Below are 51,542 nucleotides of genomic sequence, written 5' to 3' on the forward strand. Positions count from 1 at the left end.
GCCGCCGCCATCAAGCCCGAGCCCGCCAAGCCCACTACACCCGACGCCTCAACCTCGAACTCCAGCCATGATCCCGAACGGCGGCTGCCGTACTAGAGGGTCTATGTGCGGCTTCAAGGCGGCCCGCAACGGGCCGCACGCGCCGCAGCCTGGGCGCGTGCCGGCCGCTGCCGCTGCCGCTGCCGCTGCCGCTGCCGCTGCCGCTGCCGCTGCCGCTGTCGGCTTGCGGCCGTCACGCCTGATGCCCGGCGGCTGGCGCGTAGGCGGAAAGCCCGGTGGGCCGCCGCAGAACGACAGATCCTTGACCGGTGGATAGTGGGCCGGCATCCCTGGTCGAGCCGCGCGGCCAAGAGCCCGCGCGGCGTAGGGAGCGGACGCCGGCCGCGTCGGTGAGATGGCGGCGGTCGCAGGGTCGCGGTTAGGGCGCTCCCCCGGCGGGGCGCTCCGGCTCCAGGATGACCGAGACTGCGTCGGTGGGCCGCGGTCCGTGAGTGGTTGCGGTAGACCATCCTGCCTACCGTCGACCTGGGCAAGCCGAGCAGACCACCGCCCGACCTGCCAGCGTCCGTCCGTGCGTAAAGGTTCTCCCAGGAGGGCGGTCGACGGCACGCGGGATGGCACTAGCGTTTCGCGTGGTCTGTGCGCTCCGCTTCGTCTGCTAAATCTGCCAGGCGATCAAGAGGAAAGGTTGGCGCTCCACGGAGAATGGCAATAACTCTCAGCGGCGTGTCTCCCGTCCGATCAGATCCCGGCACATTCGCCCCACGCGTCTTGCGTGACACGATTCGACCGGCTACAAAATCGAGCACTCTAATTCCTTGCTTGAGCCTTGATCCAGAGAACTGGCTTAGGTCAAGCATGAAAGCCTCTGACCTGTGTCCGGCTGCGTGAGGATCAGAGACTCCTCCGTCGACCAGATGAATTAGGCGTTGATCCAGGAGGTCGGTAAGGACATTGTAACGGTGCGGCCAATCTTCCTTCTCCGAATAGCCGACAAGAAAGTACGTGTAACTGGAGTCTTCCAGGCAGAACTTTCGCACTCGCTTCAGGGCTTCTACTGTACGGGTTGCAGAAGCAACATTGGCAGCCATGTCCTCTTCTAGCTCCTGCACCTTAACCTGTGCGGCATCGCCAGCAGCCTGATTCACATCCTGGACGCCTACAAGCTTGGCGTTTGGTCGGCGCTGCGCTTTGCTGATGGAACTGCCGGCTAGGATGAGATAGTCACGCGGGACGGCTCCCGAGGCAAGCACAAGACGATCTAGAGCAGCTCCGTGAAAAAGGCGCGTTAGCGTGGGCACTCCAACGCGCCGAGCATACTGGAAAAGTATGTTCTCCAGGAATGACTTCGCCCGCGCGGGGTCCTGCAAAGTCACGTCCAAGTCTAGAAGATCCGCATCGTGCCCCGTCTGCAAACCCAAGGGGGGCGACGACTGGAACCACCTAGTCAGATGCCGGATAGAAGCGATCTTCAGCCAAGCATCACAATCACGGACGCACCCATGCAGCATGTCAAGTAGAGTCGGCTGGACAGTGCGAGGCAGGTAATAGAAGTCATCAATGAAAACGAAGAGCCTTAGGCCACTAGCTTCCAAGAATCGCTTCAGTAAGCGCTGAACGCGAGGAACTAGTCGATCTGCCTCCTCTCGTTGAATAGCGCCGGGCTTTGCAAGGAGGCTTCCAATTTGCTCGTACAACTCCGCGCCTTGCACTGCAACCGCAGACGCGGGTCGGATTTGTTGCTGCTTGCTGAGGACGGCGGAAACCATCTCGTCAACTACATAGGCGAACACTCGCTCAATCTCTTGGTTGCGAAGACTCTGCATATTGATCCAACAAGAGATTGCGCTGTCCGACTTTAGAGTACTGCGCGCTTCCACCAACAAGGCCGACTTGCCTGCCCCCCTACGACCAAAAATAAGGTGGTGCCGAGGGGCCGTGACAGCCGGCAGATTAAGGTGCACGTCACGGACATACGAGAGGCTGGGTTGGGCCTCGGAGACCCGGGACCGAGCACTAATCAGACGCATCAATTCGACTGCTCGGTCATCCTTGACTCCGAGCACGAGAGGCAACGACGTGTCCTCAACGAGCTGCCGGTGCGCTTTCCGCACGATCACGAAGGCACGACTGGTCGGGGACGATATCTCATCATCGAGGTCGTTGCCTATCTGGGCGGCAGCCGGCAGATCGGCCTCATCGACCAAGACAATGTAATTGGTTTCATCGGGATAGGCCCTGACGGAAAGGTCAAGCACTCGAATGTTGCCGCGTGAGTTGAATTCCTGCCTAATGAAGGCCGGAATCTCAGATGCAGGTACGGCACTCATAGGTGGACACAACCCTTCGCTGCCAGATACTGTCGCACTATCATAAGAAGATCAGGTGCTTCGGAGGCCAGCCCCCGTGCTACGTCACGCCAATATTGCACTTCGGTGGGATATGGGTCATAGTCGGCGGCGTTGCGATAGGCCCGCGCGTCTTTCAGAGCGTTCGTCCATCGGGCCGCGTCAGGGAAGTCTCTAGGAATTTGGCCCGGCAGTGCCTGGTGGGACTCATGGTCGTCACCGCCGTGCTGAAAAAAGACCAGAGCTCGTGTTGCATGATACATGCCATAGTAGTTCCGACTGATAGCGTCCCGATACTGGGCGGGACGAGCGCGGAGCAGTTTACGGCCTGATGCCAAGAACTCTTCCGCAAAGCGGAGCCTATCGGCGCAAGCCCGGTGCCGGAGATCCTCTAGACCGCCAGCAGAGGCGCTGGCCAGGTATACGCCCTCCGTGAAGGCATCCATTGCCCTCTTGGTTGCCTTGCTGACGCGCAACAACGCCGTCTCGGGGACGGCGGTCGCTGACTGCGTCTTCGGAGAACGGGGAGAAGGCACGGCTGGAGCATAGTTGAGATCAGCAGTCTCTAGCCTTGGTCGGGCAGCTGCTCTTGAACTGTGTCCGAGCGGTCCGGGGCCTTCGGGAAGCCGGCATATCCGACCAGAGTCACCCAACACGACCGGCAGCGCCAGGGGATGCAGCGTGTCACCGACTGTCGGCGCTCCTGTCCTGTTGGCGACGGGCCAAGAGTGTCCCGTGCGCCGGATACGGCTGGGTGAACGTGGGTCTTCCGAGGTTCGGCGTCGTGCCGGCGAGGCAGAACGTCGTGCTGGATCTCTGACGGGCCGATGCGCTCGTTCTTCTCGACTGGCTTCAGGAAGTTGAGAAGAACACGGTCCAAGTCATCCGGCCCAGAAGCAGGTGTTGATGGAGCTGCTGCCCCGTCTGGAGGAAATCGAAGCGGCGGTAGCGACACACGAGGAGATCGATGCGGCGAAGGCGGAGGTCAGTCGAGACATGGGCGGGTGACGGTCAGAGGAGATCGGACGCTCTATCGACAGCAGCGCTGACAGCAACTGACCCCGGACCGGGGCGACTGTTGACGACCGACCGCGGACGTTTCCGAGGTCGCGGACGAGGCGGGACCACGCCAGACAGAGCGCCCAAGCTTATAAGCGAGATGTCCGGCAAGGCCCAGCGGCGACGCGCAGCGATGTAAGCGATGGCACTGCCGAAACATTCTCTTTTGGATCAAGCGCGCTCCGCGCGGCGCGGGCCGGGCGCGGTAACCGGCTCCTGACGGAGCCGCCGCCCCGCCCGCCTTCGGCGGCGGGGCGGAAAGTCAGCCGGCCCGAAACCCACGCCCGCCCCGCGCGTCACCCACTGGTTCCGTAAAGGGAACCGGTGACGAGTCCCGGAGGTCGACCGGGACCAGGACGACAACGTCCTACCTCACGTCACCCATTCGGCCTGACGACGGGGAACCGCGGACCGGGTCGACGGCCGGGCCGGGCGAGTTGCCGAACGGAATCACGCCGACCGCTCACGGGTCCGAGGTGGGAGAGAGGTAAAGGTGAGGAGGGGTGCGGAGGGTGGGGACAGGGGTTGGGGTCAGAGCTTGTGCCTCCGGCGGGGGCCAGACGACTCCAGGATGGAGTTGCCGAACGGTTTTGGTCATGGGTGGTAGTGGTTGAGGGATGCCATCCCGTCGACCGCCGACCCAGGCAAGCCGAGCAGACCAGGGCCAGGGCGACAAGGTCGTTCGTCCGGTAGGGCGCTCCACCTTGTCGCCCTGGCCCTGGCCCGCTCCACCGAGGTGTGGGTCGGCGGCAGACGGGATGGCAGCAGGCCGACAGGGCGTCGCGCGTCCATGGATAATCAGGCACATAGCGTTTCACCAACCTGAGTAGCGGATGGAGCGGGTGGTCTTGACTATCCCTGATGCCCAGTTCTTTTTGTTTCTCGGCAGCAAAGCGGCTGAATCGAGCACGAGCAGGCTTAAGGCTTCTAACCTGTTGTACGTTTGGAAACGACTTGAATCGAGCCCCGAGAACTGGCGTAAGATCCTCGCCCACCTTGAAAGCTCGAAGCTTCTTGGTGTGCTTGCTCAGCTAACAAGCAATAACATCAACTTCATGATCGCCGATCCCTATCGGACCCTTGCCGAGAGGCTCTTTCAGGCGCTCGGCAGAACTCGCAGCGTGGTCTTCATACACGAAAGCATTATCGCCCCACCGTCTGCTGCTCCGCAGGCGACGTGGGAAAGTGTCGAATTAACTGAAGTTCCGACTGAGAAGATCGGCGGCTTCGACCCTTATATACACTGGGATGCAGCTGAATTCTTTTCGCCGCCTAAACCGGCCGCGCTCAAGTTCGTCACCGACGCACTGCGCGAGTGTGACGTCAACGTTATGCCGTACAAGACGAATGCCGAATTGTCGCTGCTAGCATGGCGCTTTATTGAACAGGCAGACAAGCAACTGCTGTTTCGCGTTTACATTCCAAAGGGGCGCCTATGGTCGGCTGAGGCTGACAAGCTCCTCTCGCTCTTTCGTGACTGGCTGGGCCAGGTCAAAGGGAGTAGGGTACGGCAGGACGGCTATTCTACCCCGCAGGGTCAGGTGTACGAGTTTTATGGCGAGGATGACTCTCCTCTAGGACTAACGGATCAGTTCGGCGAATTCTCCGACTTCCTGAACGATTGCCTCGATCGTCCAGAAGAGGCGGCTAGAAGTCTCGATCTTCAACGTCTCAGCGCGGCCGATGTTGGCGATATCGTGAGCCGGTATTCAAAAGAGGCTCGACGCCTGAAGATTGACCTGCGACACGCGCGGGAGGCGAAGATTCTGTCTCTCAGACACCGCCTTGAGGACGAGCTTGCCGAAGTTGGAGTGTCGGATAAGGAGATAGCTCGGATCTCGGAGGAGATAGTTCCGCCGATCGAAAACTTCGCGTCTGCTTTGACCGCAGGATCCGCATCCTGGCGATTTGATGTGCGGACCCCCACGAACATCACCATCAATAACCAGGTGATCGACACGGTTAACGGAATCGTTGCCCAGCATATGCAGGGAACGATGAAAATGAACCCTGAAGCACGCGAGCTTCTTGAGTTGATCGACCAGTATGGTGGTAGGCGGCAGGCGGACTTGACTTCTGCCGTACACGAGCTTGAAGACGAGGATGCTAGTCGGCAAGATAGAATCTCTGCTCGCCAGCGCTTGAAGGCGTTCCTATACGGTCTAGGTAATCAGGTCGGGGTGGGGCTGCTGACGGCCTACGTCGAGGGCAGGTTAGGGATGTGAGGCAGGTGTGGAGCACTTGCAGGATCACACTGATGTCGGTTGCTGGAACGCTTAACCAGCTGGCGATCAGTCTTCTCGGACCAGTCCAGCAGTAGTTCGGTTAGGTCGGATCCGACTCTCCCCACCATGATCGCCTCCAGAACGAAACGCTCCAATTCTCGTTGATGGCGAAAGCCGGCATGCTTGGAAAGAAGCGCGATAATGGCGAGCGCCACGGCGACCCATATCCAGCCTGCATCCGTCATTGCGAGCACGAATGCAATGGTGGCCAGGGGTGCCGATATGCCGTAGGCAAAGTCTCTCTCAGCCTCGCGACGATCGTACTCCTGAAAAAGATCGGGGGCTTCGGCTGGCCATCTGAATTTTGCTTCGGCCACAGCTCGTTCGATGCATGACCGGTAGGTGGATCTGAGGTGGCACAGATCGCCATCCTCTCCGGAGGGATGCCTGCTGACTATTTCGTTTAGAACGTTGTCTACCTGAGGCGGTATATGGCCGTTCGTTCTAGCTAGGTGAAAACGGGAAGGCAGCTTGTCTATCAACGGTTTGACCGCATCTTGGAGACTCTCTATCAACGACGAGATGCGTACACCGACGACGTAAGCCACCACTGCTAGTGTTGCAATGAGCACCGGCTGTCCCAGGATGCCCGCGAGACGGTATAAGTCAACCCATAGCCCTGTCGCCTGGTTTTGAGGAGGTACGCGGCTTCCGAGAAGGAGCCAGATCACGAAGAGCCATAGTGATCCTGCTACGAGGGGCGTACGTACGTGGCGGACCCCGGGAAGTATTTGGGCGAGCACTAGACAAGTCTTCTACACAGGCGCAACCGACATGGCTGACGACATAGCTACAAGCTCCTTTAGCTCCTCGATGGTCAGCCAGGGACTGCCGCGGTGCGCCATCCGGTGGCAGTTCGAGCAGATCAGGGCCAGGTCGCGGAGCCGTGTGTTGGTTTCGCCGGAGACGTGTAGTGGTGTCCGGTGGTGACACTCGATGTAGTCGCGTCCCCTGTCGCCGTAGACCTGTTGGAAGTCGAAGCCGCATACCTCGCAGGCGATGGCGATGCCGCGGCGTTTTGCATCGGCTAGCTTCTGGCGGCGGAGTTTGGGGTTGCGCTCTCGTCGGAGGTGGGCCCGTAGTGTGACTCCACCCTCGCGCACTGCCATCTCGTCGAGGTCGGGATCGTTGCTCAACGGCTCTGCTTCGGCTTCCTCGCGAAGCAGCTCACGGATCCGGCCAGCCAACGCCCGCATCTCAGCCGGCCGAGCTTGGAACTCCTGGCGTACTAGCTTGTCGAGTTGGTTGCCGTTGCTGCCGTCGGCAACGACGTTGTAGGTCTTCAGAGCGACGCCGGCAGGGTTGCGGAAGTCCGGATTCCGGCGACCGCGGTGTATAGCAGGGCTTTGCAGCAGGTGCGACAGAGCCTGTACCCGTTCGTCGTTGGCGTCGAGCTGTCGCCAGCCATTGGCCAGTACGAGGTCGCAAGCAAGAATGATCTCGTCCCGAGTCCAGTCTGGATTTGGCAGGAAGGCAACCACGAAGCCGAGTACTTCCAGTCGTTGGGCAACTGTCTTGTCGCCACCGCTGAAGTCTGTGGGGCCCAGAGCTGTTCCCGTGCTGGCACCGTGCGCGTAGCCGATGATCGGCTTTGAGTCGTAGAGGCTTCCCTGGTGGTCGAGGTAGTAGGCACGCGACTTGCCAAAGCCGGTCGACTTGAGGAAGGCGTCGCGGCCAAGCCGGTCGAACTCTTGTATCGCGGCGAGTACACCGCCACGGGTTACATCGGCGAGGGTCACCGGCTGAGGCTACGACGTCGGTGCGACAGCAGCCGAAGCAGACCTGTCGATGGCGGGGCAGCCGAGCGTGTGGGCCGGGCATACTTCAAGCGCAAGATGAGAAGGTGGCTGTACAGCCATCCGTACAGCCAAGTGGATCGACAAATGTGGTCCGAGAACGACGACGGGCGACACGGCGAGCAGGCCAGCGGCAGTCGCCGACATCAGCCGACAGAAGTCTTGATCTTTGCAAGACAGGGGCCGCGTGACGCCGACAACGGGTCGATGCTCCGCGAGGCAGGAGGGTGTGGATTGCCTGGCACCGGATGGGAAGCCACCGTCACCGGTCGTCCTCGACGCTATTTCTCCTCGGTCGACTCAGAGTCGGATGCAGTGGGCTGGGCGCTGTGTGGACTGTCATCGGCGGGGCCGGGGACGCTGGCTGCGCCTTCGCCTGTTGTGAGCCATGAAAAGGCGCTAGCGACCGACTCCTTGTCGGTCTCAAGGATGTCGAGACTCATGCGAATTAATGCGTGCAGGGAGTTGACCCATGACTCGGCAAGGTCCACGTTCCCGCCCGCAGAGAGGGATAGGCTGGGTATCAAATGCCCGCGATGAAGAATATTGAGGCACCGCTCCATGCAATGAGTCTCCACCGACCACCACTCCGAGTGGGTCACGCCGCTAGCGATGTAGTAGGCATGGCGGTATAGATCAATGAGGCCGCTTTCCTGGGCCATGGCCCGCAACGACTTTCCTGAGAAAGAGTCACCCGTATCAACGATCCGGTGATCGATCACGTCATCGCTGTGGCTGAGGCGATCAAGTTCGTCGACGGCCTTCTTTACGTCCGGGCGGCTCAGCAGGTGCTCAGGGAACTCACTAGCGATGCGGGTGTACAACTTTGCCTTGCCGGAGCCGTACTCCTGGTACGAGCGATAGATTGAGGGACCTTGGAGTCCCATCCACTGTAGGTAGATCCGCACCTCGACGAGGATCCGGCCTACATGTGCTCCATGCTCCATGCTCCAGAGGTCGGGAACGCCAAGTGCTGTAATGACCTCCCGGCCAGCACGGGCGACCAACCCGGAGTGAACCTCTTGGCGCTCCTGGTCGTAAAGCCGGGAGGGGGAAGTCTCTAGAGCTTCGACGTAGCTCGACAGTAGATCCATTGCAAGCTGCCGCAGATGGGTGCCATCCTCGGGGGTCTTCCCAGGATCTGCCTTACTTTGGCCCTCTTCCGCCCCGGACCCCTCGTCCAGGCCGTCGCGGCCTCGAATACAACGCGTCGTCATTGAGTTAAATCCCCAGAATATCTTTGCCCACTTGATTGCCGCGTCGAATCGCGTTGGCTCCTTCGTGAGTACTGCGCCCTTTTGTGCGCCCCACATTGCACGAATTGCGGAGTCGGCCTTCGATCGGGTGGCGAGATCGTTTGGGTAGGGCTTAAGCAGGTCTATCGTGGATGAGCTACTCGTGAACGTGCGTGCCTGGACCGCGCTCCAGATCGAGAGACACTTGATGATTGACTCCCGGTGGCCGTCCCGAAGCGCCTCTACGATCGCTCGTGAAAGCAAATCGACCTCCGCCTGGTCGGGCGGCGAGAGTTCGAGGTCCACCAGCCAAGGTGCTGGTCGCTCAGGGTACGACGCGAGTGCCCTAGCGACGGGCTGAGGCAGGAGGCCGAACTCTAGTGCCCGGTCCCTAACGGGGCCTTGTGCGTCAGGGATGTGCTCGGTCAGCCGATCAAGGCTGGTGAGCCTCCCGTCGAGTCCATCAGCTAGAACCCTGGGCTCCGCCCGTCCCGCAAGGTCACGCTGTACCGCCCCTTGCCATCGAACGAAACTGAGTGCCGCAGATGATCCGAGCTCAGCCAACGTCAGGACTGGCCACAGCAGATCCGGGAGATCGTCCCGCACCCAGTCGCCGAGATGCAGTACGCCGGTCGCGGCGAGCGGTGAGAGGTACCGGCGGCCCTTACGTACATGACCCGAAAGGGGGCCGGAGACCTCGGTGCGTTGCTGGCGCTTCACGCGTATCACCGTAAAGGCAGCGTCCGACAGACCGGGGCCGGCTCGACCCCCGTCCGACCCCAACGGCCCGCACGATGAGCACCATTAGCGACGCAGGCAAGCTAGGTCCAGCAGCGTCGGGGCTTCTCCTGCGGGCCGAGAGGGGACAGGCACTCCTAATCCGCTGCTCTACGGGGCTGGTGGTACAGCCATCCGTGCAACCAAGCCGACCGACAGACGTTGTCCCAGGCATACGACAGGGGACACGACGAGCAAACCACCGGCCCTCACCGGCCGGCCGACAGGAGTCTTGATCCTTGCAAGGCAGGGTTGCGCGCTTGCGGCTCGCCCTGCGGGCGGCCTCCGGCCGTCCTCGGGCGTCCGCAGCGCTGTGCAGAGTACCTGCAATGATCTTGGATGGCAGTGCTTGTGAGTACCACGAAAATGCAGGTGATGGCCAGTGTGGCGAGCCTGCCTCAGTCGCCTTCCTAAACCGCGTGTCGCAGGTTCGAATCCTGCCGGGGGCACCAGGTCGCAACGTTGAGCCCCGATCACTGGTCCGCCTTCAGCGATCGGGCAATCAGAAGTGACGGCGATCACACGAGGTTGGGACCCGATCTGGCGGGGCCGGTCGTCTTACCGGGTGTGAGAAGAGGCATGGACGCGGCTGACGAGGGCGAACTCGTACGCCGAGTGGCCCGCGGAGATCGGCGCGCGTTCGACGAGCTCTACCGGCGTACGGCGCCCTGGCTGGAGGTGCGCCTGCGCCGCCGGTGCGCCGATCCGGACATGGTCGCCGAAGTCTTGCAGGACACGTACCTGACGGTCTGGCGGGCTGCGGGCAGTTTCGCCGGTGTACCGGCGGCGCGCGGCGGCGGGGCGCAGGGGAGCGCGGTGGGCTGGTTGTGGACCATCGCCGCCCACCGTCTGGTCGACGCGTTCCGTCGCCGGGCGCGCCGGGCCCGGGTGCCGCAGGTGCAGCTCATGCCGGAGACGGCCCCGGCGGCCGAGGACGAGGTGATGGCCGCCCGGGTCGGCCAGGAGTTGGAGCAGGCCCTGCTGGTCCTTCCGCCCGAGGTGCGGGCCGCGCTGCGGGCGACGGTCCTCGACGGGCTTTCCATGCGGGAGGCGTCGGTGTTGTTGGGCGTACCGGAGAACACCGTCAAGTCCCGGGTCCGCCGCGCCCGGATCGTCCTGCGGGAGGCTCTGTCATGACGACCACCCATCCGACGATGTCCCAGATAGAGCGGTACGCCGCCGGGGACCCCGGCCTCGACGAGCCCAGCGTCTGGGCGATCGAGGTGCACCTTGAGGACTGCGGTGACTGTCGTGCCCGGCTGGCCGGTGCCACCACTGTCGACACCCGGACCCTGATCGAACGGGTCGCGATGAACCTGGACCTGGAAATCGCCGCGACGCCCGTGCCCGCCGGTCGTAGCCGGCCCTGGTCCGTGCTGCGTCACCGCTGGTTCGTCGGCACGCTGCTGCCGTGGCTGGCGATGACCGCCACGGTGCTCGCCTCCGCGGCGCTGCTGGGCGAACTGTGGGTCGGGCGGCCCTCGCTGGTGCTGCTGATCGCGCCGCTGGCCCCGCTGCCCGGCGTGGCGGTCGCCTGGCATCGACGTGCCGATCCGGCCTGGGAACTGATCGCCGCCACTCCCGCCGCCGGTCTGACGACGCTGCTGCGGCGTACCGTGGCGGTGCTGGCCTTCGTCATTCCCGCTCTCGCCGTGGCAGGTGCTCGCACCGGGGTGTCGCTCGCTCTGATGCTGCTGCCGTGCCTGGCCTTCACCGCCGCCACGCTGCTGCTGGGGACGCTTGTCGGCGTACGCCGGGCCGCGATCGGACTGATCGCGATCTGGACGCTCGTCGTGATCGCTCCGAGTTTGGCCGCAGCTCGGCTTCCGGTGGTCCTGACCTCCGACAGTGCCGGCATCTGGGCGTTGGCCACGGTGCTGCTGACCGTCACGGCCCTCTTCCGGGTCAACGGACTCCGGCGACTTACCCACCACGACTAGTCGAATCCCACCGCGACCAGGTAAAGCCCACCGCGACCAGGCAGCTCCTGCCTCGCCTGCGCAGCTCCGACCTGCGAATGAGACGGCGCCGCTGCCGCGCTGGACGACCACCTAAGGAGACGATGATGATGCGTGCCGTGAGTGCGGCCGAAACGGCCGTCACCACCCATCCCTGGGCGGTTCACGCCGAGGGTTTACGGGTCCGGGCGGGGCGTCACCTGGCCGTCGACGGTCTTGACCTGACCCTGCCCTCCGGGGTGCATGGGCTGCTCGGCCCGAACGGTGCCGGGAAGACCACGCTGATACGGGCCCTGGCGACTGTCCTGAACCCCGCCGGGGGGCGGCTGACGTTGCTCGGCCGCTCGGTCGACGGCCGATCCGATCTGCGATCGGTCCGCCGTACCCTCGGTTACCTGCCGCAGCACTTCGGTTTCTACCCGCGGTTCACGGTCCGCGAGTTCGTCGGGTACATGGCCTGGCTCAAGGAGATGCCGAAGGCTGGTGTCGCGGCGGCCGTGCAACGGTCCATCGACCGGGTCGGGCTGACCAGCAAGGCTGACGCCCGACTCAAGACCCTTTCCGGTGGGATGCTGCGCCGGGCCGGGATCGCGCAGGCCATCGTCAACGATCCGCAGCTCCTGCTGCTCGACGAGCCGACCGTCGGCCTTGACCCGGAACAGCGGCTCGACTTCCGCGACCTGCTGCGTGACCTCGGCACCGACAGTTGCGTACTGGTCTCCACCCATCTGGTGGAGGACGTGGTGGCGGCCTGCACCGACGTGCTCGTGCTCAACGAGGGCCGTCTGGTGTGGCAGGGCACCCCCGAGGGGCTGACCACGCAGGGCGACCAGGGCGACGCCGGCGACAGCCCGGCCGAGCGCGGCTACTCCGCCGTCCTCCGTCGGCACCGCGCGGAGGCCGCCCGATGAACATCCTCGGGATCGAACTGCGCCGTTCCGCCGCGCTCGGTGCCGGACTGATCACGGTGGTGGTCGGGGCCGGCGCGCTCTATGTCGCAACCGGCCGCTGGTCGAGTGGCTGGATGGCGCTGGCCATGACCATTCGGGAGTACCTGCTCCTGCTGTGGCCGCTGGCCCTGGCCGCCGGGGCCTGGCAGGGCCGCCGGGAGCACCGGGCGAAGGTGGGTGAGTTGTTCACCACCACCGCCCGACCACGCGCACAGCGGATGCTGCCGGTCCTCGGTGCGATGGCCCTCACCCTCGCGGTCGCCTACCTGCTGGTGACCGTGGCGGGCATCGGCTGGATCGCTTCCACCGCCTGGCACCTGCCCCTGCTGAACTTCGCCGTCGTCACCGGTGTCGGTGTGTTGTCACTGATCGGTGCGGCGTGGCTCGGACTGGGCGTCGGTCGCATGCTCCCCGCCCTGGTGACCGCCCCGGCGCTGGCGGTGGCCGGCGTCCTGCTGATCTTCCTCAGCGTCATTCGGCTCCCGGACTGGTTGGCTGCGGCGATCTCCCCGGTCCACGGCACGGTTCCGTTTCACGCCTACCAGACGATCGACAACCGGGTCAGCGGTGCTCTCGCGATCTCCATGGCCGCGCTCGCCGCCGCGGGCCTGCTGCTGTTCGTGGCCGATGGCTGGCGCACCCGTACGGCTGCGCTGGTGCCGGTGGTGCTCGGGCTCGTCGTGGCGACCGCGGTCGTACCGCGGGACGAAGGCGTGCTCAACTGGCCGGTCGACCCGGTCGCGCGCGAGCTGGTGTGTACCGACGACGCGCCGACGGTGTGCGTCAGCCGGGTCAACGCCAACGTGCTCGACGCGCTGACCCCGCTGGCCCGGGAGGGGCTGACGGCGTTGGCGAAACTGCCGGACGCGCCGACCGCCGTGCACGAGGACACCCGCACGCTCATGAGTGACGACGTCAGTTCGCCTGAGGACGGCATCGTCAGGATCCCGGTACGAATCGACAAGAGTGGCGGCCTCGCTCACCCGGCCGCCGTGGTTCCCGAGGTTGTCCGAGGGCTGGGTGTCGGATACGACGGGCAGTGCCAGAACCGCGACGACGTGGTCGAACGGGCGGCGGCCTACTGGCTCATGGAGCGCGAGCCACAGTCGGACGTCGGCGTGATTCCCGGCATGATCGAGGAAAGCCCGGAGATCAACGCTGAGGCGGTCGCGCTGTGGCGAGGCCTGCGTGAGTTGCCCGAAGACGAGGCGCTGACCCGCGTCACGGCGGTCCGTGATGCCCTCCGAATCTGCGCCGACGTCACCGGCATCCTGTCCGGGACTGCCCGGTGACCTGGATGCTGCTGTACCTGCGTTCACGGCGCGTACCACTGGCTCTGGCCGCGGCCGTCGGCGGCGCGGCGGTGGTGTGGGGGCTGTGCCTGGCCTTCGCCAAGGAGCGGGACGTCACTGCGATGGTGGTCGTGATGACCGTCGTGCTGATGGTTGCGGTGCTGTCGCCCACCCTCGCCGGTCCCGACGAGAACCTGGACCGTACCGCGTCGATGCGTTGGCCCTGGCGGCGTGCGCTGCACCTGCTCGCCGGCCTGATGGTCGTCCTCGTGGTCCTGCTCGCCACGCTGTACACCGGGGCCCGGTTCGGGCCAGCCGCGTTGGTGGCCCGTGACACCGCCGGCCTACTGGGATTGACCGCCCTGTGCGCGACCGTGGTCGGTGCCGCCAGATCGTGGTTCCTGCCGTTGGGCTGGACCACTGTCGCGGTCATGTACCCCCAGGAGGGTGTCTGGGGTGCAACGGCGACATGGCAGGGACAGCCACCCGAGAGCGATGCCGCCATGCTGATGGCCGCGGTATTCGCCCTCGGCGGGTTGATCGCCTACTCGGTCGCCGGTCCGGCTCGGCGCGCGGCCTCCGAGTAGCTCCGGTGACCGCGGTGTCGCCCGCCGCCCCCTCGAAGTCCGGGACGGCGGGCTGTCGCGGCTAGGTGCCCGCCTTCCCGGGTGACCCGCGCATCAGCTCGTGGACAGCTGGGTGGCGGCGTTCACCACCTGGTCGATCAGGCCGTAGTCACGGGCTTCCTCGGCGGTGAACCAGCGGTCCCGGTCCCAGTCCCGCTGGATCTCGGCCAGGGTCCGGCCGCTGTGCTGGGCGATCAACTCCTGCATCGTCCGCTTGACGTGCAGCATGTTCTCCGCCTGGATGGTGATGTCGGAGGCGGTGCCGCCCATACCGCCGGAGGGTTGGTGCATCAGGATCCGGGTGTGCGGCAGCGCGTACCGCTTGCCGGCCGTGCCGGCGCAGAGGAGGAACTGGCCCATCGAACCGGCGAGCCCCATGGCCAGGGTCGCCACGTCGTTGCGGACGAAGCGCATCGTGTCGTAGACCGCCATTCCGGCGCTCACCGAGCCGCCCGGCGAGTTGATGTAGAGGGTGATGTCCCGCTCCGGGTCCTCGGCGGCGAGCAGCAGGATCTGGGCGCAGATCCGGTTGGCGATCTCGTCGTTCACCTCGCTGCCGAGAAAGACGATCCGCTCTCGCAGCAACCGTTCGAACACCTGGTCGCCGAAGGTCCGCTGGCCGTCGTCGAGCATCGTGATCATGGTCAACCTCCACCCGCCGGCGGCGACGTCGAGCGCCCGGGGACCGGCCCCTTGAGCCTGCGGGATGCCACCGGTCCTCAACCAGCCGTTCTGCCCCGGGCAGATCCGCCCACGGCAGAACGACGGACCGGCTCAGGAGACAACAACGCCTGGTGGCCTCACCCTCGGTGACTGCCGACGGTGGCCCGCACTGTGGCCGTCCGCCGGGCGGCTCGCCTACGTGCCCCGGATCGGTGCAGCGGGCCGCCGGACGAACGGCTGGGCGACCCGCGACGGAGCAGCGGCCCCCGGGCGACGAGGTGGACCGGACCGACCGGGTCGACGAAAGCAACGACCCTGATTCCGCCGGTCAGCCCACCGCCGGTCAGCCCACCGTCGGTCAGCCCATCGCCGGTCGGTCCAGCGCCGGTCAGGCCGGCGGTGGAGATCCGACCGACCGAGCTGGGCCCGCCCGCAACCCGGTCGTTGCTGCCCAGCCCTGCGGTCAGGTCCGCACCGAAGCCAAAACCGACGCCGTTGAGTCGGGCGACCGGCTGGGCGGATCCGTCCGTACCGCGGCTGGCGGTCGCCGGGTCGCCGGGTCGGGTGGCCGGGACGCGACCAGCCGGGCCGGTGGCGGGCAGTCGGCGTTCGACCCGCCGAAGCTCGTCGCGAACCTCCTCCAGCAGATCCGAGAGGTGCAGGCCGAGCGCCCGGCAGATCGCCGCGAGAACCTCGGAGGACGCCTCCTTGCGCCCTCGCTCTACCTCGGACAGGTACGGCACGGAGACCCCGGCGGCCTGGGCGACCTCCCGCAGCGTGCGGCCCTGGTGCTGACGCTTGCGGCGCAGCACCGCACCGATCACCCGTCTCAGCAACGACATGGGGGCCTCACTCTCGCCGCTCCTGCGCTGACCGTCCCATCATGCCCGTCCGCCGCCCCGTTCGCCGTACCGAGTCCATTGAACGCCACCCCGCCGTGCGGTTCCCGGATCAACGGCTATGTTGTGGACGTGCAGGCGACCGACGCGGGGCAGGTCCCCCGGTGATTCATTTCCCCGCGCAGCGGCGAGGCCCGCTCAGTGCGTTGAGCCTTCGGCTGGCTGCCGCCATCGGGTTGGTGCTCGCCGTGGTGGCGGTGGTCTACCTCGAACGGGAGCAGTACCGCGACAACAACGGGGACGGCCTGACGCTGCTGGACTGCTTCTACTACGCGGTGGTCTCGCTGTCGACCACCGGTTACGGCGACATCGTGCCGATGACCCAGCAGGCCCGACTGGTCAACATCGTGTTCATCACCCCGGCCCGGGTGCTGTTCCTGATCATCCTGGTCGGTACCACCCTCGAGGTGCTGACCGAGCAGTACCGGACCGGCCGTCGCCTGCACCGGTGGGAGAGAAAAGTGAAGGACCACGTCATCATCTGCGGCTACGGCACCAAGGGGCGTAGCGCGATCTCGGCACTGATGGAGAACGGGCTGGACAAGTCCCGGATCGTGGTGGTGGAACGGGCCGGTCCGGCCTTACGTCAGGCCACGTCGAACGGGTTGGTCGCCATCGAGGGTTCGGCGACCCGATCGTCCGTGCTCAACCAGGCCCACGTCCGGACCGCCAAGGCGGTGATCATCGCAACCGACAGCGACGACGCGTCGGTGCTTGTGGCGTTGACCGTACGCCAGCTCACCGCCGGTCAGGTCCGGATCATCGCCGCGGCCCGGGAGGCGGAGAATGCCCCGCTGCTCAAGCAGAGCGGCGCGCACCACGTGATCGTGTCCTCGGCGACCGCCGGCCGGCTGCTGGGCCTGTCGACGTCGGCCCCGCCGCTGATCGATGTGGTGGAGGATCTGCTCACCCCGGGCCAGGGCATGGCGCTGGCCATGCGCTCCGCGGAACGCAGCGAGGTCGGCAGGTCGCCTCGGGAACTGGACACGCTTGTCATCGCACTGGTCCGGCGGGGCAAGGTGGTCACCCTGGCGGACCGGGCCGGTGCGGTCATCGAGACCGGAGACATGCTGGTGCACGTACGCGACGACCGCCCCACCGCGAACACCCTGCCCTGAGCGACGGTAAGCGACGCCCGGGCCTGAAAGCTCGACCGGGCCGCCCCGCGGGAGACGGCCCGGTCGTCGTCGGAGCCGCGGTACGGTCAGCCGACAATGGTCCAGGTGTCGCCGCTGCCCAACAGCCCGGCCAACTGCTGCTCCGGGGTCTCGGTGACGGTGCCCCGGGCGTCGGCCAACTGCCCCTGCACCACGCTGTCGTACGACGGCCGGCGCACCGAGCGGAACACGCCGATCGGGGTGTTCCGCAGGTCGAAGCCGGGCAGCCGGGACAGCGCGAACGCGTACGCCGGGTCGTCGACCGTGGCGTCGTGCACGACGATCTCCTCCGCCGGGGTCGAGGCGGTCTCGCGTACCTCCAGGCCGAACCCGCCGGGCGGATGTACGACGCAGAACTGCCCGTCCTTGCCGAACGTGATCGGCTGGCCGTGCTCCAGCCGGATCAGGTAGTCGTCGCGGGTGCCCGGCTCCTTGAGCTGCTCGAACGCCCCGTCGTTGAAGATGTTGCAGTTCTGGTAGATCTCCACGAAGGCCGAGCCCTCGTGCTCGGCGGCGGCGCGCAGCACCGATTGCAGGTGCTTGCGGTCGGAGTCGATGGTGCGGCCGACGAAGGTCGCCTCGGCGCCGAGCGCCAACGACAGCGGGTTGAACGGCGCGTCGGCCGAACCGACAGGTGTCGACTTCGTGATCTTGCCGACCTCGGAGGTGGGGGAGTACTGCCCCTTGGTCAGCCCGTAGATCCGGTTGTTGAACAGCAGGATCTTGAGGTTGACGTTCCGGCGCAGCGCGTGGATCAGGTGGTTGCCGCCGATGGAGAGGGCGTCGCCGTCACCGGTCACCACCCACACCGACAGGTCCGGCCGGGAGACCGACAGGCCGGTGGCGATCGCCGGAGCCCGCCCGTGGATCGAGTGCATCCCGTAGGTGTTCATGTAGTACGGGAAGCGCGACGAGCAGCCGATCCCGGAGACGAAGACGATGTTCTCCCGGGGGATGTTCAGCTCCGGCATGAACTGCTGGACGGCGGCGAGGATCGCGTAGTCGCCGCAGCCGGGGCACCAGCGCACCTCCTGGTCGGACTTGAAGTCCTTGGCGGTGAGCTTGAGGGCGACGGGCTCAGACATTCTTCAGGACCTCTTCCAGCATCGTCTCCAGCTCGGCGGCGGTGAACGGCAGGCCGCGGACCTGGTTGTAGCCGATGGCGTCGACCAGGTAGCGGCCCCGGATCACGTGCGCGAGCTGGCCGAGGTTCATCTCGGGGATGACCACCCGGTCGTATGAGCGCAGCACCGCGCCGAGGTTGGCCGGCATCGGGGCCAGGTGCCGCAGGTGTGCCTGCGCGACCGGCAGGCCACGCTGGCGCAGGGCGCGGCAGGCGGCGCCGATCGGGCCGTACGTCGAGCCCCAGCCGAGCACCAGCACCCGGGCGTCGCCGTCCGGGTCCTCCACCTCCACGTCCGGCACCGGGATCGTCTCGATCCGGGCCGCCCGGGTCCGCACCATGTAGTCGTGGTTCGCCGGGTCGTACGAGATGTCGCCGGTCTTGTCGGCCTTCTCCAGCCCGCCGATGCGGTGTTCGAGACCCGGGGTGCCCGGCACGGCCCACGGCCGGGCCAGGGTCTGCGGATCGCGTAGATACGGCAGGAAGGTCGCGCCGTCCTCGCCGTTGGGCGCGGTGGCGAACTCGACCCGCAGGTCCGGCAGGGAGTCGACCTCGGGCAGCAGCCACGGCTCGGAACCGTTGGCGACGTAGTTGTCCGACAGCAGGATGACCGGGGTGCGGTAGGTAAGCGCGATCCGCGCCGCCTCCAGTGCGGCGTGGAAGCAGTCGGAGGGGGACTTGGGCGCGATCACCGCCACCGGTGCCTCGCCGTGCCGGCCGAACAGCGCCATGTTCAGGTCGGCCTGTTCGGTCTTGGTCGGCATGCCGGTCGACGGCCCGGCCCGCTGCACATCCACGATCACCAGCGGCAGCTCCAACGCCACCGCGAGGGAGATGGTCTCGCCCTTGAGCGCCACACCCGGACCACTGGTGGTGGTCACGCCGAGCGCACCGCCGTACGAGGCACCCAGCGCCGCACCGATCGCGGCGATCTCGTCCTCGGCCTGCATGGTGGTGACGCCGAACCGCTTGTGCTTGCTCAGCTCGTGCAGGATGTCCGAGGCCGGCGTGATCGGGTACGCGCCGAGGAAGACCGGCAGGCCGGAGCGGACACCCGCGGCGACGAGGCCGAGTGACAGCGCGGCGTTGCCGGTGATGTTGCGGTAGGTCCCCGGCGGCATCTTGGCCGGCTTGACCTCGTAGCGGACGGCGAAGTCCTCGGTGGTCTCGCCGAAGTTCCAGCCGGCCTTGAACGCGGCCACGTTCGCCGCGACCAGCTCGGGCCGCTTGGCGAACTTGCGCTCCAGGAACCGCAGGGTCGACTCGTACGGCCGGGAGTACATCCAGCTGAGCAGGCCGAGGGCGAACATGTTCTTGGCCCGTTCGGCGTCCTTCTTGGACACGTCCAGCTCGGCCAGCGCGCCGATCGTCATCGAGGTCAGCGCGACCGGGTGCACCGCGTACCCGGCGAGGGTGTCATCGTCGAGCGGGCTGCTCGCGTAGCCGACCTTGGCGAGGTTGCGTCGGGTGAACTCGTCGGTGTTGACGATGATGTCGGCGCCCCGGGGCAGGTCGGCGAGGTTCGCCTTGAGGGCCGCCGGGTTCATCGCGACAAGCACGTTCGGCGCGTCGCCCGGAGTGAGGATGTCGTAGTCGGCGAAGTGCACCTGGAAGCTCGACACGCCCGGCAGGGTGCCGGCGGGAGCCCGGATCTCGGCGGGGAAGTTGGGCAGCGTGGAGATGTCGTTGCCCAGTTGCGCGGTCTCTGAGGTGAACCGGTCCCCGGTCAACTGCATGCCGTCGCCGGAGTCGCCGGCGAACCGGATGACCACCCGTTCGAGCTGGCGGATCTGCTTGCTCACGGCCGCACCTCGCTTCGTCGCGCGCTGCGGCGCGGCCGGCTGAACTGGATGGTGACCTCGCCTTGCCCGGCCACGAGACCTCCTTGACGCGCCGCTGCACCGGCCGTCCGTGAACGTCCGGCCCGCCTGTCCTTCCCTCACCGAGAGCCTACGTCGGATCGGGGGCGCGCCCTGCCCGGAGGTCCGCCGACTGGGAACGAAACGTGAGGGTTTATGTGGTCACTTGCGGTGTTTCGCCGGGGCCGCCGTAATCCATATCACCGCACGTCCCAGCCGGGTCGGTCCTGGGTCCTGGCCGGCCGTCGGGCTCGGAACCAGATTCCGGTGTCCGATTCCGGCGCACCGCCGGCCGGATCCTCCGCCTCGGTCCGGAGCGCCACGCCGCTCATCTCCTCGCCACCGGTCACCGACGCGGTGATCCGGAAGCTGAGAGCATCCGCCGGTCGGCGCCGTGGCGCGGGTCGAGCCGGCCGATCACCGCTCCGGACAGCGGGGCGCTGCGCAGCGCCTGCGGCGTCGCGGTGACCGGCAACCTGACTTCCTCGGTACGCCCCGACCGGATCGTGCCGAGCCGGCAGCGGGTACGCGTCGCCGCCACGGCGACGCAGCCGGGTGGCGGCGTCGCCACCGTGACCCCGGCGGGCAGCAGCACGTCGACCCGGCCGCTGGCGTCGGCCCGACCGGTGTTGCCGAGCCGGACGAGGAATCCTTCGCTGGCCCCGTTGGAGTCGAAGGTGACCTCACCCGCCGACATGGTGATCCCGGGTGCCGGTGGGCCCGGTGGGAACAGGACGGCGAAGCCCTCGTCGTCACTCGCGGTGCCGGCCGCGCCGGTGGCCGTCACCCGTACCGAGCCGGCCAGCGGCATGTTGCGCCAGGCGTCGCCGTCGACCCGGATCCGCAGCCGGGTGCTGAACTGCGCGCCGGGTGCCGTGGTCCACCGCCCGCAGCGGTACTCGCCCTTCCCGGCGGTGGCGCAGCCGTCCGTGCCGGCGTCGGTGAGCCCGGCCGGCAGGGTGTAGGCGAGGCGGACACCGGCGCTCGCGCTACCGGCGTTGGTGACTGTCACGTTCAGGGTGGCCACCGTGCTCGCCGCGGTCCAGTAACCGGCCGGCAGGGTGACGTCGTCGGTGGTGACCTTCACGCCGGCCGATACGGGCGGTGCGAGCGTGGGCGCGGGCGGCCGGGACGACGGGGAGTACGTGGGCCGGGGCGGTGCCACCGTCGCGGCCGGCGGACCACTGCTCGGGACCGGTCCGCCGGTGGTGGTGCCCGGTGTGGGCGTCGTCGGCGGTGCGGTGGGTGTGCTCGTCTCGACCGGCGGCTCGACCGTGGGTGGCGGCGACGTGGGCTCGGGCTCGCCGGTCGGCTCGGCCGGTGGACTGTATGGCCCCGGCTCGGTGGCCCGACCCGCCACCGTCACGGTCGCTGCGGCACCTGGTGCCGTGCCGGCTCCGGCACCCACCAGCAGGCCGAGGGCACAGAGGGACGCGAAGGTACGACGCCAGCCGCATCGTCCGGGCAGCCGTCCCATTGATCCTCCGGTGCTGGTGGTGAGCCCATGGTGGTCAGAAGTTGCTCTGGGACACTAGTCCCAGATGAAAAGAAGTTCGCGACGCGGCCGTGGTCTCCCGGCGGACGGTAGGCTGACCGACCGTGACCGGTTACCTGGGCTCGTACGCGACGCTCGGGCTGCTGCTGCTCGCTGGCGTGCTCTTCCTCGTCGTCGCGTTCACCGCCAACCGGGTGCTGCGCCCCGCCCGCCCGGCCGATCCGCCCGGCAAGCGCGCCAGCTACGAGTGCGGCCTCGACCCGGTGGGCGGCGACTGGGCGCAGATGCAGATCCGCTACTACGTCTACGCGTACCTCTACGTGCTGTTCGCCGTCGAGGCGGTGTTCCTCTTCCCCTGGGCGGTGGTCTTCGACCGGCCCGGGTTCGGAATGGTCACCGTGGTGGAGATGGCGATCTTCGTGGGTGTCCTCGCACTCGGCCTGCTCTACGCCTGGCGGCGCAACATCCTCCGCTGGACCTGACCCCGGCGGGACCGGTCACCGTTCAGGCGAGGCCGCGGCGGCTGAGGGTTGGTGGACGATCGCCCCGGACGGCCGCGACCATGTCCAGCACCCGGCGGGTGGGGCGGACCTGATGGGCGCGGAAGACCCGGGCGCCCAACCACGCGGAGACCGCCGTCGCGGCGAGCGTTCCCTCCAGCCGTTCCGTGACCGGCAGGTCCAGCGTCTCGCCGATGAAGTCCTTGTTCGACAGGGCCACCAGCACCGGCCAACCGGTCGCGGTCAACTCGCCTAACCTCCGGGTGATCTCCAGGGAGTGACGGGTGTTCTTGCCGAAGTCGTGCGCCGGGTCGATGAGGATCCCGTCGGGGCGTACGCCCAGGGAGACCGCGCGCTCGGCGAGCCCGGTCACCGTCGCGACCACATCCGCCACCACGTCGTCGAAGGCCGCGCGGTGCGGCCTGGTGCGCGGGCTGAGTCCGCCGGCGTGCGAGCAGACCAGACCGACCCCGGTCCGCCCCGCCACCCGGGCCAGCGCCGGATCCGCCCCCGACCAGGTGTCGTTGAGCAGGTCCGCGCCGGCCGCCACGGCCTCCACCGCGACCTCGGCCCGCCAGGTGTCGATCGAGATGACGACCTCCGGAAAGGCGGCCCGTACGGCGGCGATGGTGCCCACCGTCCGACGGATCTCCTCGGCGACGTCCACCTCGGTACCCGGCCCGGCCTTCACCCCGCCGATGTCGACGATGTCCGCACCCTCGTCCACCGCCCTTTCCACCGCCCGCAGCGCACTGTCGGCCTGGAAGGTCGCACCCCGGTCGAAGAACGAGTCCGGGGTGCGGTTGACGATCGCCATCACCACCAGGTCTTCGGGACCGAACCGCCGAGCCCCGAGCCGCAGCACCCCGGCCACGCCACCTCCCACATCGCCACCCGCCACCGGCCGATCACGCGGCCACCACACTGACGCTATCCGGTTGCCGGTTCGCGGTACGCCGCGCCGGGTGGGGTCGCCCCGTTCCTCTCGGCGTGCCACGATCAGTGCATGGGTCAGCTTCTGCTCCTGCTGGTCGTGGCGGTCACCGTCGCGGCGGTCGTGTTCGGCGTGACGGTGCTGGTCACCGGTCGGGATCCCGGCCTCGCCCCGGTCGAGGCGGATGGGCGGGCGGTGCCGCTGCCCGGCGACCGTCCGCTGCGCGAGTCGGACGTCGGCGAGGTGCGCTTCGACACCGCCCTGCGTGGGTACCGGATGACCCAGGTCGATCAGGCGATGCGCCGGGCGGCGTACGACATCGGCTACAAGGCCGAGCTGATCGGAGTGCTGGAGGCGGAGGTGACGGCGTTGCGGGACGGACGGACCGCCGACGCCGACGCGCTTCGACGGGCCCGCGAGCAGGCGGCCAACCCGACCGAGGCGGGGGCCTCGCCCTGGGACGCCCCGGTGGTCGAAGGATCGACGATCGAGCTCTCGGTGGCTCCCGCAGCGGTCGAGACCGGTGACCGGCCCGGCCCGGGTCCGAAGACCACCGCCGAGTCAGCGGCGGAGCCGGAGGCTGTGGCGGTGACGCCGACCGCGACGACGGAGCCGGCCGACGGCGATGTCCGGCCGGCCGGTGAGCAGCCGGCACCGGGCGGACAGCCGGCCGAAGGTGCCGCGACCCCCGTCGCCGCTGACCCCGGCGACAAGCCGGCGGGCAGCGAGGCGCCGGGGTCCGGGCCGCGCGGTTCGGTGGTCCGGTCGGAGTCGGCGTGAGCGGCTCGGACGGCGCTGACGATCTTCGCGAGGCGGCTCAACCCGGTGCCGGTGAGGTCACTGCCACGGTGATCGTGAACGCGCCGGCCGAGAAGGTCTTCGCCGCCCTGCTGGCCTGGGAGCGGCAGTCCGAGTGGATCCCGTTCACCACCGTCCGGGTGGTGGAGGGCGACGGCGGTGAGGGGAGCCTGGTCGAGGCGGTCACCTCGCTCGGCCCGGCGGTGCTGCGGGACAAGATGCGGGTGGTCCGGGTGGACGCGCCGTACGAGATCGGCGTGGTGCACTGTGGCACGCTGCTGCGCGGCCCCGGGGTGCTGCGGTGCACTCCGCTGGAGAGCGGGCGCAGTCAGGTGGTCTGGCACGAGTGGTTCCACCTGCCGGGCGGGCCGGCCGGCCGGGTGGCCTGGCCGGTGCTCTGGCCCGGTTCCAAGTTCAGCCTCACCCAGGCGCTGCGACGCTTCGCCCGCCAGGTCGAGCAGGGCCGCCTGCCCTGACCGGTGCGTGCGGGCCGGGCTGTCGGACACTGGGCCTAGCCTTGACGGCGTGACTGAACTGGTGATCGGTGCCGACGGACTGACCCGGTGCGGGTGGGGCGCCAGCACCCCGGACTATGCGGTCTACCACGACACCGAGTGGGGCCGCCCGCTGCACGGTGACGACGCCCTCTACGAACGGATGACGCTTGAGGCGTTCCAGTCGGGGCTGTCCTGGCTGACCATCCTGCGCAAGCGGCCGGCCTTCCGGGCGGCCTTCGCCGGGTTCCGGATCGACACGGTGGCCAGCTACGGTGAGGCCGACGTGGCCAGGCTGCTCGCCGACGCCGGCATCGTCCGTAACCGGGCCAAGATCGAAGCTGCGATCGCGAACGCCCGCGCCGCACAGGATCTCCCGGAGGGGCTGTCCGCGCTGCTCTGGTCCTTCGCCCCGCCACCCGGTCGGGCCCGGCCGGGCTCCGCCGCCGCCGTGCCCGCGCTGACCGACGCCTCCACGGCCATGGCCAAGGCACTCAAGAAGCGTGGCTTCCGGTTCGTCGGCCCGACCACGGCGTACGCGCTGATGCAGGCCACCGGGATGGTCGACGACCATCTCGCGGGCTGCCACGTCGTGACATCCGCGACGGGCGTGATGGGATGAGGGCATGACGACCGACACCGCACACCGGGTGAACGGGGCGAGCCAGGCGGACGGCACGGGCACCTGGGCCGTGCTCCTGCCCGCCGGACGGTACGACGCCGAGCGGCTCGTCCACCACGACACGCTTGAGCTGACCGGGTTGGACGGCACCAGCCTGCCCCGCTTCGGTGACCAGGTCGCGGTGCTGGCTGACGAGCCGCCGCGGCTGGTGGCGGTGGGCCGGGTCGCCGGCCCGGCCGCCCGACGCCCGGAGGACCCGGACGACCCGCAGTCCGACCGGGCGCCCGACACGCTTGTGGTCGCGTACACCCGGCGGGCCTTCGACGAGCCGGTGCCGGCCGACGCGCTGGTCCTCGGCGGGCCGGTCACCGCGCTCGACGCGGCGACGTTCCGTGAACTGGTCGACCGGCTCGGCCCGGCACCGCAGCGACGCACCTGGCTGGTCAGCCTGGACCTCCCGATCGAGGCCGACTCGCCGGCGGAGGCGGTCCGGCTGTTCTGGGCGTACGTGCAGGAGCTGGGCCCCCGGGAGCTGCCCGCCTTCGTCTCACCCTCCGGCGACGAACTGGCCATGCAGGCGTTCGTGCTCGGCGCGGAGGCGAACCAGGACCCGGAAGAGGACGACTGACGGACCCAGGTCGGCCGCCGGGTAGGCCGGCGGCGGCTCAACGGCCCTCGAAGACCGGCTTCTGCTTGCTGACGAAGGCCATGGTGGCGGCCCGGTGGTCCGTGGTCGCGCCGCAGATGGCCTGGGCCTGCGCCTCGGCGGCCAGCGCGTCGGCCAGGGTGCCGGCGTCGGCGACGGAGAGCTGACGCTTGATCGCCCCGTAGGCCACGGTCGGTCCGGCGGCGAGCCGGACGGCCAGTTCCTGCGCGGTGGGCAGCACCTGCTCGTCGTCGTCCGTCATCCGGTTGAGCAGCCCGAGCCGGCAGGCCTCCTCGGCGCGTACCGGCTCGGCCAGCATCAGCAGCTCGACGGCCTTGGCGTGGCCGACCAGCCGCGGCAGCGTCCACGAGGCGCCGGTGTCGGCGGCCAGCCCGACCTTGGCGAACGCCATCAGGAAGCTGGTGGACGGGCCACCGATGCGGATGTCGGCCAGGAAGGCCAGGGAGGCACCCGCCCCGGCGGCCATGCCCCGGACGGCGGCCACCACCGGCTTCGGCAGGCTGGCCAGCCGGGCGGCGATCGGGTTGTAGTGCGCCTGGACGGTGTCCAGCGGGTTGCCGTAACCGCCCTGGAGGGTGTCGACGTGCTCGCGCAGATCCTGACCGGCACAGAACGACCCGCCCGCCCCGGCCAGCACCACCGCCCGGCAGCCACGGTCGGACTCCAGCTCGGCGAGGGTGTCCCGCAGCGCCTCCTTGAGCGCCACGTCGAGCGAGTTCATCGCCGTCGGGCGGTTCAGGGTGAGGGTGACGACGGCGTCGGTGCGGTCGACGAGCAGCGGCTCGGTCACGTCTGGCGACCCTTCTGTCGGGCTATCCGGTGTCCACCGTCGAGACACTGCTCGACGTACCGGTCGGCGGCCGGCCGGAGTCGGGCCGCGTGGCGGTCGAAGAAGCTGGCCGCGGCGATGCCGGGCCAGCGCTCGGGCAGCAGCGCCGGTGGCAGCTGCGGGTCCCGGAACAGGAACGTACGCCATGCGTGCACCAGCCGGAACCGGGCCGCGTACGCCTCCTCGTCGCCGCTACGGGCGTTGACGCCGGTCAGCAGCGTCCGCTGCTCGGCGACGAACTCCTCGTACGCCCGGCCGATCTCGGCCAGGTCCCAGGCCCGGCGGACCAGGCCCATCGCGCCCGGTGTGCCGGCGGCGTGCGCGGCGCTGAACCGCTCGAAGCGTACGCCCCCCTCGCTGAGCAGCAGGTCGACGTCCTCTGCCGGACGGGTGGCCACCCAGGTCTGCTCGTCCAGCGTGCCGTAGCCGAGGTACCGCAGGTTTGCGGCGAGTCGCTGACGGTCCCGGCGTGCGCTCGGCGCGTCCAGCACCAGCAGGTCGAAACGCCCGTCCCAGGTGACCCGACCGGTGCGGTAGATCCGGGAGGCGGCCTCGTCCAGCCGGCGGGCCGCCTTCGGTGTGATCGAATATCCGGGGCCGGACGCCAGTCTGATCGGTTCGAGCCAGCCCTGGCGCACCATTCGGGAGACCGCCGTACGTACGGCGGGGGGCGCGATCCCGAGCGGCGCCAGTAGCTTGACCAGCGCGGCAACGGGTGCGCGACCACCCCGCGGCCGGAGGTGGTCGCCGTACAGGTCGAAGAGTGCCGACCGTGCCTGCATGACCGCACATTGTGACAGGCCATCTAAGGATAAGCTAGATGCTGTTACATCAATGCTGCTTCGGTTTGGGTCCGGCGGTGTTCATCAGGGAAAATCGTCGGTCGACACCCACGTGCAAGTTGCGGGTGGTCATGGCGAAGTGGCTGTGGGGCAACCCACCGACCCTGGTGTAGGTCTGAGGGGAGACAACATGGCGGCGATGAAGCCGCGGACGGGCGACGGTCCGCTGGAAGTCACCAAGGAGGGCCGGGGCATCGTCATGCGGGTCCCGCTGGAGGGCGGTGGCCGGCTCGTCGTCGAGATGACTCCCGACGAGGCGACTGCTCTCGGTGACGCGCTGAAGGCGGCCGCCGGCTGAGTGAGGCCGGTGCGTCGGCGACGCTCGCCGCCGCGGACAGTTCGTCTGATCCTGGCTCTGAGCCACCGGTCTCACCGGTGGCTCAGAGCCGTCACACCTTCGCGCGGGCCGATCCACCGCGCGTCCGTTTCCAGGAGGTACGGCTCCGCGTGCTCGCCATCCGTCTGACCGCCGAGCCGGAACGGCTCGGCACCCTGGTCCTACCCGTGCGGCCCGGTGCCGGCGACGACGCACCGGCCGAGCTGGTGCCGACCGGAGTGGCCCCACCCGACGGGGTCGCCGACGAGGTGGCCGCGCTGATCCCGGTGGCGCGGTTCCAGGGCCGGGCCGGTGACGTGCACACGCAGCTGCGCCCCGGAGGCACTCCCGGCCGGCTGCTGCTGCTCGGGATCGGTGCGGCGGACGAGGCGGCCTGGCGGGCGGGCGGCGCGGCGCTGGCCCGCGCAGGCAAAGATGAGACTCATATCACACTCGCGCTGCCGGCGGGGGTGGCGCCCGAAGCGGTTCGCGGACTGGTCGAAGGGTTGCTGCTGGGGTCGTACCGGTTCCGGCTGGGTGCGGACACCGACGCCCCCACGCTGACCGACGTCGACCTGGCGGTCACCGACCCCGAGGCGTACGAGCAGGCCGTCACCGTGGCGGTGACCACCGCCCGGATGACCCGGCTGGCCCGGGACCTCACCAACATGCCCTCCTCGGTGAAGAACCCGCAGTGGTTCGCCGAGCAGGTCACCGAGGCCGTGGCCGACCTGCCCGGGCTCACGCTGCGGGTCCGCGAGCCGGAGCAACTGGCCGCGGAGGGCTTCGGCGGCATCCTCGCCGTCGGTGGCGGATCGGCCAGCGGCCCGCGCCTGGTCGAGATGGACTGGCATCCCTCCGACGCCCGCACCCACGTGGTCCTGGTGGGCAAGGGCATCACCTTCGACACCGGCGGCATCTCGATCAAGCCCGTGCCGGCGATGAAGCTGATGCGCAAGGACATGGCCGGCGCCGCCGCCGTCGTGGCGGCCACCCTCGGTGTCGCCGCGCTGGGCCTGCCGGTCCGGGTGACCACGCTCGTGCCGCTGGCCGAGAACATGGTCAGCGGGGCCGCGTTCCGGCCCGGCGACGTCGTGCGGCACTACGGCGGGTTGACCAGCGAGACGACGAACTCCGACGCCGAGGGCCGGCTGGTCCTCGCCGACGTGCTGGCGTACGCGGTGCAGGAACTCCAGCCCGACCTGCTGGTCGATCTGGCCACCCTGACCGGTGCCAACTCGGTGGCGTTGGGCACCCGCACCGGCGCGCTCTACAGCGACAACGATCAGCTCGCCGAGGAACTGCTGGCGGCGATCAGCGCGGCCGGCGAGTCAGCCTGGCGGATGCCGCTGCCCATCGACTACGTCGAGCACCTCGGCAGCGACCTGGCCGACCTGCACAGCGCGCCGACGCAGGGCGCCAGCTCCGTGCTGGCCGCCCTCTACCTGCGGGAGTTCACCGGCGACCTGCGCGACCGTTGGCTGCACATCGACATGTCCGCACCCTCCTGGTGTGAACGGGACGACGCGGTGCTGACCAGGGGCGCGACCGGCTGGGGCGTACGCGGGCTGCTGCGCTGGTTGGCGGCGCTGGACTGACCCGGCCGCGGGCGTGCCGGTCGGCTCGCCCCGCGGCCGGTCGCTCGGTACGGCCGGCCCGGCGGCGGCTCAGCAGCGCACCGCGGCCAGCAACCCGTGGCCGACCGGCAGCAGTGCCGGAATCCAGTGCTCCGACTCGCGGATGGCCTTCACGGTCTCGCGAACCGTGACCGTCTCCGTGTCGCGGGCGGCCGGGTCGCCGATCCGACCGGCGGCCAGCGCACCGTTGAGCACCAGCACTCCCCCCGGCCGTAGCAGCCGCAGCGCGGCGTCCACGCAGGCGGTGAAGGCGGTCACCTCGGCGTCGACGAAGACCAGGTCGTACGCACCGTCGGCGAGCCGAGGCAGGACGTCCAGCGCCCGGCCGGTGATGATCCGGGTCCGGCCGGAGACGAAGCCGGCCTCGGCGAAGATGCGGCGGGCGATCCGCTGATGCTCCACCTCGACGTCGATGGTGGTGAGCACTCCGTCAGTCCGCATACCGCGCAGCAGCCAGACGCCGCTGACGCCGGTGCCGGTGCCGATCTCGACCACCGCGCGGGCGTTGCCGGCGGCGGCGAGCAGGCGCAACGCGGCACCCGCGCCTGCGGTGACCGCGTTCAGACCGACCTCGCGGGCGAGGCTGCGCGCGGTCCGCAGGACGAGGTCCTCGGTGACGTACGACTCGGCGAACTGTAGGGCCGGGTTCGTCGAACTGCTGGAACCGGCGACCGTGGCGATGGGGCACCTCCGGGCGACGAGCATGATGCGCAGGGCGGTTGGGCACTGTGACTCTAAAGGCGGCCCGTCCTGAGCGCAGCGGGGCATCCACCCGCGGTGACAACCGCTGACCCCGCGCGGCGCATCCGTGCAATCCTGGAAGCGGTATCCCGTCGCCCGCGCCGGACCGCGGACGCGTGGATATCGGGGACGGGAGTGGGAGGCACCGAGTGACCGACGGCTGGGACTGGCGCCAGCCCGGCGTGGGCGGAGCACCGGCCGGGCAGCCGGCGGCCGGGTATCCGGCAGCCGGTGGGCCGGCGACACCACAGGACGGCGGCCATGCCGCTTCGCCGTGGTGGTCCGACGCGCTCGCCGATCCGTGGCGGGATCCGCACGCACCGGCGGCAGTGGTGCTGCCCGCCGCCCCGGCGGCCGGCAGCGAGCCGGAACCGGTCACCGATCCCGACGCGGCTGGCCGGCCGAGGCTCCAGCAGCTCCTGCTCATTCCGCTGGTGACCGCCCTGCTGGCGGGCGCGCTCGGTGGTGCGCTCGGCTACGCGTTCGCGATCCGTGGTGGTGCCGGTGGGGCGGTGCTGGGGGCGGTCCCCGGTGCGGCGCCCACGCTCGCCCAACGTCCACCGGAGTCGCTGGCTGGCGTCGCCGAGCGCGTACTGCCCAGCGTGGTCACCGTCCGGGTCGCCGGGCTCGGTGGCACCAGCGAGGGCTCGGGCTTCATCGCCAGCGCCGACGGGCATGTGATCACGAACGATCATGTGGTGGCCGGCGGCACCGGGAAGGCGTCGGTCATCTTCAACGACGGCAGCTCGGCATCCGCGACCGTGGTGGGGCAGGACGCGGAGTCCGACATCGCGGTGATCAAGGTCTCCCGCACCGGGCTGCGTCCGGTCGAATTCGGCGACTCCGACGCCCTGGCCGTCGGTGACCCGGTGCTGGCGATGGGTTCCCCACTGTCGCTGGCGAACACGGTCACCGCGGGCATCGTCAGCGCCCTGGACCGGACGATGCACGCCGGCGAGCCGGGCGGCCCGACGCGCTACTACGCCGCGATCCAGACCGACGCCGCGGTCAACCACGGAAACTCGGGCGGCCCGCTGGTCGACGCGGCGGGGCGGGTCATCGGCGTCAACTCCACGATCAAGTCGCTGGTCGCCGAGGGGCAGGAGGCCGGCAACATCGGCCTCGCCTTCGCCATCCCGATCAATCAGGCGAAACGGATCACCCAGGACATCATCGGCACCGGGAAGGCCCGCCGTACGGTGATCGGCGCCCAGGTCGGCGGGCCCGGCTCGGGCACCAACGGTGCCGGCGTACGCCTCGCGACGGTCGAGCCGTCCGGTCCGGCGGCCGGCGCCGGACTGCGTGCCGGTGACGTGATCCTGAAGCTCAACGGCCGCCCGATGACCGAGCCGACCGACCTGATCGCCCTGGTCCGCAAGTACGCGCCCGGATCGGTGGTGACGGTCGAATACCGCCGGGGTTCGACCCGGCAGAACGCCTCGGTCACCCTCGCTGCGGACGCGAAGTGACCTCGCACCCTCTTCTGGCAGCGGCACCTACGTGCGTACTCTGGCTGCGGTAGCCGGGGGAAGGGGGACCGAGGGTGTTCGAGAACCTGAACGTGTGGGAGGTTGGCGCGCTGCTGCTGCTGGCGCTGCTGATCTTCGGTGACCGGCTGCCGGTGGTGATCAGTGACGGACTGCGGATGGTGCGCAACCTGCGCACCATGGCCCGCAGCGCCACCACCGACCTGAGCAAGGAGTTGGGCACCGACATCCAGTTGGAGGACCTGCACCCCAAGGCGTTCATCCGCAAGCACCTGCTCAGCGAGGAGGACGAGCAGGCGATCCGGAAGCCGCTTCAGGGTGTCTACGACGGCCTCCGAGCGGACGTCACAGGCGTGCACGACGAGCTCAAGGACGTCGCGAACGCGGCGGACCCGCGTCGGCCCGGCCCGGCCCCGGCGAGCGCCGGCCCGGCACCGGCTCCCCGCGCGGTCAGCTACGACGACGTCACCTGACACCTGTCGTCCCTCCGCGAACGACCGGTCGGGCCGCGAGCCGCCGTCTGAGCGAACGACAGCGTCGGCCGGGGCCGACCCGAAACGGCATCCTCAGCCGAGGGCCGATTCGGGCCGGACGAGGTTGACCGTGTGGGTCAGCGCCCGGACGGCTTGAGGCCCAGCGGCTTGCCGAGCAGGGACTCGCGGCGCAGCGCGAGCCGGTCGGCCACCTGGCCCAGCGCCTTCGCCGCCGGGGAGTCCGGCTCGGCGAGCACGATCGGGTTGCCCTCGTCGCCGGCCTCCCGGACCCGGGTGTCCAGCGGCACCTGGCCCAGCAGCGGCACCTGCGCGCCGATGGTCTGGGTAAGCGAATCCGCCACCGTCTGACCACCACCGGCCCCGAAGATCTCCATCCGGGAGCCGTCGGGCAGTTCCAACCAGGACATGTTCTCGATCACGCCGACCACCCGCTGGTGGGTCTGCAGGGCGATCGCGCCGGCCCGCTCGGCCACCTCCGCGGCGGCGGCCTGAGGGGTGGTGACCACCAGGATCTCGGCGTTCGGCAGCAGTTGGGCCAGGGAGATCGCCACGTCGCCGGTGCCCGGGGGCAGGTCGAGCAGGAGGACGTCGAGGTCGCCCCAGTAGACGTCGGCGAGGAACTGCTGCAACGCGCGGTGCAGCATCGGGCCCCGCCAGACCACGGCGGCGTTGCCGGCGGTGAACATCCCGATCGAGATGACCTTCACCCGGTGCGCCTGCGGCGGCATGATCATGTCCTCGACCCGGGTGGGCAGGCCGTCCGCACCGAGCATCCGCGGCACGGAGTGCCCGTAGATGTCCGCGTCCACCACGCCGACGGAAAGGCCCCGGGCAGCCAGCGCGGCGGCCAGGTTGACCGTCACGCTGGACTTGCCGACGCCGCCCTTGCCGCTGGCCACCGCGTACACCCGGGTCCGGGAGCCGGGCTGGGCGAACGGGATCACCGGCTCCGCGGTCGCGCCGCCACCGCGCAGCTTCGCCTGGAGTTCCTGGCGCTGCTCGGTGCTCATCACACCGAACTCGATCTCGACGCGGCTGACCCCGCTCACCGCGCCGACGGCCGCGGTGATGTCCGAGCGCAGCTTGTCCTTCAGCGGGCAACCGGCCACGGTCAGCAGCAACTCGACCCGGACCACGCCGTCCTCGCCGACCTCGGCGGAACGCACCATGCCGAGTTCGGTGATCGGCCGGCGGATCTCCGGGTCGTTGACGGTGGCCAGGGCGGCCAGGACGGCGTCGCTGACGGTGCTGACGGGAGCTGACATGCCCGCAATGCTACGTCGGCGGCAGGCGGCCACCGGTGCCGGTCACAGCGGTGTGAGCGAGTCGATCAGCTCTCCGGGCGGTGGGAGGTCGCCGGGTCGTGACGACCGTCACCCGGTTGGTCGCCGTCCACCTCGTCACGGGGTTCATCCAACCCGTCGCCGCCGGTCCGGGCGGCCGGGTCCCGGTGCCGGCGTTCCAGCCGCTGACGCCGCTGCGCCGCCTCGTCCAACTCCTCGGCGAGCCGGGTCAGCTCGGAGCGGACGAAGTCCCGGGTGGCCACCTCGCCCAGCGCGATCCGCAGCGCGGCGATCTCCCGGGCCAGGTACTCCGTGTCGGCCTTCTGCATGGTCGCCCGGCGCCGGTCCTCCTCCATCGCCACCCGATCGCGGTCGGCCTGGCGGTTCTGCGCCAGCAGGATCAGCGGTGCCGCGTACGACGCCTGGATGGAGAGCACCAGGGTGAGGAAGGTGAAGGTGTACGGGTCGAAACGCATTCCCGCCGGGGCGAGGGTGTTCCAGAGGAACCACGCGCTGATCACCAGCGTCATGTAGACGATGAAGTTCGCCGTACCCATGCCGCGGGCGATGCCCTCGGCCCAGCGTCCGAACGTCTCCTGGTCCACCCGGGGCAGCTTGAACCCTCGGGGCTCCCGCGGCAGGTCCAGCCGCTCCGCGCGCCGTTGCTCAGTCATGGCCACCGTCCGTCGCCGGTTGCGGAACGTTCGAGGCCGATGCGCCGTTCGGTAGGCCGCTCGGCGCCGTGTCCCGGTCCCGCCAGTCCCGCGGCAGCAAGTGATCCAGCACGTCGTCGACGGTGACGGCGCCCACCAGCCGGTTGTTCCGGTCGATCACCGGCATGGCCACCAGATCGTAGGTGGCCATCCGACGGGTGATCTCCGGTAGTGGGGTGGTCGGGCGCAGCGGATCGATGTCGTTGACCACCACCCCGCCGAGCAGATCCGCCGGGGGCTCCCGGAGCAACCGCTGGAAGTGCACCATACCCAGGTAGCGACCGGTGGGCGTGGCCATCGGCGCCCGGGTCACGAACACCTGCGCGGCCACCGCCGGGGAGAGCTGCGGCTCCCGGATCCGCGCGAGGGCCTCCGCCACCGTCGCGTCAGGGGGCAGGATGACCGGTTCGGACGTCATCACGCTGCCCGCCGTGCCCGGCGTGTACTTCAGCAACTGCCGCACCGAATCGGCCTCGTCCGGCTCCATCAGGTCGAGCAGCACGTCCTGTTCCGGCGGCGGCAGCTCACCGAGCAGATCGGCGGCGTCGTCCGGGTCCATCTCCTCCAGGATGTCGGCGGCCCGCTCGCGGTCCAGCGCAGCGAGGATCTCCACCTGGTCGTGCTCGGGCAGTTCACTGAGCACGTCGGCGAGCCGCTCGTCGTCCAGGGCCGCAGCGACCTCGTTACGTCGGGCGTCGGGCAGGTCCTGTAGCGCGTTGGCCAGGTCCGCCGGACGCATGTCCTCCAGTACGGCAAGCAGGTTGGCGGTACCCCGGGTCTCCGCCACCCCACTGAGCCCGCGTACCTGATTCCACTCGACCTGATGCAGGTGGCCCCGACGAGCCAACCGACCGGTCTGCTCGCGGACCGCCACCCGGGTCAGTGACCACTCGCCACTACGACTGCACTCCATCGCCACGTCGACCACCGACGCCGCCCGGCCCTTCGGGGCGACCTGCACCCGGCGGTCCAGCAGCTCCTGTAGGACGAGCAACTCGTTGGGCCGCTTCTCGAACCGGCGGAGGTTCAACCTGCCACTGCCCAGCACGATGGCGTCGGCGTCGATCGAGGTGATCCGGTTGATGGAGAGAAAGATCCGTCGGCGCATCGGCATCTCGGCGACCAGACCCACGACCTCGGGCGGTCGTTGGCTCGCGCGCAGCCGGGCCACCGCGTCGCGTACCCGGCCGACCTGGTCGCCGTTGGGGTCGAAGACGGCGACTCCGGCAAGTCGGGCGATGTACACCCGGGTCGGCGTGCTCACGGGCACCAGCCTAGGGGGTATGTCGACGCACCGGCCCGAGTCGTGGCGAGGCCCCGGCGGCGGACGGGCGGCGCGGGGATCGCCGTCACGTCGTTCGAACCAGCCGGCGACGGTCCAGGGCCGGCACGGCCCGGCAGTGACCCCGATATACGGCCTGAGGGCCTAGTGTCTATCAACATGTCGACCTTGGCTTACGAGATTGTGGACGTCTTCACCGACCGTCCGTACGCCGGGAACCCGCTCGCGGTGGTCTTCGGCGCTGACGGGCTGGCGACCGACCAGATGCAGGCTCTGGCCCGCGAGTTCAACCTCTCGGAGACGGTCTTCGTGCTGCCTGCCACCCAGGTCGGCGCCACCTATCGGGCCCGGATCTTCACGCCGGTCGACGAGTTGCCGTTCGCCGGCCATCCCAGCGTCGGCGCCGCGGTCACCGCCGCTCGTCGGGGCATGTTCCCGACCGGGCAGGTCAACCAGGAATGCGGTGCCGGCGTGCTGCCGATCGAGGTGAGCGACGGTGCCGCCGTCCTGACCGGCGGCAGCCCCACCCTCGGGCCCGAACTGGAGCCGGAGCCGCTGCTGGAGATGGTCGGGCTCGGTGCTGAGGACCATTCCGGTCCAGCGCCGCGGGTCGCCGGCTGCGGGCTGGAGTTTCCGTTCCTGCCGGTACGCCCGGACGCCCTCGCCCGGGCCCAGGTGAACCCGGTCGCGGCCGGGCGGTACGGCATCGAACATGTGAGCGTCTTCTCCTGGAACCCGGCGACCCAAACCGTGCACGCCCGGGTCTTCGTCCCCGGTCTCGGCGTACCCGAGGACCCGGCGACCGGGTCGGCCGCGCTCGGTCTCGGGGTGTGGCTGGTCGCCAGCGGCCTGTTACCCGGCGAGGGACAATCGTCGTACACCGTGCGGCAGGGCGTCGAGATGGGCCGGCCGTCCTCACTGGCCTGCATTGTGACCGCAGCCGGTGGCGTGGCGGTGGGCGCGAGCGTCGCAGGTCAGGTGATGCCGGTGGCGCGGGGGGAGATCCTCGTCCCGCCGTTCGTCGGCTGACGGCCGACGCGGACCGGCCCGGATGCGAGAGGATGCCGCGGTGACCGACGAGCGCGAGAACCATCCCCTGGTCGACGAGGCGATGAAGAAGGCCTCGGTGGCCTGGGTCGCGGTGGCGGACCGCCCGCCACTCGCCCTGTGGTGCGTACCCCTGGAGGCGGCGCTGTTCGTGGTCAGCGGCCCCGGCGAGCAGTCCGCGCCAGGGCTGGCCGAGGCCGACGAGGCCCAGGTGACCCTGCGCGGTGACCACGGGGGCCGGATCGTCACCTGGCCGGCGCGGGTCAGCCGGGTGGCACCCGGCACCGAGCAGTGGGACACGCTCGCTCCGCTGGTGGGGGCCAAGCGGCTGAACGCGCCCGGACCGACCACCGGACTGGTCGCCCGCTGGGCCGCCGACGGCTGCGTCCTGATCCGGCTCGCTCCGGCCGGCCAGCCGACGCACGGCGCCGAGTTGCCGGCCGGCTCGCTGGCCGAGCAGCCCCGGCCGACGCCGGCCGTCCGGGCCACCCGCCGTCCGTTCCGGCTGCACCGTGTCCGGCGTCGTTGACCCGCCGTACCCCGAGGCGACGCCGGCCCGGGGTACGTGCGTGGCTACGACGGTGCGCCGACCGGGCTGGGTGCCTCGTCGACCAGGTCGACCACCTCGCGGAGGGACGCCAGGGTCCGGCCGGCCCAGTCGGCGTCGAGGTTGAACACCAGATGGTTGGCGAGGTCGGGCGAGGCGAGCCGGGCCGCGCTCAGGCCGGCGCGCTGCGCGCCGGTCAACTCCTGGCTGCCGCCGTCACCCACGTAGAGGCAGTCTGCCGGCGACAGACCCAGCCGCGCACAGGCGGCCAGGTAGAGGCTCGCGTCCGGCTTGCATCGCCCCACCTGCACGGAGAACACCCGGACGTCGAGCAGCGGGGCGATCGCCAGCTCCGGCAGGAACGCCGGCAGCTCGTGGGTGCAGTCACTGATCACGCCGGTCCGTACGCCCCGTCGCCGCAGCGCCCGCAGGGTCGGCACGGCCTCGTCCCGTAACCGGGTGTCCGCGCGTACGGCCTGGTGCCGGGCGGCGGCGGCAGCCCGCAACGCCTTGGCCGGAGGGTGTACGCCGGCCTGTTCGCACACCCAGCGCAGGGTCGCCTCGACGCTGCCGAAGCGTCCGCTGGCGCGGTCGTAGAAGCTGCGGTCGAGCACCTCAAGGAAGGTGTCCGGCGGGCAGCCGAGCAGCTCGGCGGTACTGAGGTGACCCTTGCCACGCTGGACCGGACCGGTCAACGTGCCGAAGAAGTCGAACAGCACCGCCCGGAACCTGGGCATGGGAACGCCTCCGGGCGGATGGGGAGGAGCCCTGGTGAGGACGCGCATGAGCGTAACCGAACATTGACGGAAAGTGGCGTCCGTGGGACGTGTGAAGATTGCACCTCGTGGTCCCCGAAGCTCATCGTCCCCTACTTGACCTGCGGATCGGCGCGGCACTTGCCGTGGCTGTCTTCGCCGTCTCGTCATCCGCGCCGCTGATCGCCTTCGCCGCCGCGCCCGCCCTGGCGGTCGCGTTCTGGCGCAACGTGCTGGCGGTCGCCGTGCTGAGTCCGTTCGCGTTGACCCGCCGACGGTCCGAGTTCCGCTTCGTGGCCACCGGCGCGGGCCGTCGCGAGGGCATGTTCTGTGTCCTGTCCGGGGTGGCGCTGGCGGCGCACTTCGCCACCTGGATGCCGAGTGCGAAGCTCACCTCGGTGGCTGCGGCGACGGCGCTGGTGGCCACCCAGCCGGTCTGGCAGGGGCTGATCGCCCGGGCGCAGGGCCGCTGGCTGCCGGCGGGGGTCTGGGCCGGCATCGGGGTGGCGGTGGCCGGGGCGGTGCTGGCGACCGGAGCCGACTTCACGGTTTCCGGCCAGGCCTTCGCGGGCGACCTGCTGGCGCTGGCCGGTGGCCTGTTCGCGGCGGTGTACACCGCGCTGGGGGAGCGTGCCCGGGTCACCGTCAGCAACGCCACCTACACCACCATCTGCTACAGCGTGTGCGGGCTGATCCTGCTGGTGGTCTGCCTGGTCGGCGGGGTGCCGCTGAGCGGCTTCGACACCGGCACCTGGCTGGCCGTGCTCGCCCTGGTCGGCGGGGCACAGTTGCTCGGCCACTCGATGTTCAGCTACGCGCTGCGGCGGGTGCCGGCCACCACGGTCAGCGTGCTGATCCTCCTGGAGGCACCCGGTGCGGCGCTGATCGGCTGGGCGTGGCTGGGTCAGCTGCCCGACCCGGTGACCCTGCCCGGCCTGTCGCTGCTGCTGGTCGGTGTGGCCGTGGTGGTGTTGTCCAGCGCCCGCACGGCCCGCCGTGCGACACGGGTCAGTACTGCGGTGCCGGCGGACGCGGCACCGGTCCGCGACTGACGCCGGCCCCGCCGGTCACACCTCGTGCACCTCAAGCACCCGGGCCCGGGGTGCGGCCTCCCCCAGCGTCCCGCGCAGCGCGGTTCGCTCCGGATCGGCCAGGAACGCCTCGTAGCCGGCCCGGGTGTCGAACCGGATGACGTGCACCTCGGAACGCCCGTCCCCGGTACGCAGCCGCCGTTCCAGCCGGCCACCGTGCCGTGGCAGCAGGGCGAGCACCGTGTCCTCGTACCGTTGCCCGGCCTCGACCGCGTCGTCGGGCAGCTCCACGAGCGCGACCAGGCGCACCGCTGCCGACGTCTCGGTGACAAGTGACTTCCAGAACTGGTGGTCGACGTGACCGCCCGGGATGCCCTCCCGCCGGCCGGTGTCGAGGTAGCCGTGCCGGCGGTAGAAGCCCGGGGCCTGGAACGAGAACGAGGCGACCGAGATTTCGGTGCAGCCGCGTCGTTGGGCCTCCTGCTCGGCGGCTGTCAGCAGGCGACCGCCCCAGCCTTCGCCGCGCCGATCCGCGCGGACCCAGACCATGTTGATCCCGGCACAGGTACCCCAGCTCCATCCGGTCAACCCGGCCAGCAGCTCGCCGTCCGCGTCGGTGACCCGGACGGACAGCTCCGCCTCGTCGGTGGCGCCGGTGGCCCGCTGGTTGAAGGCGGTCAGCTCGGCATCCAGCCGGGCGGCCAGCGCCTCGTCCTTGCCGAGCACCCGCAGGTTGGCGCCCTCTGTGACGGTCATGGCGCGGAGTATCGCAATGTTTCCCGACCGCGGCGACCCGGTTGCCCCGCCCGATGCATCGGCAGGCCGGGCGACCCGGTTGCGCCGCCGGTGTCGTCAGTCCGGAATGCCCACCGCGGCGGCGCTGGCCGCCCAGAGTCGCGCGGCGAGCCGCGGGTCGGCCGCCTTCGGCCATGGGCGGCGTGGTCGGCAGTCGAAGTAGTAGCCACCGTCGTGCAACCGGGCCCGGTCCTGGTTGGCCAGCCAGACCAGCGTCCGCGCGCCCTTGGCCGGGCTGCGAAACGGCAGCAGACGCATGCCCATGGCGACCACCCGACTCTCGTTACCGAAGCGGGTCCGCACCACCCCGGGATGGAAGCAGTACGAGTCGATCTGCGGCCACCTCCGGGCCGCCTCGGCGGTGAACAGGATGTTCGCCTGCTTGCTGGTGCCGTACGCGGACATCGGGCGGTAGCGGCGCAACGGCGCGTTCAGGTCGTTCGGATCCAGCGTGCCGCTGCGATGCGCGCCGGAGGCGGTTACCACCATCCGACCCACCCGGTCGGCCAGCAGGTTGGCGAGCAGGAAGGGCGCCAGGTGGTTGGCCTGGATGGACAGCTCGAAACCGTCGACCGTGGTGACCGGCTGGAGCACGATCGCGCCGGCGTTGTTGGCCAGCACGTCGATCCGGTCGTACGCGGCGCGTAGCCGCTCGGCCATCTGCCGGACGTCGTCGAGGACGGCGAAGTCGGCGCGGAACACCTCGGGTCGCTCCCCGGAGGCCTCGCGGACCTCGTCGGCGGCGGCCCGCAGCCGGGCCGGATCCCGGCCGACCAGGACCACCTGGTCGCCCCGGCAGGCAAGACCGGTGGCGGCAGCCAACCCGATGCCGGAACTCGCTCCGGTGATCACGACCAGTCGACGGTCAGTGACATCTTCCACAGGTCCATTCACCGCGGTCACGGCACGAGGTTACCGTGGCGTCACAAGCACCTTTGGGATCGTTAAGTCAGGGGCGGCGGGCCTGCCGTACCCCGGAAGGAGCGCCGTCGATGGCCGTTGTTGGGCGTCCCCGCCGGTCCTGCCTGGCCGTGCCCGGATCGAGCGTCAAGATGCTCGGCAAGGCCCAGGGCCTCCCGGCCGACCAGGTCTTCCTCGACCTGGAGGACGCGGTCGCCCCACTGGCCAAGCCGGACGCCCGCAAGAACATCGTGGCCGCGCTGAACGAGGGCGACTGGGCCGGAAAGACCCGGGTCGTCCGGGTCAACGACCTCACCACCCCGTGGACGTACCGGGACGTCATCGACGTGGTGGAGGGGGCGGGGGCCAACCTCGACTGCGTGATGTTGCCGAAGGTGCAGAACGCGGCGCAGGTGCAGTGGCTGGACATGACCCTCACCCAACTGGAGAAGACCCTCGGCCTGGAGGTGGGCCGGATCGGCGTCGAGGCGCAGATCGAGAACGCCGCCGGCCTGGTCAACGTCGACGCCATCGCCGCCGCGTCGCCACGCGTCGAGACGATCATCTTCGGCCCGGCCGACTTCATGGCCTCGATCAACATGAAGTCGCTTGTGGTGGGGGCCCTCATCCCCGACTACCCGGGCGACCCGTACCACTACATCCTGATGCGCATCCTGATGGCCGCCCGGATGCACGACAAGCAGGCCATCGACGGCCCGTTCCTGCAGATCCGGGACACCGACGCGTTCCGCGAGGTCGCGAAGCGGTCCGCAGCACTCGGCTTCGACGGCAAATGGGTACTGCATCCCGGTCAGATCGAGGCCGCGAACGAGGTCTACTCGCCGGCCCAGGCCGACTACGACCAAGCCGAGTTGATTCTCGACGCGTACCAGCACTACACCTCGGAGGCGGGTGGCCGGCTGGGCGCGGTGATGCTCGGCGACGAAATGATCGACGAGGCTTCCCGCAAGATGGCGCTGGTGATCGCCGCCAAGGGCCGGGCCGCCGGCATGACGCGCACCACGACGTTCGACCCGCCGGCCGAGTAGCCGTACCAGTCACCCCGCGCCCGCCCCGACCTCGGCCGGGGCGGGCGTCGCTGGTCAGGTGGTGGAGGACGAGCTCGCGATGGCGAAGGCGATCGCGACGGCGTAACCGATGATCACCAGCGCGAGCAGGCCGGTGAGGATCCAGCCGACGATGATGGCGGCCTTGGCCATTCCCTCGCCGCTCTCGCCGGTCTCCCGGATCTGGCGCATGGCCACGTGTCCCATGATGGCACCGACCGGAGCGGTGATACATGAGCCGATCCCGATCAGGGAGAGGACCAGGGCGACGATCGCCATAGAGTTCGTCTTCTGCTGCGGGTAGCCGTACCCGGGCGGGGGGTAGCCGTAGCCGGGCGGGGCCGGCGGGTAACCGGCGGGCTGAGCCGGCGGATAACCGGCGGGCTGAGCTGGCGGGTAACCGGCCGGCGGGTACGGCGCGGCGGCCGGGTCCGACTTCATGCCGGCGTACGGGTCGGCCGGCGACGGCTGATACGGATCGTATCCGGACGGTTGCGGTGGAATGGGTGGCTGCGGGCTGACCGGCAGGGTCGGGTCGGCGGGCGGGCCGGACGGCTGGCCGGTCGATGCGGGGTCGGGCCAGCCGCCCGCCGGCGGGGGTTGCGTCATCGGGCTTCTCTTCCGTCGCGATGATGTGGCGCAGTCAGGGTAGTCACCGCCACGCACCCCGCGACGCGCCCGGCACCGGGTGCGCGTTGCCCGACAGCGGCGGGAAGGGCAGGATCTCGGCATGGGGATTGACGCGCGTGCGGCGGACCGTTCCGGCAACAGACCGAGACGGGACGTCAGCCGGCCGGGCATGAGCCGGCGGCCACGCCCTGCCGCAGCACCGGAGCCCGGCGACCAGGATGCTCCAGCTTTACTGCCCGAGCCGGTGACCATGCGGTTGGACGGCAAGGTCGCGCTGGTGACGGGGGCGGGTAGCCCGGACGGCATCGGGTACGCGACCGCTCGCCGACTGTCCGACCTCGGCGCCCGGGTGGCGATCGTGTCGACCACCCGGCGCATCCACGAGCGGGCCGGCGAACTCGGGGTGACCGGTTTCGTCGCCGACCTCACCGACGAGTCTGAGGTGGGCGCGCTGGCCGATGCGGTGGCCGAGCAACTCGGTGACGTCGAGGTGCTGGTCAACAACGCCGGGTTGGCCAGTCGGGCCAGCCCGGAGGTGCTGCGCCCGGTCGCCCAGCTCAGCTACGACGAGTGGCGGGGCGAGATCGACCGGAACCTCACCACCGCCTTCCTGTGCAGCCGGGCCTTCATCGGCGGCATGGCCGAGCGCGGTTGGGGCCGGATCGTGAATCTGGCCGCCACCGCCGGTCCGGTCAACGCGCTGCCCACCGAGGCGGCCTACGCGGCGGCCAAGGCGGGCGTGGTGGGCCTGACCCGGGCGCTGGCCATGGAGATGATCGCCGACGGGGTGACGGTCAACGCCGTGGCCCCGGGCACCATCTACACCGCGGCCTCGACCATGGCCGAGATCAAGCAGGGTCTGGGTACGCCGGTGGGACGCCCCGGCACCCCCGACGAGGTGGCTGCGGCGATCACGTTCCTCTGCTCACCAGCCGCGTCGTACATCACCGGGCAGATGCTTGTGGTCGACGGCGGCAACAGCGTGCGGGAGGCCCAGTTCCGCTGAACGGGATCAGGTGCCGGTGCCGTCGGAGCCGGCCCAGATCGCCAGCGCCAGCCAGCCGCAGCAGGCCAGCAGGAAGAGGCCGGTGAAGATGTAGCTGAGGATCAGGCCCCAGGTGGCGAGCTGCTCGCCGTCCTCGCCGCTGGTGCGCAGCTGCCGCTTGGCCAGGTGCCCGAGGGCGATGCCGGCGGGGGCGAAGACGAAGGCGAAGACCAGCGACAGGATGGCCAGCACGTTGGTGCCGCGCCCGCCGCCCTGGCCGCCCGGCGGTCCGTACTGCCCGTAGGGCACCTGCGGGGCGTACGGCGGTTGCTGACCCCACTGTTGGCCGTGCGGCGGCTGCCCCGGATGCTCGTACGACGGCTGCCCGTACGCCGGCTGTCCGTGCTGCTGTTCGCCCGGCTGCTGTCCGTACGGTTGGCCGTACTGCGGCTGCTGACCGCCCGGCGGTGGCTCGTAGGGCGACGGCGGCTGGTCCGGCTCCGGTGGTTGGCCCACGCTCTCCTCCTCCGTACCGCCCTACAGTCCCCGCGCGGCCCGTCCGCCCTGGTGGGGAAGGCCCTCATTGCGGGACGCTACCCGCAGCGGTGAAGCTTTTCACAGCGGTTGTGTGGACTGGTCACCTTGGCCGCCCCGGCCCGGGCGACGATACTGATCGAGCGTTTAGTTACCAGTGAGTAGGCGCCGATTCCCCGGAGGCTGAGATGGCTCGACTCGCCCAGACGCCCGGCCTGACCGACGAGCAGCAGTCGATCCTGGAGACCGTCCGGGAGTTCGCGGACAAGGAGATCATCCCGCACGCGCAGCGCCTGGAGCACGCCGACGAGTACCCGGCCGACATCCTCGACGGGATGAAGGAGATGGGCCTGTTCGGGCTCACCATCGCCGAGGAGTACGGCGGTCTCGGTGAGTCCCTGCTGACCTACGCACTGGTGGTGGAGGAACTCTCCCGAGGCTGGATGTCGATCTCCGGCATCGTCAACACACACTTCATCGTGGCGTACCTGATCTCCCAGCACGGCTCCGCCGACCAGCGGGCCCGGCTGCTGCCGAGGATGGCCACCGGCGAGGTACGCGGTGCCTTCTCCATGTCGGAACCGGAGTGCGGCTCCGACGTCTCGGCGATCAAGTCGAAGGCGGTCCGCGACGGTGACCGCTTCGTCATCAACGGCCAGAAGATGTGGCTGACCAACGGCGCGTACTCGTCGGTGGTGGCCACCCTGGTCCGGACCGAGACCGGCGCCGACACGGTCTACGGCAACATGAGCACCTTCCTACTGGAGAAGGAACCCGGCTTCGGCGAGACCGCCCCGGGCCTGACCATCCCCGGCAAGATCGACAAGATGGGTTACAAGGGCGTCGAAACCACTGAGATGGTGCTCGACGGCGTCACCGTCCCCGACAGTGCCGTCCTCGGCGGTGCCGACCACGTGGGCAGGGGTTTCTACCAGATGATGGACGGCATCGAGGTCGGCCGGGTAAACGTCGCCGCCCGGGCCTGCGGCATCTCCATCCGGGCCTTCGAACTGGCCGTCGGGTACGCCCAGCAACGCCGGACCTTCGGTCAGCCGCTCGCGAAGCACCAGGCCATCGCCTTCAAGCTGGCCGAGATGGGTACGAAGATCGAGGCGGCGCACGCCCTGATGGTCAACGCGGCCCGACTCAAGGACGCCGGCCAGCGCAACGACGTCGAGGCCGGGATGGCGAAGCTGCTCGCCTCGGAGTACTGCGCCGAGGTCGTCCAGGAGGCGTTCCGCATCCACGGCGGCTACGGCTACTCCAAGGAGTACGAGATCGAGCGGCTGATGCGGGAGGCCCCGTTCCTGCTCATCGGCGAGGGCACCTCCGAGATCCAAAAGACGATCATCTCCCGGGGCCTGCTCCGCGAGTACAAGCTCTGAGCGCTCAGCTCCGGCGGGTCAGCCCGGCGGCGGCCCGCTCCACGATCAGGCAGCGGTCCTCGACGTAGTCGATCCCGGCCTCCTCGGCGATCTGCCGAGCCTGCGCCGAGACGATGCCGAGCTGCAACCACACCGCCGGGGCGCCGACCGCCACCGCCTGCCGCACCACTTCCACGGCGTCGTGGGCCGGCCGGAACACGTCGACCAGGTCGACCGGGTGCGGGATGTCGGCCAGGGACCGGTAGACCGGCTCGCCGAAGAGTTTGTCGGCGGTCGGGTTGACCGGAATGATGCGCCAGCCATGCCGCTGCATCTCCAGCGGTACGCGGTGAGCAGCCTTGAACGGATCGCGGGACGCACCGACGACGGCGATCACGGCGGCGTCGGCGAGGATCTGCTTGGCGGCACGCATCCGACGACTGTAGCCGCGTCGCTGTCCAGGCTGCCCCCGATCGACCTTTCGACAACGCTCAGCCTCCCCCGCCCCGCCCTGTTCAGAGCAGGCTCAGCTGCTCCGGTGCTGGTGCTGGCTGCGGCGCGGCACGGTGTTCGCCGGCCTCGGCCCGGATCAGCCCGTGACGGCGGGCGGCGATGCGGACCCGGGCGGTCAGCTCCCGCTGGTAGGACTGCGGCGCGTACGCGCCCGCCCGGAACAGCTCCCGGTAGCGCGGAACCAGATGGGGGTGCTCCTGCCCGAGCCACCGCGCGTACCACTCGCGAGCGCCGGGACGCAGGTGTAGCGCAAGCGGCGTCACGCTGGCCGCGCCCGCCGCGGCGATCGCCGCCACGGTGGCCTCGATCGACTCGTCCGAGTCGGAGAGGCCGGGCAGGATCGGCGCCATCAATACGCCCACCTCGAAGCCGGCGTCGGCGAACCGGCGTACCGCGTCGAGCCGGCGGCGTGGGCTCGGCGTGCCGGGCTCGACCGAGCGCCACAGTCGCTCGTCGACGAACCCGACCGAGAAGGAGACGCCCACCCGAGCGGCCTCGGCCGCCTGCCGCAGCAGCGGGAGATCACGTTGGATCAGGGTGCCCTTGGTCAGGATGGAGAACGGATTCGCGAAGTCGCGCAGCGCCTCGATGATCGGCGGCATGAGCCGGTAGCGCCCTTCGGCCCGCTGGTAGCAGTCGACGTTCGTGCCCATCGCCACGTGCGCGCCGCGCCAGCGTGGTGCGGCCAGCTCACGGCGCAGCAGCTCACCCGCGTTGACCTTGACGACCACCCGGCTGTCGAAGTCCGCCCCCGCGTCGAAGTCAAGGTAGGTGTGAGTATTTCGGGCAAAGCAGTTGTGGCTCACCACCCCGTCGGCGATGAAGTCACCGGTGCCCGTGGTGATGTCCCACAGCGGAAGGTCCAGCCCGAGAGATTCGATCTCGGTGACCCGCAGCCTGGCCCGGCACTTCACCGCAGCCCCCTCGATCGAACGTTTGCGGGTGATGGCGGGATCGGTCAGGTGGAAAAACCGCAGACGTTCCGCGAGGCCACCCGTCACCCTCAGGGTGCGGACCCGGTTGGCCCGCCCAGAACCCTCAAGTATGGCGGAGAGGTCGAAGTGACGTAACGCGTCCGCTGTCCGGGTCAGGATGGCGTCGTCGGCATTGGAGATCCGGAGGATCCCCCGGCTACAACTTCCTTCGGCGTCGAAGATGCCGGCGAGGAAACCTCGGTACCAGTCGTCGTCGGGCTGCGCGGGCCACGCGATGAGCCTCCGGATGGCGTTCAGGTCCGCCTCCCTGGAGGAGCGGATGGCTTCCATCGCCCGGCGATGTGAACTGGCCGGTGTGAAGGAGAACCGTGTCGTCTCAACTCCGAACGCGCGCAGATAGCGCTGGGTGCGGTGCAGCGCTTCCTCGTCGGCCAGCGCGAGCCGGAACCTGTGCACGACGCCGTACGGGTAGACGTGGGTGCCGAGGTTGCCGTCCCCGCGGATCATGCCGCTGAGATAGCCCTTTCGGTAGGCGTCGTTCTCCTTCGGTCCGGCTGCGAATCGCCCTGTGCCGATCAGGCGGTTGTTCGTGGTCAGGTAGGGGCGCTGGCCGTCGCCGTGCATGGCGCCCGTGACGTGCTTCCAACCCCGTTCGGTCAGGAAGCGGTGATCGCCACTCGCGACAAATGTCGTGCCGTCCTCGAGCGTGAGCCGGTAGGCCGGCTTCATCGTCGACCACTTGGCCAGAACGGTGGTCACGACGTAGCGGCGGTAGGCACCCCGCCGTTCGGTCCCATAGATGCGGTCGCCCACCTCCAGATCGCGTATCGCTCTGATGCCTCCGTCGGCCATCAGGATCGGAGTGTCCCCGGACAGGCAGTACGAACATGCATGACTGCATCCCCGGTACGGGTTGACGGTCCACTCGAACGGGACGCGGGAGGTGCCCGGGACCTTGTTGAGGATCGACTTGGCGCGCACCTCGTAGAAGGTCATGCCGGCGAAATCGGGGGTGTCGAAGGTGCGGACGACCGCATCGGGCAGCGCCAGCGGCAGGGGTGGCGTCGCTGGCGCTGCCCGTCCGGGAACTCCCTCGACCGGGGGAGCGGTGAGGTTGTCCCAGCGCATGGCAAGTATTCGAACACATGTGCTATCGACGTGCAAGTGACTCGCCGGACACTCGCGTGTGCGGTAGCCGACGATGGGGGCAGGATGAGGGCATGTCGACCTTCGTCTACGACGGGGACTGCGCCTTCTGCACCCGCTGCGCGGAGTTCATCGAGCGTCGCATCCCGACCGACGCCCGCGTGGTGCCCTGGCAGTTCGCCGATCTCGACCGGCTCGGTCTCACCGAGGCCGAGTGCGAGGAGGCGGTGCAGTGGGTCGGTGCCGACGGCAGCCGGGCCGCCGGCCCGGACGCCATCGCCGCGCTGCTGACCGGCAGCGGCCGTGGGTGGCGGATCGCCGGAGCCGGGCTACGGATTCCGCCGGTACGCGCCGCTGCCTGGCCCGTGTACCGCTGGGTGGCCCGCAACCGGCACCGGATGCCCGGCGGCACGGCCGCCTGCTCGCTGCCCCAGGAGACCCGGGACCGCCTCTACGGCCCATCCGGCGGCTGACACCTCGCACGAATGCCTGCCCGCTCCGGGTCGTACGGCGCACGGGATCGTGGGCCGGTCAGGGCGCTGCCGGATCCGGCACCGGCGGGGTGTCGGCCGGCAGCGGGTCCGAGTCGAGCCTTCGCTGGTCGGGCGTGAACCTGCGGGCCAGGAACTGTCGTACTGCGACGAGCGGGCGGACCTTCTCCAGCGGCAGGAAGCTGGTCATGGCGACCAGGTGTGGTGCGAACGAGATGGTGATGGTCGCGATGGTCACCAGGTGGAACGAGTAGAAGAAGCCGACCGTGGCGAGCCGCCAGCGCTCGGGCAGCACGAAGACCAGAGGGCTGAGCAGTTCGAAGGCGAGGATGCCGAACTGGGCGACGAGCAGCAGGTGGGGCACCTGCGCGATCAGGTCCGCCAGGTCGGTGCCGCGTCGGATGATTGCCTTGGCGAGCACCGAGCCGGTCGCCCAGTCCAGGCCGCCGAAGCGGAACTTCGCCCAGGCCGCCAGGAAGTAGGTGCAGACCACCGAGATCTGGGTGACCCGCAGCGCCCAGCCGCCTGCCTCCGTCCTGGTCGGGTCGCCGTGCCGGGCCCGGCCCGCGGTGGGCAGCACGGCCAGCGCGACGAGCAGGGCGAACCGGTCGTGGTCCACCTTGCCGTAGCTCATCGCGACGATCATCCACTCCAGGTAGAGCGCGAAGACCGTCCAGCCGAGCAGTCGGGGAGCCCGTCCGGTCGCGGCGAGCAGGGCCAGCAGCAGCAGGGCCCAGAAGATCACGCTTACCAGCGTCGCGGTGGGGGTGGGCAGCGGCAGGACCCGCCCGACGAACAGCGGTTGGTAGAGGTTGCCGGGTACGTCGACGCGATCTCGTACCCAGGGGGTGAAGACGACCAGGTCGGCGGCGACGAAGAGGTAGACAAGCGTGCGGAACGCGGCGACGCGACCGCGGGGCACCGCTTCGGTGAGCCAGCGACTCATCGGGTGACCTGCCAGCGGACGACGGTCTCGTCGACCCATCGACCGGTGGGCCGACGGTCGGTGATGTCGTGCCACCGGATCACGATCCGGACCTCGGTTAGTTCCGGTGCGTCGGGATGGCGCCGGCCGTACGCTTCGGCGATCTCGCGCAGCCGGCTGGGGTCGTCGACGTACCGGCTCTGCTGACCCTCGATCTCGGCCCGGCGGATGCCGGTCGCTCCCTCGCCCAGCTCGACGAGGTTGCCGCTGAGGTCGACCCCTTCCACCCGAGTGTCCGGGGCGTCCGCGTCGGCCGGATCGGAGGTGGAGTACATCCGGAAGGGACCGAACGGGAAGTGGTCGTCCGCGCCCCAGGTCGTGCCGGCGAGCAGGACGGCGAGGCCGAGTGCCGTCACCGCCACCCGGACCGTACGGCCGCGGCTCGTCAACGCATCCATCGCGTGCTGAAGATACGGCACGGGCGCTCGTTGGAGTGGCCTGATCGGCGGGCCGTGTCCCAGCTGTGACGGGTCCGGCGTCAGGGTGGGAGTGCGGACGCCGATGGCCGGGCCCGATGCGGGCCCGGCCATCGACTCTGTGAGATCAGTGCTTGTGCTCGGCGAGCTTCTTGCGAACGTCGTCCATGTCGAGCGCCTGAACCTGCTCGATGAGGTTCTCCAGAGCCGACTCCGGCAGCGCACCCGGCTGAGCGAAGACGATCACGCCGTCGCGGATCGCCATGATGGTCGGGATGGACCGGATGTCGAACTTGGCGGCGAGTTCCTGCTGCGCCTCGGTGTCCACCTTGCCGAAGGTGATGTCCGCATGCTTGTCGGACGATCGCTCGTAGACCGGAGCGAACCGCTTGCAGGGACCGCACCAGTCGGCCCAGAAGTCAACCAGCACGATGCCGTTGCCCTCGGTCACCTGGTCGAAGTTAGCCGTGGTCAGCTCGACGGTTGCCATGTGAGTCTCTCCGATCACGCGGAACAGCTACGTCTGGTGGAACTCGGGCGTACCCCATCGCATTCCCGCCGTGGTGCCACCGTAACCCTGGTCGCAGTCCGGGTGGGGTCTTTGTCCGCATCGATCATCGTCGGTCTTCGACGGTGTCCGCAGATCGCACATGCATGTCGCATTTGCGTGACCGCCCGTAATGGGAGCGTTTCCAATGAGATCAACGCTCTGACCCGGTACGAAGCAGTAACTTTGGCGTTGACGAGCGGCGATTCGACCTGCAGAGATCGCTTTTTGACCGACGATCAGTCACTAAGAGTAATGTAACAAAAAGATAAATGTGACCTCGGTCTCTGTGCGACCGGACGGGTGTACGGCAGAATCTTGAGACATCAGAGCGTGGGCGGCGGGTGCCGGGGAGGGCCCCGCCGCTCATTGCGTCCGGCCTCGGTTTCTCCGCGCTGGCCCCGCCCGCTCAGGTGCTGATCAAGCGGCCTTTCCGGGGGTCGGCTGGTGTGACATTCCGACGCCTGTCCCGCCCTGCGGTTCGCCTTAACCCTCGATAAGGCATGCTGTGCCGAACTCCGCCGCCTCCGTCGAAGGAGACCAGGATGCAGTTCGGCCGCTACTACGAGGAGTTCGAGGTCGACGCGGTCTACCGCCACTGGCCGGGCAAGACGGTCACCGAGTACGACGACCACCTGTTCTGCCTGCTCACCATGAACCACCATCCGCTGCACATGGACGCGCACTACGCCGAGACGGCGAGTCAGTTCAAGCGCAACGTCGTGGTCGGCAACTACATCTACTCGCTGCTGCTCGGCATGTCGGTGCCCGACGTCAGCGGCAAGGCCATCGCGAACCTGGAGATCGAATCGCTGCGGCACGTCGCACCCACCTTCCACGGCGACACGATCTACGGCGAGACCACGGTGCTGGACAAGCGCGAGTCCGCGTCCAAGCCGGATCGTGGCGTGGTGGCGGTGGAAACCCGCGGCTACAACCAGGACGGCACGCTGGTCTGCGTCTTCCGGCGCAAGGTGATGGTCCCCAAACGGGAGTACGCCGCGGCATCCGTGCCTGACGGCGTCGACCCCGAGCGGCCCAGTTTTCCCGAGCCCCGCTGACCCGTACGCGGGTGATTCCGCCCGAGGACGGGCTCGTCGCGCCCGGTCGGGTCGCAGCCGGCGGGGGTAGGGCGGCGCGCCGCAGCGGGTTCCCGGCGTAGGGGTTCCGTCCCCGGTCCGGGCGCATATGCTGGCGCCGGAGGTCCCGCCATGAGCGAGCGAATCACCACCGCCACCGCCTATTCCGCCACCGAGTGGGACCTGCTCACCAGCCTGCCCGGGCGGGTGATCGTGGCCGCTGCCGAGCCCGGCCCGGGGCGCCCGCACCGGGGCGTGGCGGCTGGCCTGGCCGGACTGGACGCGGTGGCGGCTGGGCGAGCCTTCGACAGCGATCTGGTCCGGGCGGTGGTGGCCGCGATCTACGCCCGGCACGACGGGGCATCCCCGCCAGCGGCGCAGCTCACCGACCTGGTGGACGTGCTCGCCGCCTGCCGGGCCGTCGTGCGGGTACTGGATCGCCATACCGACCCCGCCGACTCGGCGGCCTACCGACAGTGGGTGCAGTCGGTGGCCGCCCGGGTCTGTCGTACCGCGTCCTCGGCAGGGCCCGGCGGCATGCTGGCTCCCGCCGACCGCCGTTTCCTCGACCGGCTCGGCGGCGCCCTCGCCCTGCGCTGAGCGGCACCCGCTCC

At 69.3% G+C, this 51,542-nt stretch carries 52 protein-coding genes; 25 read left to right on the plus strand and 27 right to left on the minus strand.

Going from position 1 to position 51,542, the window contains the following annotated elements; translation table 11 throughout:
- Positions 1-620: 620 nt before the first annotated feature.
- Together ACFY2A_RS09120 and ACFY2A_RS09125 are read right to left on the minus strand one after the other, a co-directional pair.
- A complete protein-coding gene (locus ACFY2A_RS09120; protein WP_387170137.1) occupies positions 621-2,330 on the minus strand; it encodes a hypothetical protein in 1,710 nt (569 codons plus the stop codon).
- Positions 2,327-2,794 carry a HEPN domain-containing protein gene (locus ACFY2A_RS09125; RefSeq protein ID WP_387170707.1) on the minus strand — a complete coding sequence of 156 codons (468 nt, stop codon included), beginning with the start codon at positions 2,792-2,794 and terminating at the stop codon, positions 2,327-2,329. Before ACFY2A_RS09125 ends, ACFY2A_RS09120 begins: the two co-directional genes overlap by 4 nt.
- Positions 2,795-4,240: 1,446 nt before the next feature.
- Here ACFY2A_RS09125 and ACFY2A_RS09130 point away from each other — a divergent pair.
- Entirely contained in the window at positions 4,241-5,632 is a 1,392-nt protein-coding gene (locus tag ACFY2A_RS09130; protein ID WP_387170139.1) for a hypothetical protein, read from the plus strand.
- Here ACFY2A_RS09130 and ACFY2A_RS09135 read toward each other — a convergent pair.
- The 3 genes from ACFY2A_RS09135 to ACFY2A_RS09145 form a co-directional block, all read right to left on the minus strand.
- Positions 5,605-6,240, minus strand: a complete 636-nt coding sequence (locus ACFY2A_RS09135) for a hypothetical protein (RefSeq protein WP_387170141.1) — start codon at positions 6,238-6,240, stop codon at positions 5,605-5,607. The genes ACFY2A_RS09130 and ACFY2A_RS09135 overlap by 28 nt on opposite strands.
- Positions 6,241-6,447: 207 nt before the next feature.
- Complete coding sequence (locus ACFY2A_RS09140; protein ID WP_387170143.1) at positions 6,448-7,431, minus strand: HNH endonuclease; 984 nt, start codon at positions 7,429-7,431, stop codon at positions 6,448-6,450.
- 338 nt (positions 7,432-7,769) lie between these two features.
- Entirely contained in the window at positions 7,770-9,443 is a 1,674-nt protein-coding gene (locus tag ACFY2A_RS09145) for a DUF5677 domain-containing protein (protein WP_387170145.1), read from the minus strand.
- 636 nt (positions 9,444-10,079) lie between these two features.
- Here ACFY2A_RS09145 and ACFY2A_RS09150 point away from each other — a divergent pair.
- The 5 genes from ACFY2A_RS09150 to ACFY2A_RS09170 all read left to right on the plus strand — a co-directional run bounded on the left by ACFY2A_RS09150 (position 10,080) and on the right by ACFY2A_RS09170 (position 14,287).
- Positions 10,080-10,637: an RNA polymerase sigma factor gene (locus ACFY2A_RS09150; RefSeq protein ID WP_387170147.1), complete on the plus strand. Its 558-nt coding sequence runs from the start codon at positions 10,080-10,082 to the stop codon at positions 10,635-10,637.
- The gene (locus ACFY2A_RS09155) at positions 10,634-11,440 is read left to right on the plus strand and encodes a hypothetical protein (protein ID WP_387170149.1); all 807 of its coding nucleotides are present in this window, start codon (positions 10,634-10,636) and stop codon (positions 11,438-11,440) included. The genes ACFY2A_RS09150 and ACFY2A_RS09155 overlap by 4 nt, the downstream gene beginning before the upstream one ends.
- 125 nt (positions 11,441-11,565) lie before the next feature.
- The gene (locus ACFY2A_RS09160; RefSeq protein ID WP_387170151.1) at positions 11,566-12,369 is read left to right on the plus strand and encodes an ABC transporter ATP-binding protein; all 804 of its coding nucleotides are present in this window, start codon (positions 11,566-11,568) and stop codon (positions 12,367-12,369) included.
- Positions 12,366-13,700, plus strand: a complete 1,335-nt coding sequence (locus ACFY2A_RS09165) for a hypothetical protein (RefSeq protein ID WP_387170153.1) — start codon at positions 12,366-12,368, stop codon at positions 13,698-13,700. Before ACFY2A_RS09160 ends, ACFY2A_RS09165 begins: the two co-directional genes overlap by 4 nt.
- 5 nt (positions 13,701-13,705) lie before the next feature.
- A complete protein-coding gene (locus ACFY2A_RS09170) occupies positions 13,706-14,287 on the plus strand; it encodes a hypothetical protein (protein WP_363923991.1) in 582 nt (193 codons plus the stop codon).
- 93 nt (positions 14,288-14,380) lie between these two features.
- On the opposite strand, the gene ACFY2A_RS09175 is transcribed toward ACFY2A_RS09170, so the two are convergent.
- Together ACFY2A_RS09175 and ACFY2A_RS09180 are read right to left on the minus strand one after the other, a co-directional pair.
- Entirely contained in the window at positions 14,381-14,968 is a 588-nt protein-coding gene (locus ACFY2A_RS09175) for an ATP-dependent Clp protease proteolytic subunit (protein ID WP_363923948.1), read from the minus strand.
- Between the two features lie 158 nt (positions 14,969-15,126).
- The gene (locus ACFY2A_RS09180) at positions 15,127-15,831 is read right to left on the minus strand and encodes a helix-turn-helix domain-containing protein (protein ID WP_387170155.1); all 705 of its coding nucleotides are present in this window, start codon (positions 15,829-15,831) and stop codon (positions 15,127-15,129) included.
- A 161-nt stretch (positions 15,832-15,992) separates the two neighbouring features.
- Here ACFY2A_RS09180 and ACFY2A_RS09185 point away from each other — a divergent pair, with 161 nt between their 5' ends.
- Positions 15,993-17,006, plus strand: coding sequence for a potassium channel family protein (locus ACFY2A_RS09185; protein ID WP_363923945.1), 1,014 nt, complete (start codon positions 15,993-15,995; stop codon positions 17,004-17,006).
- Between the two features lie 86 nt (positions 17,007-17,092).
- On the opposite strand, the gene ACFY2A_RS09190 is transcribed toward ACFY2A_RS09185, so the two are convergent.
- The 3 genes from ACFY2A_RS09190 to ACFY2A_RS09200 all read right to left on the minus strand — a co-directional run bounded on the left by ACFY2A_RS09190 (position 17,093) and on the right by ACFY2A_RS09200 (position 21,504).
- Positions 17,093-18,130: a 2-oxoacid:ferredoxin oxidoreductase subunit beta gene (locus ACFY2A_RS09190; RefSeq protein ID WP_387170157.1), complete on the minus strand. Its 1,038-nt coding sequence runs from the start codon at positions 18,128-18,130 to the stop codon at positions 17,093-17,095.
- The gene (locus tag ACFY2A_RS09195; protein WP_387170159.1) at positions 18,123-19,970 is read right to left on the minus strand and encodes a 2-oxoacid:acceptor oxidoreductase subunit alpha; all 1,848 of its coding nucleotides are present in this window, start codon (positions 19,968-19,970) and stop codon (positions 18,123-18,125) included. Before ACFY2A_RS09195 ends, ACFY2A_RS09190 begins: the two co-directional genes overlap by 8 nt.
- A gap of 403 nt (positions 19,971-20,373) precedes the next feature.
- Positions 20,374-21,504, minus strand: a complete 1,131-nt coding sequence (locus ACFY2A_RS09200) for a hypothetical protein (protein WP_387170161.1) — start codon at positions 21,502-21,504, stop codon at positions 20,374-20,376.
- 122 nt (positions 21,505-21,626) lie between these two features.
- Between ACFY2A_RS09200 and ACFY2A_RS09205 the strand changes: the two genes are divergently transcribed.
- Positions 21,627-22,004, plus strand: a complete 378-nt coding sequence (locus ACFY2A_RS09205) for an NADH-quinone oxidoreductase subunit A (RefSeq protein ID WP_093408387.1) — start codon at positions 21,627-21,629, stop codon at positions 22,002-22,004.
- A gap of 22 nt (positions 22,005-22,026) precedes the next feature.
- Here the strand turns inward: ACFY2A_RS09205 and folP are convergent, their stop codons facing one another.
- Entirely contained in the window at positions 22,027-22,896 is an 870-nt protein-coding gene (gene folP / locus ACFY2A_RS09210; protein WP_387170163.1) for a dihydropteroate synthase, read from the minus strand.
- 132 nt (positions 22,897-23,028) lie between these two features.
- Here folP and ACFY2A_RS09215 point away from each other — a divergent pair, with 132 nt between their 5' ends.
- From ACFY2A_RS09215 to ACFY2A_RS09230, 4 genes are read left to right on the plus strand one after another with little or no spacing between them, the layout of a single operon-like run.
- Positions 23,029-23,736 (plus strand): DivIVA domain-containing protein, encoded by a 708-nt coding sequence (locus ACFY2A_RS09215; protein ID WP_387170165.1) that lies wholly within the window; start codon positions 23,029-23,031, stop codon positions 23,734-23,736.
- The gene (locus ACFY2A_RS09220) at positions 23,733-24,230 is read left to right on the plus strand and encodes an SRPBCC family protein (RefSeq protein WP_357581319.1); all 498 of its coding nucleotides are present in this window, start codon (positions 23,733-23,735) and stop codon (positions 24,228-24,230) included. The genes ACFY2A_RS09215 and ACFY2A_RS09220 overlap by 4 nt, the downstream gene beginning before the upstream one ends.
- 49 nt (positions 24,231-24,279) lie before the next feature.
- Positions 24,280-24,870, plus strand: coding sequence for a DNA-3-methyladenine glycosylase I (locus tag ACFY2A_RS09225; RefSeq protein WP_387170167.1), 591 nt, complete (start codon positions 24,280-24,282; stop codon positions 24,868-24,870).
- A 4-nt stretch (positions 24,871-24,874) separates the two neighbouring features.
- Positions 24,875-25,498 carry a hypothetical protein gene (locus ACFY2A_RS09230; protein ID WP_387170169.1) on the plus strand — a complete coding sequence of 208 codons (624 nt, stop codon included), beginning with the start codon at positions 24,875-24,877 and terminating at the stop codon, positions 25,496-25,498.
- Positions 25,499-25,535: 37 nt separating this feature from the next.
- Here ACFY2A_RS09230 and ACFY2A_RS09235 read toward each other — a convergent pair whose 3' ends face one another.
- Both ACFY2A_RS09235 and ACFY2A_RS09240 read right to left on the minus strand, forming a co-directional pair.
- Positions 25,536-26,327, minus strand: a complete 792-nt coding sequence (locus tag ACFY2A_RS09235) for an enoyl-CoA hydratase-related protein (protein ID WP_387170171.1) — start codon at positions 26,325-26,327, stop codon at positions 25,536-25,538.
- Positions 26,324-27,148, minus strand: coding sequence for a PaaX family transcriptional regulator C-terminal domain-containing protein (locus ACFY2A_RS09240; RefSeq protein WP_363923936.1), 825 nt, complete (start codon positions 27,146-27,148; stop codon positions 26,324-26,326). Before ACFY2A_RS09240 ends, ACFY2A_RS09235 begins: the two co-directional genes overlap by 4 nt.
- Positions 27,149-27,338: 190 nt before the next feature.
- Here ACFY2A_RS09240 and ACFY2A_RS09245 point away from each other — a divergent pair, with 190 nt between their 5' ends.
- Complete coding sequence (locus ACFY2A_RS09245; RefSeq protein WP_013283866.1) at positions 27,339-27,506, plus strand: DUF3117 domain-containing protein; 168 nt, start codon at positions 27,339-27,341, stop codon at positions 27,504-27,506.
- Positions 27,507-27,655: 149 nt separating this feature from the next.
- Positions 27,656-29,122 (plus strand): leucyl aminopeptidase family protein, encoded by a 1,467-nt coding sequence (locus ACFY2A_RS09250; RefSeq protein ID WP_387170174.1) that lies wholly within the window; start codon positions 27,656-27,658, stop codon positions 29,120-29,122.
- Between the two features lie 69 nt (positions 29,123-29,191).
- Here ACFY2A_RS09250 and ACFY2A_RS09255 read toward each other — a convergent pair whose 3' ends face one another.
- Entirely contained in the window at positions 29,192-29,866 is a 675-nt protein-coding gene (locus ACFY2A_RS09255; protein ID WP_363923935.1) for an O-methyltransferase, read from the minus strand.
- Between the two features lie 185 nt (positions 29,867-30,051).
- Between ACFY2A_RS09255 and ACFY2A_RS09260 the strand changes: the two genes are divergently transcribed.
- The gene (locus tag ACFY2A_RS09260) at positions 30,052-31,371 is read left to right on the plus strand and encodes a trypsin-like peptidase domain-containing protein (RefSeq protein ID WP_363923934.1); all 1,320 of its coding nucleotides are present in this window, start codon (positions 30,052-30,054) and stop codon (positions 31,369-31,371) included.
- Positions 31,372-31,445: 74 nt separating this feature from the next.
- A complete protein-coding gene (locus tag ACFY2A_RS09265; RefSeq protein ID WP_363923933.1) occupies positions 31,446-31,862 on the plus strand; it encodes a preprotein translocase subunit TatB in 417 nt (138 codons plus the stop codon).
- Between the two features lie 137 nt (positions 31,863-31,999).
- Here the strand turns inward: ACFY2A_RS09265 and ACFY2A_RS09270 are convergent, their stop codons facing one another.
- The 3 genes from ACFY2A_RS09270 to ACFY2A_RS09280 all read right to left on the minus strand — a co-directional run bounded on the left by ACFY2A_RS09270 (position 32,000) and on the right by ACFY2A_RS09280 (position 35,143).
- Entirely contained in the window at positions 32,000-33,148 is a 1,149-nt protein-coding gene (locus ACFY2A_RS09270; protein ID WP_387170177.1) for an Mrp/NBP35 family ATP-binding protein, read from the minus strand.
- Between the two features lie 65 nt (positions 33,149-33,213).
- A complete protein-coding gene (locus ACFY2A_RS09275) occupies positions 33,214-33,840 on the minus strand; it encodes a DUF1003 domain-containing protein (RefSeq protein ID WP_363923931.1) in 627 nt (208 codons plus the stop codon).
- Entirely contained in the window at positions 33,833-35,143 is a 1,311-nt protein-coding gene (locus tag ACFY2A_RS09280) for a magnesium transporter MgtE N-terminal domain-containing protein (RefSeq protein WP_387170179.1), read from the minus strand. The genes ACFY2A_RS09275 and ACFY2A_RS09280 overlap by 8 nt, the downstream gene beginning before the upstream one ends.
- Positions 35,144-35,320: 177 nt before the next feature.
- Between ACFY2A_RS09280 and ACFY2A_RS09285 the strand changes: the two genes are divergently transcribed.
- Together ACFY2A_RS09285 and ACFY2A_RS09290 are read left to right on the plus strand one after the other, a co-directional pair.
- The gene (locus ACFY2A_RS09285; protein ID WP_363923929.1) at positions 35,321-36,190 is read left to right on the plus strand and encodes a PhzF family phenazine biosynthesis protein; all 870 of its coding nucleotides are present in this window, start codon (positions 35,321-35,323) and stop codon (positions 36,188-36,190) included.
- Positions 36,191-36,212: 22 nt separating this feature from the next.
- Positions 36,213-36,737, plus strand: coding sequence for a hypothetical protein (locus ACFY2A_RS09290; RefSeq protein ID WP_363923928.1), 525 nt, complete (start codon positions 36,213-36,215; stop codon positions 36,735-36,737).
- A gap of 44 nt (positions 36,738-36,781) precedes the next feature.
- Here ACFY2A_RS09290 and ACFY2A_RS09295 read toward each other — a convergent pair whose 3' ends face one another.
- Entirely contained in the window at positions 36,782-37,492 is a 711-nt protein-coding gene (locus ACFY2A_RS09295; RefSeq protein WP_387170182.1) for an HAD family hydrolase, read from the minus strand.
- A gap of 107 nt (positions 37,493-37,599) precedes the next feature.
- Between ACFY2A_RS09295 and ACFY2A_RS09300 the strand changes: the two genes are divergently transcribed.
- Entirely contained in the window at positions 37,600-38,562 is a 963-nt protein-coding gene (locus ACFY2A_RS09300; RefSeq protein ID WP_387170184.1) for a DMT family transporter, read from the plus strand.
- Between the two features lie 15 nt (positions 38,563-38,577).
- Here ACFY2A_RS09300 and ACFY2A_RS09305 read toward each other — a convergent pair whose 3' ends face one another.
- Both ACFY2A_RS09305 and ACFY2A_RS09310 read right to left on the minus strand, forming a co-directional pair.
- Positions 38,578-39,297 carry a GNAT family N-acetyltransferase gene (locus ACFY2A_RS09305; protein WP_387170186.1) on the minus strand — a complete coding sequence of 240 codons (720 nt, stop codon included), beginning with the start codon at positions 39,295-39,297 and terminating at the stop codon, positions 38,578-38,580.
- Between the two features lie 96 nt (positions 39,298-39,393).
- Positions 39,394-40,218 (minus strand): SDR family NAD(P)-dependent oxidoreductase, encoded by an 825-nt coding sequence (locus ACFY2A_RS09310; protein ID WP_387170710.1) that lies wholly within the window; start codon positions 40,216-40,218, stop codon positions 39,394-39,396.
- A gap of 110 nt (positions 40,219-40,328) precedes the next feature.
- Between ACFY2A_RS09310 and ACFY2A_RS09315 the strand changes: the two genes are divergently transcribed.
- Positions 40,329-41,285: an HpcH/HpaI aldolase/citrate lyase family protein gene (locus ACFY2A_RS09315; RefSeq protein WP_387170188.1), complete on the plus strand. Its 957-nt coding sequence runs from the start codon at positions 40,329-40,331 to the stop codon at positions 41,283-41,285.
- A gap of 54 nt (positions 41,286-41,339) precedes the next feature.
- Here ACFY2A_RS09315 and ACFY2A_RS09320 read toward each other — a convergent pair whose 3' ends face one another.
- Positions 41,340-41,912, minus strand: coding sequence for a DUF4190 domain-containing protein (locus ACFY2A_RS09320; protein ID WP_387170190.1), 573 nt, complete (start codon positions 41,910-41,912; stop codon positions 41,340-41,342).
- Positions 41,913-42,033: 121 nt separating this feature from the next.
- Here ACFY2A_RS09320 and ACFY2A_RS09325 point away from each other — a divergent pair, with 121 nt between their 5' ends.
- Entirely contained in the window at positions 42,034-42,939 is a 906-nt protein-coding gene (locus tag ACFY2A_RS09325) for an SDR family NAD(P)-dependent oxidoreductase (RefSeq protein ID WP_387170192.1), read from the plus strand.
- Between the two features lie 6 nt (positions 42,940-42,945).
- Here ACFY2A_RS09325 and ACFY2A_RS09330 read toward each other — a convergent pair whose 3' ends face one another.
- Positions 42,946-43,434 (minus strand): DUF4190 domain-containing protein, encoded by a 489-nt coding sequence (locus ACFY2A_RS09330; protein ID WP_363923920.1) that lies wholly within the window; start codon positions 43,432-43,434, stop codon positions 42,946-42,948.
- 206 nt (positions 43,435-43,640) lie between these two features.
- On the opposite strand from ACFY2A_RS09330, the gene ACFY2A_RS09335 reads away from it, so the two are divergent.
- On the plus strand, positions 43,641-44,837 hold the full coding sequence (locus ACFY2A_RS09335) for an acyl-CoA dehydrogenase family protein (protein WP_387170195.1): 1,197 nt from the start codon (positions 43,641-43,643) through the stop codon (positions 44,835-44,837).
- Positions 44,838-44,841: 4 nt separating this feature from the next.
- Here the strand turns inward: ACFY2A_RS09335 and ACFY2A_RS09340 are convergent, their stop codons facing one another.
- Entirely contained in the window at positions 44,842-45,249 is a 408-nt protein-coding gene (locus tag ACFY2A_RS09340) for a CoA-binding protein (RefSeq protein WP_387170197.1), read from the minus strand.
- Between the two features lie 82 nt (positions 45,250-45,331).
- Positions 45,332-47,392, minus strand: a complete 2,061-nt coding sequence (locus ACFY2A_RS09345) for an intein-containing Rv2578c family radical SAM protein (protein ID WP_387170199.1) — start codon at positions 47,390-47,392, stop codon at positions 45,332-45,334.
- Positions 47,393-47,484: 92 nt separating this feature from the next.
- On the opposite strand from ACFY2A_RS09345, the gene ACFY2A_RS09350 reads away from it, so the two are divergent.
- A complete protein-coding gene (locus tag ACFY2A_RS09350) occupies positions 47,485-47,883 on the plus strand; it encodes a thiol-disulfide oxidoreductase DCC family protein (RefSeq protein ID WP_387170201.1) in 399 nt (132 codons plus the stop codon).
- A 58-nt stretch (positions 47,884-47,941) separates the two neighbouring features.
- On the opposite strand, the gene ACFY2A_RS09355 is transcribed toward ACFY2A_RS09350, so the two are convergent.
- From ACFY2A_RS09355 to trxA, 3 genes are all read right to left on the minus strand, one after another.
- On the minus strand, positions 47,942-48,847 hold the full coding sequence (locus ACFY2A_RS09355) for an MFS transporter permease (protein ID WP_387170203.1): 906 nt from the start codon (positions 48,845-48,847) through the stop codon (positions 47,942-47,944).
- Complete coding sequence (locus tag ACFY2A_RS09360) at positions 48,844-49,305, minus strand: hypothetical protein (RefSeq protein ID WP_363923913.1); 462 nt, start codon at positions 49,303-49,305, stop codon at positions 48,844-48,846. Before ACFY2A_RS09360 ends, ACFY2A_RS09355 begins: the two co-directional genes overlap by 4 nt.
- Positions 49,306-49,429: 124 nt before the next feature.
- A complete protein-coding gene (trxA, locus tag ACFY2A_RS09365) occupies positions 49,430-49,792 on the minus strand; it encodes a thioredoxin (RefSeq protein WP_093408323.1) in 363 nt (120 codons plus the stop codon).
- Positions 49,793-50,394: 602 nt separating this feature from the next.
- Here trxA and ACFY2A_RS09370 point away from each other — a divergent pair.
- Both ACFY2A_RS09370 and ACFY2A_RS09375 read left to right on the plus strand, forming a co-directional pair.
- The gene (locus ACFY2A_RS09370) at positions 50,395-50,910 is read left to right on the plus strand and encodes a MaoC family dehydratase (RefSeq protein ID WP_387170206.1); all 516 of its coding nucleotides are present in this window, start codon (positions 50,395-50,397) and stop codon (positions 50,908-50,910) included.
- A gap of 150 nt (positions 50,911-51,060) precedes the next feature.
- Positions 51,061-51,528 carry a hypothetical protein gene (locus ACFY2A_RS09375; RefSeq protein WP_363923910.1) on the plus strand — a complete coding sequence of 156 codons (468 nt, stop codon included), beginning with the start codon at positions 51,061-51,063 and terminating at the stop codon, positions 51,526-51,528.
- Positions 51,529-51,542: the final 14 nt, after the last annotated feature.

Origin of the sequence: Micromonospora sp. NPDC000442, from assembly GCF_042898635.1 — a bacterium.
GTDB lineage: Bacteria > Actinomycetota > Actinomycetes > Mycobacteriales > Micromonosporaceae > Micromonospora.

Excerpts from the sequence above, each read along its gene's own strand:
- ACFY2A_RS09120 (WP_387170137.1), bottom strand. The coding sequence starts at position 2,330 with ATGAGTGCCGTACCTGCATCTGAGATTCCGGCCTTCATTAGGCAGGAA.
- ACFY2A_RS09125 (WP_387170707.1), bottom strand. The coding sequence starts at position 2,794 with ATGGATGCCTTCACGGAGGGCGTATACCTGGCCAGCGCCTCTGCTGGC.
- ACFY2A_RS09130 (WP_387170139.1), top strand. The coding sequence starts at position 4,241 with ATGGAGCGGGTGGTCTTGACTATCCCTGATGCCCAGTTCTTTTTGTTT.
- ACFY2A_RS09150 (WP_387170147.1), top strand. The coding sequence starts at position 10,080 with ATGGACGCGGCTGACGAGGGCGAACTCGTACGCCGAGTGGCCCGCGGA.
- ACFY2A_RS09155 (WP_387170149.1), top strand. The coding sequence starts at position 10,634 with ATGACGACCACCCATCCGACGATGTCCCAGATAGAGCGGTACGCCGCC.
- ACFY2A_RS09160 (WP_387170151.1), top strand. The coding sequence starts at position 11,566 with ATGATGCGTGCCGTGAGTGCGGCCGAAACGGCCGTCACCACCCATCCC.
- ACFY2A_RS09165 (WP_387170153.1), top strand. The coding sequence starts at position 12,366 with ATGAACATCCTCGGGATCGAACTGCGCCGTTCCGCCGCGCTCGGTGCC.
- ACFY2A_RS09170 (WP_363923991.1), top strand. The coding sequence starts at position 13,706 with ATGCTGCTGTACCTGCGTTCACGGCGCGTACCACTGGCTCTGGCCGCG.
- ACFY2A_RS09175 (WP_363923948.1), bottom strand. The coding sequence starts at position 14,968 with ATGATCACGATGCTCGACGACGGCCAGCGGACCTTCGGCGACCAGGTG.
- ACFY2A_RS09180 (WP_387170155.1), bottom strand. The coding sequence starts at position 15,831 with ATGTCGTTGCTGAGACGGGTGATCGGTGCGGTGCTGCGCCGCAAGCGT.
- ACFY2A_RS09190 (WP_387170157.1), bottom strand. The coding sequence starts at position 18,130 with ATGTCTGAGCCCGTCGCCCTCAAGCTCACCGCCAAGGACTTCAAGTCC.
- ACFY2A_RS09200 (WP_387170161.1), bottom strand. The coding sequence starts at position 21,504 with ATGGGACGGCTGCCCGGACGATGCGGCTGGCGTCGTACCTTCGCGTCC.
- ACFY2A_RS09215 (WP_387170165.1), top strand. The coding sequence starts at position 23,029 with ATGGGTCAGCTTCTGCTCCTGCTGGTCGTGGCGGTCACCGTCGCGGCG.
- ACFY2A_RS09230 (WP_387170169.1), top strand. The coding sequence starts at position 24,875 with ATGACGACCGACACCGCACACCGGGTGAACGGGGCGAGCCAGGCGGAC.
- ACFY2A_RS09240 (WP_363923936.1), bottom strand. The coding sequence starts at position 27,148 with ATGCAGGCACGGTCGGCACTCTTCGACCTGTACGGCGACCACCTCCGG.
- ACFY2A_RS09245 (WP_013283866.1), top strand. The coding sequence starts at position 27,339 with ATGGCGGCGATGAAGCCGCGGACGGGCGACGGTCCGCTGGAAGTCACC.
- ACFY2A_RS09255 (WP_363923935.1), bottom strand. The coding sequence starts at position 29,866 with ATGCTCGTCGCCCGGAGGTGCCCCATCGCCACGGTCGCCGGTTCCAGC.
- ACFY2A_RS09270 (WP_387170177.1), bottom strand. The coding sequence starts at position 33,148 with ATGTCAGCTCCCGTCAGCACCGTCAGCGACGCCGTCCTGGCCGCCCTG.
- ACFY2A_RS09275 (WP_363923931.1), bottom strand. The coding sequence starts at position 33,840 with ATGACTGAGCAACGGCGCGCGGAGCGGCTGGACCTGCCGCGGGAGCCC.
- ACFY2A_RS09285 (WP_363923929.1), top strand. The coding sequence starts at position 35,321 with ATGTCGACCTTGGCTTACGAGATTGTGGACGTCTTCACCGACCGTCCG.
- ACFY2A_RS09290 (WP_363923928.1), top strand. The coding sequence starts at position 36,213 with ATGCGAGAGGATGCCGCGGTGACCGACGAGCGCGAGAACCATCCCCTG.
- ACFY2A_RS09295 (WP_387170182.1), bottom strand. The coding sequence starts at position 37,492 with ATGCCCAGGTTCCGGGCGGTGCTGTTCGACTTCTTCGGCACGTTGACC.
- ACFY2A_RS09305 (WP_387170186.1), bottom strand. The coding sequence starts at position 39,297 with ATGACCGTCACAGAGGGCGCCAACCTGCGGGTGCTCGGCAAGGACGAG.
- ACFY2A_RS09315 (WP_387170188.1), top strand. The coding sequence starts at position 40,329 with ATGGCCGTTGTTGGGCGTCCCCGCCGGTCCTGCCTGGCCGTGCCCGGA.
- ACFY2A_RS09320 (WP_387170190.1), bottom strand. The coding sequence starts at position 41,912 with ATGACGCAACCCCCGCCGGCGGGCGGCTGGCCCGACCCCGCATCGACC.
- ACFY2A_RS09325 (WP_387170192.1), top strand. The coding sequence starts at position 42,034 with ATGGGGATTGACGCGCGTGCGGCGGACCGTTCCGGCAACAGACCGAGA.
- ACFY2A_RS09335 (WP_387170195.1), top strand. The coding sequence starts at position 43,641 with ATGGCTCGACTCGCCCAGACGCCCGGCCTGACCGACGAGCAGCAGTCG.
- ACFY2A_RS09340 (WP_387170197.1), bottom strand. The coding sequence starts at position 45,249 with ATGCGTGCCGCCAAGCAGATCCTCGCCGACGCCGCCGTGATCGCCGTC.
- ACFY2A_RS09345 (WP_387170199.1), bottom strand. The coding sequence starts at position 47,392 with ATGCGCTGGGACAACCTCACCGCTCCCCCGGTCGAGGGAGTTCCCGGA.
- ACFY2A_RS09350 (WP_387170201.1), top strand. The coding sequence starts at position 47,485 with ATGTCGACCTTCGTCTACGACGGGGACTGCGCCTTCTGCACCCGCTGC.
- ACFY2A_RS09355 (WP_387170203.1), bottom strand. The coding sequence starts at position 48,847 with ATGAGTCGCTGGCTCACCGAAGCGGTGCCCCGCGGTCGCGTCGCCGCG.
- trxA (WP_093408323.1), bottom strand. The coding sequence starts at position 49,792 with ATGGCAACCGTCGAGCTGACCACGGCTAACTTCGACCAGGTGACCGAG.
- ACFY2A_RS09370 (WP_387170206.1), top strand. The coding sequence starts at position 50,395 with ATGCAGTTCGGCCGCTACTACGAGGAGTTCGAGGTCGACGCGGTCTAC.
- ACFY2A_RS09375 (WP_363923910.1), top strand. The coding sequence starts at position 51,061 with ATGAGCGAGCGAATCACCACCGCCACCGCCTATTCCGCCACCGAGTGG.